General features: G+C 62.6%; 69 protein-coding genes (1 of these 69 cut by a window edge). 48 read left to right on the top strand and 21 right to left on the bottom strand.

Annotated elements, in window-relative coordinates:
- The 16 genes in view from ACLE20_RS13175 to ACLE20_RS13250 are tightly spaced (at most 31 nt apart) and all read right to left on the bottom strand, a layout consistent with a single transcriptional unit that may run on beyond the window.
- Positions 1-407, bottom strand: the 5' portion of a protein-coding gene (locus tag ACLE20_RS13175; protein WP_410940750.1) for a hypothetical protein. 862 nt of this gene lie to the left of the window's left edge; only the first 407 of its 1,269 coding nucleotides appear in the window; the start codon lies at positions 405-407; the stop codon falls past the left edge of the window.
- Positions 400-996, bottom strand: coding sequence for a hypothetical protein (locus ACLE20_RS13180; protein ID WP_410940751.1), 597 nt, complete (start codon positions 994-996; stop codon positions 400-402). Before ACLE20_RS13180 ends, ACLE20_RS13175 begins: the two co-directional genes overlap by 8 nt.
- Positions 993-1,301 (bottom strand): hypothetical protein, encoded by a 309-nt coding sequence (locus ACLE20_RS13185; protein ID WP_410940752.1) that lies wholly within the window; start codon positions 1,299-1,301, stop codon positions 993-995. Before ACLE20_RS13185 ends, ACLE20_RS13180 begins: the two co-directional genes overlap by 4 nt.
- Complete coding sequence (locus ACLE20_RS13190) at positions 1,294-1,875, bottom strand: hypothetical protein (protein ID WP_410940753.1); 582 nt, start codon at positions 1,873-1,875, stop codon at positions 1,294-1,296. Before ACLE20_RS13190 ends, ACLE20_RS13185 begins: the two co-directional genes overlap by 8 nt.
- On the bottom strand, positions 1,872-2,105 hold the full coding sequence (locus ACLE20_RS13195; RefSeq protein WP_410940754.1) for a hypothetical protein: 234 nt from the start codon (positions 2,103-2,105) through the stop codon (positions 1,872-1,874). Before ACLE20_RS13195 ends, ACLE20_RS13190 begins: the two co-directional genes overlap by 4 nt.
- Positions 2,102-2,503 (bottom strand): hypothetical protein, encoded by a 402-nt coding sequence (locus ACLE20_RS13200; RefSeq protein WP_410940755.1) that lies wholly within the window; start codon positions 2,501-2,503, stop codon positions 2,102-2,104. Before ACLE20_RS13200 ends, ACLE20_RS13195 begins: the two co-directional genes overlap by 4 nt.
- Positions 2,500-3,183 carry a hypothetical protein gene (locus tag ACLE20_RS13205; protein WP_410940756.1) on the bottom strand — a complete coding sequence of 228 codons (684 nt, stop codon included), beginning with the start codon at positions 3,181-3,183 and terminating at the stop codon, positions 2,500-2,502. Before ACLE20_RS13205 ends, ACLE20_RS13200 begins: the two co-directional genes overlap by 4 nt.
- A gap of 1 nt (position 3,184) precedes the next feature.
- On the bottom strand, positions 3,185-3,952 hold the full coding sequence (locus ACLE20_RS13210) for a recombination protein NinB (RefSeq protein ID WP_410940757.1): 768 nt from the start codon (positions 3,950-3,952) through the stop codon (positions 3,185-3,187).
- Positions 3,952-4,461, bottom strand: coding sequence for a hypothetical protein (locus tag ACLE20_RS13215; protein WP_410940758.1), 510 nt, complete (start codon positions 4,459-4,461; stop codon positions 3,952-3,954). Before ACLE20_RS13215 ends, ACLE20_RS13210 begins: the two co-directional genes overlap by 1 nt.
- Positions 4,458-5,093: a lambda exonuclease family protein gene (locus tag ACLE20_RS13220; RefSeq protein WP_410940759.1), complete on the bottom strand. Its 636-nt coding sequence runs from the start codon at positions 5,091-5,093 to the stop codon at positions 4,458-4,460. The genes ACLE20_RS13215 and ACLE20_RS13220 overlap by 4 nt, the downstream gene beginning before the upstream one ends.
- Positions 5,086-5,940, bottom strand: coding sequence for an ERF family protein (locus ACLE20_RS13225; RefSeq protein WP_410940760.1), 855 nt, complete (start codon positions 5,938-5,940; stop codon positions 5,086-5,088). Before ACLE20_RS13225 ends, ACLE20_RS13220 begins: the two co-directional genes overlap by 8 nt.
- A 2-nt stretch (positions 5,941-5,942) precedes the next feature.
- Positions 5,943-6,107, bottom strand: coding sequence for a hypothetical protein (locus ACLE20_RS13230; RefSeq protein ID WP_410940761.1), 165 nt, complete (start codon positions 6,105-6,107; stop codon positions 5,943-5,945).
- Positions 6,107-6,430, bottom strand: a complete 324-nt coding sequence (locus tag ACLE20_RS13235; protein WP_410940762.1) for an Arc family DNA-binding protein — start codon at positions 6,428-6,430, stop codon at positions 6,107-6,109. Before ACLE20_RS13235 ends, ACLE20_RS13230 begins: the two co-directional genes overlap by 1 nt.
- Before the next feature lie 31 nt (positions 6,431-6,461).
- The gene (locus tag ACLE20_RS13240) at positions 6,462-6,746 is read right to left on the bottom strand and encodes a hypothetical protein (protein ID WP_410940763.1); all 285 of its coding nucleotides are present in this window, start codon (positions 6,744-6,746) and stop codon (positions 6,462-6,464) included.
- Positions 6,746-6,967 carry a hypothetical protein gene (locus ACLE20_RS13245; RefSeq protein ID WP_410940764.1) on the bottom strand — a complete coding sequence of 74 codons (222 nt, stop codon included), beginning with the start codon at positions 6,965-6,967 and terminating at the stop codon, positions 6,746-6,748. The genes ACLE20_RS13240 and ACLE20_RS13245 overlap by 1 nt, the downstream gene beginning before the upstream one ends.
- Positions 6,964-7,194, bottom strand: coding sequence for a hypothetical protein (locus tag ACLE20_RS13250; RefSeq protein WP_410940765.1), 231 nt, complete (start codon positions 7,192-7,194; stop codon positions 6,964-6,966). The genes ACLE20_RS13245 and ACLE20_RS13250 overlap by 4 nt, the downstream gene beginning before the upstream one ends.
- 156 nt (positions 7,195-7,350) lie before the next feature.
- On the opposite strand from ACLE20_RS13250, the gene ACLE20_RS13255 reads away from it, so the two are divergent.
- The gene (locus ACLE20_RS13255) at positions 7,351-7,665 is read left to right on the top strand and encodes a helix-turn-helix domain-containing protein (protein WP_410940766.1); all 315 of its coding nucleotides are present in this window, start codon (positions 7,351-7,353) and stop codon (positions 7,663-7,665) included.
- 514 nt (positions 7,666-8,179) lie between these two features.
- On the opposite strand, the gene ACLE20_RS13260 is transcribed toward ACLE20_RS13255, so the two are convergent.
- Positions 8,180-8,623 carry a helix-turn-helix domain-containing protein gene (locus ACLE20_RS13260; RefSeq protein ID WP_410940767.1) on the bottom strand — a complete coding sequence of 148 codons (444 nt, stop codon included), beginning with the start codon at positions 8,621-8,623 and terminating at the stop codon, positions 8,180-8,182.
- Positions 8,624-8,716: 93 nt separating this feature from the next.
- On the opposite strand from ACLE20_RS13260, the gene ACLE20_RS13265 reads away from it, so the two are divergent.
- The gene (locus ACLE20_RS13265; protein ID WP_410940768.1) at positions 8,717-8,920 is read left to right on the top strand and encodes a YdaS family helix-turn-helix protein; all 204 of its coding nucleotides are present in this window, start codon (positions 8,717-8,719) and stop codon (positions 8,918-8,920) included.
- A complete protein-coding gene (locus tag ACLE20_RS13270) occupies positions 8,917-9,228 on the top strand; it encodes a hypothetical protein (protein ID WP_410940769.1) in 312 nt (103 codons plus the stop codon). The genes ACLE20_RS13265 and ACLE20_RS13270 overlap by 4 nt, the downstream gene beginning before the upstream one ends.
- On the opposite strand, the gene ACLE20_RS13275 is transcribed toward ACLE20_RS13270, so the two are convergent.
- Positions 9,210-9,551, bottom strand: coding sequence for a hypothetical protein (locus tag ACLE20_RS13275; RefSeq protein ID WP_410940770.1), 342 nt, complete (start codon positions 9,549-9,551; stop codon positions 9,210-9,212). The genes ACLE20_RS13270 and ACLE20_RS13275 overlap by 19 nt on opposite strands.
- A gap of 88 nt (positions 9,552-9,639) precedes the next feature.
- Between ACLE20_RS13275 and ACLE20_RS13280 the strand changes: the two genes are divergently transcribed.
- The 13 genes from ACLE20_RS13280 to ACLE20_RS13340 all read left to right on the top strand — a co-directional run bounded on the left by ACLE20_RS13280 (position 9,640) and on the right by ACLE20_RS13340 (position 14,972).
- Positions 9,640-9,813 carry a hypothetical protein gene (locus ACLE20_RS13280; RefSeq protein ID WP_410940771.1) on the top strand — a complete coding sequence of 58 codons (174 nt, stop codon included), beginning with the start codon at positions 9,640-9,642 and terminating at the stop codon, positions 9,811-9,813.
- The gene (locus ACLE20_RS13285; protein ID WP_410940772.1) at positions 9,810-10,007 is read left to right on the top strand and encodes a hypothetical protein; all 198 of its coding nucleotides are present in this window, start codon (positions 9,810-9,812) and stop codon (positions 10,005-10,007) included. Before ACLE20_RS13280 ends, ACLE20_RS13285 begins: the two co-directional genes overlap by 4 nt.
- Positions 10,004-10,285, top strand: a complete 282-nt coding sequence (locus ACLE20_RS13290; RefSeq protein ID WP_410940773.1) for a hypothetical protein — start codon at positions 10,004-10,006, stop codon at positions 10,283-10,285. Before ACLE20_RS13285 ends, ACLE20_RS13290 begins: the two co-directional genes overlap by 4 nt.
- Before the next feature lies 1 nt (position 10,286).
- Complete coding sequence (locus tag ACLE20_RS13295; RefSeq protein ID WP_410940774.1) at positions 10,287-10,568, top strand: hypothetical protein; 282 nt, start codon at positions 10,287-10,289, stop codon at positions 10,566-10,568.
- On the top strand, positions 10,565-10,741 hold the full coding sequence (locus tag ACLE20_RS13300; protein WP_410940775.1) for a hypothetical protein: 177 nt from the start codon (positions 10,565-10,567) through the stop codon (positions 10,739-10,741). Before ACLE20_RS13295 ends, ACLE20_RS13300 begins: the two co-directional genes overlap by 4 nt.
- Positions 10,734-10,931 carry a hypothetical protein gene (locus tag ACLE20_RS13305; protein WP_410940776.1) on the top strand — a complete coding sequence of 66 codons (198 nt, stop codon included), beginning with the start codon at positions 10,734-10,736 and terminating at the stop codon, positions 10,929-10,931. The genes ACLE20_RS13300 and ACLE20_RS13305 overlap by 8 nt, the downstream gene beginning before the upstream one ends.
- A gap of 207 nt (positions 10,932-11,138) precedes the next feature.
- Complete coding sequence (locus tag ACLE20_RS13310; RefSeq protein WP_410940777.1) at positions 11,139-11,528, top strand: hypothetical protein; 390 nt, start codon at positions 11,139-11,141, stop codon at positions 11,526-11,528.
- A complete protein-coding gene (locus ACLE20_RS13315; protein ID WP_410940778.1) occupies positions 11,525-12,079 on the top strand; it encodes a hypothetical protein in 555 nt (184 codons plus the stop codon). The genes ACLE20_RS13310 and ACLE20_RS13315 overlap by 4 nt, the downstream gene beginning before the upstream one ends.
- A 5-nt stretch (positions 12,080-12,084) precedes the next feature.
- On the top strand, positions 12,085-12,666 hold the full coding sequence (locus ACLE20_RS13320; RefSeq protein WP_410940779.1) for a hypothetical protein: 582 nt from the start codon (positions 12,085-12,087) through the stop codon (positions 12,664-12,666).
- Between the two features lie 47 nt (positions 12,667-12,713).
- Positions 12,714-13,334 (top strand): hypothetical protein, encoded by a 621-nt coding sequence (locus ACLE20_RS13325; protein ID WP_410940780.1) that lies wholly within the window; start codon positions 12,714-12,716, stop codon positions 13,332-13,334.
- Entirely contained in the window at positions 13,334-14,194 is an 861-nt protein-coding gene (locus ACLE20_RS13330; RefSeq protein WP_410940781.1) for a methyltransferase, read from the top strand. The genes ACLE20_RS13325 and ACLE20_RS13330 overlap by 1 nt, the downstream gene beginning before the upstream one ends.
- A complete protein-coding gene (locus ACLE20_RS13335; RefSeq protein WP_410940782.1) occupies positions 14,191-14,394 on the top strand; it encodes a hypothetical protein in 204 nt (67 codons plus the stop codon). The genes ACLE20_RS13330 and ACLE20_RS13335 overlap by 4 nt, the downstream gene beginning before the upstream one ends.
- The gene (locus ACLE20_RS13340) at positions 14,391-14,972 is read left to right on the top strand and encodes an MT-A70 family methyltransferase (protein ID WP_410940783.1); all 582 of its coding nucleotides are present in this window, start codon (positions 14,391-14,393) and stop codon (positions 14,970-14,972) included. The genes ACLE20_RS13335 and ACLE20_RS13340 overlap by 4 nt, the downstream gene beginning before the upstream one ends.
- A 2-nt stretch (positions 14,973-14,974) precedes the next feature.
- Here the strand turns inward: ACLE20_RS13340 and ACLE20_RS13345 are convergent, their stop codons facing one another.
- Complete coding sequence (locus tag ACLE20_RS13345; RefSeq protein ID WP_410940784.1) at positions 14,975-15,220, bottom strand: DUF982 domain-containing protein; 246 nt, start codon at positions 15,218-15,220, stop codon at positions 14,975-14,977.
- 83 nt (positions 15,221-15,303) lie between these two features.
- Between ACLE20_RS13345 and ACLE20_RS13350 the strand changes: the two genes are divergently transcribed.
- The 22 genes from ACLE20_RS13350 (at position 15,304) to ACLE20_RS13455 (ending at position 31,516) form a co-directional block, all read left to right on the top strand.
- Positions 15,304-16,752, top strand: coding sequence for a DnaB-like helicase C-terminal domain-containing protein (locus ACLE20_RS13350; protein WP_410940785.1), 1,449 nt, complete (start codon positions 15,304-15,306; stop codon positions 16,750-16,752).
- Positions 16,749-17,063 (top strand): hypothetical protein, encoded by a 315-nt coding sequence (locus ACLE20_RS13355; RefSeq protein WP_410940786.1) that lies wholly within the window; start codon positions 16,749-16,751, stop codon positions 17,061-17,063. The genes ACLE20_RS13350 and ACLE20_RS13355 overlap by 4 nt, the downstream gene beginning before the upstream one ends.
- Positions 17,060-17,596, top strand: coding sequence for a hypothetical protein (locus tag ACLE20_RS13360; RefSeq protein WP_410940787.1), 537 nt, complete (start codon positions 17,060-17,062; stop codon positions 17,594-17,596). Before ACLE20_RS13355 ends, ACLE20_RS13360 begins: the two co-directional genes overlap by 4 nt.
- Complete coding sequence (locus ACLE20_RS13365) at positions 17,593-17,817, top strand: helix-turn-helix transcriptional regulator (protein WP_410940788.1); 225 nt, start codon at positions 17,593-17,595, stop codon at positions 17,815-17,817. Before ACLE20_RS13360 ends, ACLE20_RS13365 begins: the two co-directional genes overlap by 4 nt.
- On the top strand, positions 17,814-18,269 hold the full coding sequence (locus ACLE20_RS13370) for a hypothetical protein (RefSeq protein WP_410940789.1): 456 nt from the start codon (positions 17,814-17,816) through the stop codon (positions 18,267-18,269). Before ACLE20_RS13365 ends, ACLE20_RS13370 begins: the two co-directional genes overlap by 4 nt.
- Positions 18,266-18,490, top strand: a complete 225-nt coding sequence (locus ACLE20_RS13375; RefSeq protein WP_410940790.1) for a hypothetical protein — start codon at positions 18,266-18,268, stop codon at positions 18,488-18,490. The genes ACLE20_RS13370 and ACLE20_RS13375 overlap by 4 nt, the downstream gene beginning before the upstream one ends.
- Positions 18,487-19,128, top strand: coding sequence for a hypothetical protein (locus ACLE20_RS13380; protein ID WP_410940791.1), 642 nt, complete (start codon positions 18,487-18,489; stop codon positions 19,126-19,128). Before ACLE20_RS13375 ends, ACLE20_RS13380 begins: the two co-directional genes overlap by 4 nt.
- Positions 19,129-19,279: 151 nt before the next feature.
- A complete protein-coding gene (locus ACLE20_RS13385; protein ID WP_410940792.1) occupies positions 19,280-19,513 on the top strand; it encodes a hypothetical protein in 234 nt (77 codons plus the stop codon).
- Between the two features lie 632 nt (positions 19,514-20,145).
- A complete protein-coding gene (locus ACLE20_RS13390; protein WP_410940793.1) occupies positions 20,146-20,376 on the top strand; it encodes a hypothetical protein in 231 nt (76 codons plus the stop codon).
- Positions 20,336-21,802, top strand: a complete 1,467-nt coding sequence (gene terL, locus ACLE20_RS13395; protein WP_410940794.1) for a phage terminase large subunit — start codon at positions 20,336-20,338, stop codon at positions 21,800-21,802. Before ACLE20_RS13390 ends, terL begins: the two co-directional genes overlap by 41 nt.
- An 8-nt stretch (positions 21,803-21,810) precedes the next feature.
- A complete protein-coding gene (locus tag ACLE20_RS13400) occupies positions 21,811-23,619 on the top strand; it encodes an anti-CBASS protein Acb1 family protein (protein WP_410940795.1) in 1,809 nt (602 codons plus the stop codon).
- Between the two features lies 1 nt (position 23,620).
- Entirely contained in the window at positions 23,621-23,836 is a 216-nt protein-coding gene (locus ACLE20_RS13405) for a hypothetical protein (protein WP_410940796.1), read from the top strand.
- Positions 23,837-23,838: 2 nt separating this feature from the next.
- Positions 23,839-25,035: a hypothetical protein gene (locus ACLE20_RS13410; protein ID WP_410940797.1), complete on the top strand. Its 1,197-nt coding sequence runs from the start codon at positions 23,839-23,841 to the stop codon at positions 25,033-25,035.
- Between the two features lie 5 nt (positions 25,036-25,040).
- Positions 25,041-26,129 (top strand): hypothetical protein, encoded by a 1,089-nt coding sequence (locus ACLE20_RS13415; RefSeq protein WP_410940798.1) that lies wholly within the window; start codon positions 25,041-25,043, stop codon positions 26,127-26,129.
- Between the two features lie 30 nt (positions 26,130-26,159).
- Positions 26,160-27,305, top strand: coding sequence for a DUF2213 domain-containing protein (locus tag ACLE20_RS13420; protein WP_410940799.1), 1,146 nt, complete (start codon positions 26,160-26,162; stop codon positions 27,303-27,305).
- A complete protein-coding gene (locus tag ACLE20_RS13425; protein ID WP_410940800.1) occupies positions 27,305-27,751 on the top strand; it encodes a DUF2190 domain-containing protein in 447 nt (148 codons plus the stop codon). Before ACLE20_RS13420 ends, ACLE20_RS13425 begins: the two co-directional genes overlap by 1 nt.
- 12 nt (positions 27,752-27,763) lie before the next feature.
- Positions 27,764-28,714, top strand: coding sequence for a DUF2184 domain-containing protein (locus ACLE20_RS13430; RefSeq protein ID WP_410940801.1), 951 nt, complete (start codon positions 27,764-27,766; stop codon positions 28,712-28,714).
- Between the two features lie 12 nt (positions 28,715-28,726).
- On the top strand, positions 28,727-29,143 hold the full coding sequence (locus tag ACLE20_RS13435) for a hypothetical protein (protein WP_410940802.1): 417 nt from the start codon (positions 28,727-28,729) through the stop codon (positions 29,141-29,143).
- A 24-nt stretch (positions 29,144-29,167) separates the two neighbouring features.
- Complete coding sequence (locus ACLE20_RS13440; protein ID WP_410940803.1) at positions 29,168-29,662, top strand: DnaT-like ssDNA-binding protein; 495 nt, start codon at positions 29,168-29,170, stop codon at positions 29,660-29,662.
- Positions 29,662-30,024 (top strand): hypothetical protein, encoded by a 363-nt coding sequence (locus ACLE20_RS13445; RefSeq protein ID WP_410940804.1) that lies wholly within the window; start codon positions 29,662-29,664, stop codon positions 30,022-30,024. The genes ACLE20_RS13440 and ACLE20_RS13445 overlap by 1 nt, the downstream gene beginning before the upstream one ends.
- Positions 30,021-31,070: a head morphogenesis protein gene (locus ACLE20_RS13450; RefSeq protein WP_410940805.1), complete on the top strand. Its 1,050-nt coding sequence runs from the start codon at positions 30,021-30,023 to the stop codon at positions 31,068-31,070. The genes ACLE20_RS13445 and ACLE20_RS13450 overlap by 4 nt, the downstream gene beginning before the upstream one ends.
- A complete protein-coding gene (locus ACLE20_RS13455) occupies positions 31,070-31,516 on the top strand; it encodes an HK97 gp10 family phage protein (protein ID WP_410940806.1) in 447 nt (148 codons plus the stop codon). Before ACLE20_RS13450 ends, ACLE20_RS13455 begins: the two co-directional genes overlap by 1 nt.
- On the opposite strand, the gene ACLE20_RS13460 is transcribed toward ACLE20_RS13455, so the two are convergent.
- Positions 31,473-31,670: a hypothetical protein gene (locus ACLE20_RS13460; RefSeq protein WP_410940807.1), complete on the bottom strand. Its 198-nt coding sequence runs from the start codon at positions 31,668-31,670 to the stop codon at positions 31,473-31,475. The genes ACLE20_RS13455 and ACLE20_RS13460 overlap by 44 nt on opposite strands.
- Before the next feature lie 31 nt (positions 31,671-31,701).
- Between ACLE20_RS13460 and ACLE20_RS13465 the strand changes: the two genes are divergently transcribed.
- The 6 genes from ACLE20_RS13465 (at position 31,702) to ACLE20_RS13490 (ending at position 34,889) form a co-directional block, all read left to right on the top strand.
- On the top strand, positions 31,702-32,127 hold the full coding sequence (locus ACLE20_RS13465; RefSeq protein ID WP_410940808.1) for a phage tail terminator-like protein: 426 nt from the start codon (positions 31,702-31,704) through the stop codon (positions 32,125-32,127).
- Between the two features lie 2 nt (positions 32,128-32,129).
- Positions 32,130-32,609 (top strand): hypothetical protein, encoded by a 480-nt coding sequence (locus ACLE20_RS13470; protein WP_410940809.1) that lies wholly within the window; start codon positions 32,130-32,132, stop codon positions 32,607-32,609.
- 10 nt (positions 32,610-32,619) lie between these two features.
- On the top strand, positions 32,620-33,027 hold the full coding sequence (locus ACLE20_RS13475; RefSeq protein WP_410940810.1) for a hypothetical protein: 408 nt from the start codon (positions 32,620-32,622) through the stop codon (positions 33,025-33,027).
- Positions 33,028-33,116: 89 nt separating this feature from the next.
- Positions 33,117-33,356 (top strand): hypothetical protein, encoded by a 240-nt coding sequence (locus tag ACLE20_RS13480; RefSeq protein WP_410940811.1) that lies wholly within the window; start codon positions 33,117-33,119, stop codon positions 33,354-33,356.
- 194 nt (positions 33,357-33,550) lie between these two features.
- Positions 33,551-34,396 (top strand): ParB/RepB/Spo0J family partition protein, encoded by an 846-nt coding sequence (locus ACLE20_RS13485; RefSeq protein WP_410940812.1) that lies wholly within the window; start codon positions 33,551-33,553, stop codon positions 34,394-34,396.
- A complete protein-coding gene (locus tag ACLE20_RS13490; RefSeq protein WP_410940813.1) occupies positions 34,380-34,889 on the top strand; it encodes a hypothetical protein in 510 nt (169 codons plus the stop codon). The genes ACLE20_RS13485 and ACLE20_RS13490 overlap by 17 nt, the downstream gene beginning before the upstream one ends.
- A 31-nt stretch (positions 34,890-34,920) precedes the next feature.
- Here the strand turns inward: ACLE20_RS13490 and ACLE20_RS13495 are convergent, their stop codons facing one another.
- Complete coding sequence (locus tag ACLE20_RS13495; protein ID WP_410940814.1) at positions 34,921-35,316, bottom strand: hypothetical protein; 396 nt, start codon at positions 35,314-35,316, stop codon at positions 34,921-34,923.
- A gap of 44 nt (positions 35,317-35,360) precedes the next feature.
- On the opposite strand from ACLE20_RS13495, the gene ACLE20_RS13500 reads away from it, so the two are divergent.
- The 4 genes from ACLE20_RS13500 to ACLE20_RS13515 all read left to right on the top strand — a co-directional run.
- On the top strand, positions 35,361-38,051 hold the full coding sequence (locus tag ACLE20_RS13500; protein ID WP_410940815.1) for a hypothetical protein: 2,691 nt from the start codon (positions 35,361-35,363) through the stop codon (positions 38,049-38,051).
- Positions 38,048-38,623, top strand: a complete 576-nt coding sequence (locus tag ACLE20_RS13505; RefSeq protein ID WP_410940816.1) for a hypothetical protein — start codon at positions 38,048-38,050, stop codon at positions 38,621-38,623. Before ACLE20_RS13500 ends, ACLE20_RS13505 begins: the two co-directional genes overlap by 4 nt.
- Positions 38,623-39,015 (top strand): DUF6950 family protein, encoded by a 393-nt coding sequence (locus ACLE20_RS13510; RefSeq protein ID WP_410940817.1) that lies wholly within the window; start codon positions 38,623-38,625, stop codon positions 39,013-39,015. Before ACLE20_RS13505 ends, ACLE20_RS13510 begins: the two co-directional genes overlap by 1 nt.
- Positions 39,003-40,973: hypothetical protein (locus tag ACLE20_RS13515; protein ID WP_410940818.1), on the top strand; the 1,971-nt coding region annotated here is incomplete at its 3' end. The genes ACLE20_RS13510 and ACLE20_RS13515, both read left to right, overlap by 13 nt.

Here is a 40,973-nt window from a genome sequence, read left to right on the forward strand (position 1 = left end):
TCAGGCTGATGCCGAATGTCATCTTCCATCCCGAGGCAATAACGGTATTCGCCATCACCACCAGTTCGCTGATCGATGTCCTGCACGGCCTCGGAATAGCCGTCGCGCTTGCCGATCTCGTATGTCTCGTCGTCAGCTTCGGCGCGGATCTTCTGAAGAGCGCTGGCGATGGCAAGGCGGATAGCATCTGCCTTCTCGTCGTGTTTTCCGGTTCGACCCTGATCAAAATACTGGTTGAGCAGGTCGCCAATCGTTAGCTCTTGAGACGAGGGTGCGGGGGGCTGCTCCATTTCTGCGAGCGCGGCTTTGAGCGCACGCCAAAGATCTGCTCTCTCGGAAACGTGAGGCCCGCCACGGTGGGCGTCGAGAAGGTCTTGAGCAACTTCGCGCAAGGTGATCTCAGACATCGGCCGAGCCCTCCGTGGCGGCGAGGTTAGGATCAAGGCCAGGCAGCGGCCCACGGCCATGACGAGTGGCGCGCTTGGCGCGGATGCGGGCGATCGTCTCAGGGCGCTGAAGCTTCTCAAGGTCTGCCTCGCCGCATGCATCCATGTCGTACCCCGCCAAGACGCAGAGCGAGGCGAGGGTGAGCTTTGCAGAGCCGATCTCCTTGGAAGGCTCGCCTGCCGGCCGGCTGAAGGTGTAGGCCAGTAGCTTGCTAGCGTCGTCGTGCGTCATGCCGAGCGCTTGGCAGGTCTCGGCCGCTTCCTCGAAGAACCGAGCAATCCGCTCTGCTACATCTGTCGGGTCGTCATGGAAGAGCGCATAATGGGCATCTGCCACACGGTCCTGATATGACCGCTCTTCAGGTTCGGGCGCAGCAGCCTTGCTCGATTCCCAAACCGAGCGGGCCATCTCGATTGTGTCATGAAGCCTAAGACGTTCGTCATACGAGAGCGAAGTACCCAACCACTTACGAAGCGGCTGAATAGTCGCCAGCAAATCGCCCAGTGCTCCGCGCACATGGGGTTGGGGCGATGGGGTGTGGTCGGTCATTGCACCGTCCTCTGATGCTTCGGGAAGATCTTATCCATGTGCGCCCGCACCATGCGCGCGATCCGCTCCTCGTCCTTCATCTTGACGGCTGCAACCAACTCTTCGCCGCCTACCTCCTTGAGCGCGAACGCACGCCCATCCTCGAACGCCTGGATCGCGTTGTTCTCGCGGCTGTCCAATTCGGAGATGACGGCCTGGATCGCCTTGACCTCATCCTCAGTCAGGGTGTGGCCGGCGCGCAGCTGTGAGGCGATGACGACGGGCTCGCGCTCGAATGCTTTTTCGAATTCCTCATCGTCAAACATCGGCCGAGCCCTCCGTGGCGGCGAGGGCCGCCCGGTCCAGCCGTTCAATCTCTGCAAGAATCAGCGCGCCGGCTTTCACGAGATCACGTCTCGGATCGCTTGGCTTCCACCACTTAGCTGCCCAAGGCCAATCCAAAGGCACGGACGGCAAGACGCCAGCGTCTGTCAGTTTCCGAACATTATCTCCCCATCGGCTGTGATAGGCGTAGCAGCTCGCCGCCTGCGCCATCTCGGCGTCGGAATGGAAATCGTCATGCTCCGGCGTCCACCCCTCGGCCTCTACCTGCCGTCGACGCTCGGCGATAACATCGGCGGCAGCCATCTCTTGGGGCTGGGGCACGGGTGGCGTAAAAACGGCCAGGGCAGCCTTTGCGATTGCCCGGTCTTCATCCCGGCTCTCGTGCTCAAACTCGTTCGCCGGATGGTCATAGCGCTCCGACCAGTACCAAGCCTCGCCTTCCTTGGAACCGTCGCCGGACGGGTATCGGCTCGATATGGCGCGAGCAACGGTATCAAGATCAGACAGCAAATCTGCTTGGGGTGATGGGGCCGTGTGCCCGCTGGTCTCGGTCATTCTGAAAGCCTCCTGATTTTCAGCTCCAAGCCGAGCACGTTGAAGCATGCTTGGAGAGAGTCGATCGTGGGGTTGGTGCGCACGCGCCAGGCCTTGATCGTGCTGGCGTTGATGCCGACGCGATCAGCCATGTCGAAGACGCCGAGCTGCTGCCGGTTCATTTCCTCGAAGAGTCGCTTGACGAGCGGATGGGCGCGGGAGGGGATGGAAAGGCGGCGGAACTCCCTCATGATTGCTGCTCCCGGTAGAGCGGCCGCGGCGGCTGGGAGGGCTTGGGCCGGCGCTTCAGGGCCTTCTCGGACTGCGCGAACCCAGCCGATTTGATCTTCTGCACCGGTCGCTTCATGCCGAGGTACTTTTCCTCGCGGCGCTTGGCCTCGGCGATCGCCGCTACGTCCTTCGCTGTCTTCGGCCTGTGGCAGCACTCAACGCCGAGCAGCTTTCCGTCCTCGGCCGTCAGCTTCCTGCTCTTGTCGATCTGCAGGGCGTCGGGGATGGTGTGGTCTACGTGGTAGGGCTTCTTGCCGAGGACCAAGCCGGAGCCCTCGCAGCAGATCCCGTGCTGCGGGTGCAGAGCGCGCTTGACGATTTGGGCATAGACCGGCTTCGGAAACTCGCGGCGGCTCATGCCGCACCGCCGATCTGGTCGATGTTCCCGTGGTGGACGGTGAAGGAGTAGACGGCGACCCAGGGGTTGGCATTCCATGCCCCTTCGCCGTTGATGCTGTCCCACAGGGCGGCATAGGCGCTTACCGGCGAGCCGTGGCGGCTATCGCCCTCGAACCCCCAGTCGCATCCCATCTCCACTGCTCTGGCCGGCGCGAGAGGCATCTTGACCAGCCCCTCGGCGATCGCGTCTTCACGGGTGATGTCCCGCAGCCGCTCGACCCGAACGCCGGTGACAATCAGGGTCAGCCGAGATGCGCAGCGAGGCATGTGCATTGAGGCGCGAAGCCGGCCGAGCTGGCTCTGCTGCCATAGATGGACGGAGTGGTCGTCGCACCTCCCGTCAGCCTCGTAGAATGTCGTGATGGCGGGCTCGCCCCATTCGTCCTCGAATTCGGAAACGATTTCCGATGGGGATTGCTCATCAAAGGCTTTCTGCGTGCGCCATGCTTCACGCACCCAGAGACGATCGCCGACGCTGATGCGAAGGCTGTGACCTTTGCCGTCCTTGCCGATGTAAGACGTGCCGGAGAAGCTCGTAAGGCTTGGCTGCGGGTTCAGCCCCCGCCGCGTCTGCGTCTTTCTGCCGTCCAGCAGGGCGCGCACCATCGGCGCAGAGAAGAGAATGGGTTTGTCGGCCATCTCAGCCTCCCAGTTCTTCGACAGAGCACTGCAGCGCCTCGGACAGCCAGCTGCGGGCCTGCGCCGGCGTGCGCTTGCCGGAGGCGACTGCTCGGGCACTCACGCAGACGGATGCGATCTGCTGGTGCAGCTCGGCCGGCAGCCGCTTCTCCCATTCTGCCTTCGACTGTTCGATCGCCTCGTCGCGCTCGGCGGCACTCTCGTGCTTCAGTGCTGCGATCTTAAGCATCTCGGTCGCGCACTCGATCATGTCGGCGTTCGGATTGGTGGAGCCGGAGGACGTGGGGGCATCGCCCTCCGGCTCGGATGCCGCGCTCAGGGAGGCGGAGGCGCTGGCATCATCCGGCGAGGCCGAGGGGGCACCCTCGTCGGAATGGGAATCGGTCTTGTGTTCGCGGAACGTAACCCCGCGCTCGGATGCTTCCTTGATGATGAACTCGATGAGGTCGGTCATCTCGTCCTTCGAAAGATCGGAGGACGACAGCTCGATCGGGAGAAACGTCTTGCCGTTGAGACTGGGCAGGAAGCTGACTTCCCGGCCGAAGGCGTGAAGGAAGATGGCCTTCCACTGGCTGGGGTCGTATCGCCGGCCGCCGTGTTCGAGTTGCTGTGAGACTTCCGTGAGCAGAGCCCAGAGGAGATCATTCTGCGGAAGCGTTCGCTTCGAAGCTTTGAACTCGACCCGGGTGCCGACGGGCGCCTTTCCGATCCAGCTGATAGCCTTCCGCTTGTCTTCGTCGCATTCGAGAACGAGTAGAGCCCTGCCCATCAGATATGCCTCCAAGACTTCCGCTTGCGGATTGCGATGATGTTTGTCCGGTTGACGCCGAACTGGTCGGCCAGCTCTTGGCTGGAGGCTGCAGAACTGCGGATCGCCAGGACGTCTGAAGCCGTCAGCTTCGCGGCGTAGTGCCGTTCTCCCTGTTGTGACCTCCCGTGGCGCACCATCTCCTGCTGGTTCTCTAGCGGAGTTGCCCAGCGTAGATGCTTCGGCGAGCAGCACCCCAAATGACCGTTCCCGCACGAGTGAGCAGCATCGTGCCACGGTGTAGGCGAGAACCCGTGCAGCGCTTCACAGGCGATCCGGTGGACAAGCTGGTCCTTTCCGGCGAGCCAAATGTGCCCGTATCCGGCACTGTTGCGCGCGAAGGGCCACAGCAAACAATCCTCGCCGACGTAAGGGATCACCACGTCTCGCAGGTACTGCGCCGCTTCACCCGGCTTGGCGCGAACCTTCACGTTGGTTCCGCTGATGATGACGGTCTGCCGCGTGGTCATGCTGCCTCCCGCTCGTAGATGTCGCGAAGCGCGCCGACCTTGGCGGCCACTTCTGTGTCGAGGAAGACAGCAACCGCCGTCTCTAGCTCATCGATCACCGCGTCATCCCGCGTCACGCGCTTGACGAAGAGCTGCATGCTCTCAGGCAGGCGAGGGTCGTAGGAGACGAAGTCGCACCACTGGCGGCCGGTGCAGGCCATCTGCCACATCATCTGCGTGATGTACTTGGCGGGGATATCCTGCTTGATAAGCGTGTCGATATGGGTGGCGGTGTTCGGGCACTTGATCTCGACCAGCCCATCCTCGCCAACCAGTCCGTCCGGAGAGGCTCCAGAATCACCTATGCGGGGATGGACCACGAATGCGATCTGCTCGACCGTGACGTTCTGCATGAACTCATAGGCGAGGCGTGCATTCGGCTCCTGGTCGGTGCCCCACTGCATTGCCGCGTTGGTGAACCCCTCAGCGGCAACGCCGGTAAGGCGCTCGGCGATCAGCTCGGCTGCATAGTTTGAGCGCGATGCTCCCCAGCCGGATTTGGTGCGAGCGACGACATCGGCCACTCGGGACGCTGTCACCTTGCCGCAGCGAAGTGCGTGCCATTCCGGCGAACCTTGAATGATCTCATCCATTGGCGGCCACCTTTCGCTTCTTGGCTTCGAGCATGCCGACGGCGCGGCGGAACTTGATGGCCGGCATCTCCTTCACGCTGTCGATCTGAAGCGTGGCGCAGAACTTGGCGATGTCGGATTCCGTCTCGTTGATCATCGAGAGGATGATCTCGCACTCGGCGTCGGTGATCGTTCCGTTCGTATCGTCTGCCTTGCCGCCGTCGTCATCGGCTGCCGCCGCCAGGCCCAGTGCGGCTTTGAGCGTGTAGCGCTGGAGGTACGTGACGGTGGAGCCGATCGACTGAATGCTGTTCTTGTTGCCGCTCTCGTCGCGGCCGGCCATGAGGGTGTTCTCCTCGTGGTGCCCATCCGAGTGCTCGATGATGCAGGTGACGGCGATAGGCTGGTTCGGCTCCGCCACCGTGCGGTACCGGATCGAGAGGCCGTAGCGCGACAGCACGGGGCCGACCTGGTCCATGATGCCGGCCAGATCCTCGTACTGATAATTGGTCCGTCCCTTCTGGCTGGTGAAGTCCACCTTCCGGGTCTTCACGATCCGGGGCAGCTCTGCCTTGGCGGCGGACATCGCAGCGGCGAAGGCCTTGCGCGCCTGGTTCTTCTCCCAGCGCTCCTGCAGGTCCATGAGCTTCGACAGCGTCTCAGGCGAGGCGCCCTTCATCAGGGCGTCGTCGATCATCTCCATCGGTGTCTTGCTGACGACTGCCGTATGCTCGCCTGGGCGTTGGATTTCGACTGCGGTTCCCATTCGTTTTGCCTCCATGGCTTGATGTGCGTTGTCGACGACGGCTGCCGCCAGTTCGCCGATGCTCTGCTCGGACCCAGGCGGGTCGATCAGCGTGCCCGACATGATCAGCCTCCGATCTGGCAGGCGCTGGCGTAGGCGATGAGGAACACGCCGACGGCTGCGGTGAAGAGCTCGACCGACGGTCGGCGAGCAAAGCGGGTGAGGGTGACGATCAGAGCGCGGCGCTGGCGCGAGAGGTGCGCGGGGCGGGGGAGGTCGAGGAAGGTCATCACGCACCTGCCTTCCGGGCGGCGAGGAAAGCGTCGGCGGCGATGTAAGCCGTTCGCGCGACACCAGCCCAGTAACGCTTCAGCGCGTCCTCGACCGTCTCGCCGTCGTTGCACCGGAGTGGGGCGGCCTCGCGGTTCCAAGAACCGACAAAAGCCTCGAAGGCGAACCTGTCGCGCAGCGCATCGGCATCGCCAGCGAGGCGCAAGATGATCTCATTGTTCATGGACCTGCCCGCTGCCTTCGCGGCAGCTGCGATCTCATCGCGCATGCCTTCCGGTAGTCGAAGCGGGTATTGGTCAGCACCGCGGCCGGTGATCGTCATCGTTCTGTCCTCGTGAAGTGGGGAGAAGGGGCTATTCGAAGGCGGCAAAAGCCGCGTACCGTTCCTCAATCGCGCGCAGTTCTTCCTGCGCAGCCTTCATCGTTTCGAGCAGGATTTCGGGCCACCGCGCGTGGAGGATCACGTCGACGTGCATGCCGGCCAGATACCCGCTGCCGACGCCCGGGAACTGCGTCTCGAAAGTCGGCTTGGTCCCGGTCTCGCATGATGCGAGGACGTCGATGACGCTCTGAAGGTCAGCAGCTCGCCGACTGTCGCGTACGGCGCGTTCGGCGATTGCATTGAGATCCATCGCCATCACTCTGCTGCCTGCAAATCCGGTTCGATGCGCTCGACCCGGTAGCCGAGCATCTCAGCCAAGGCTTTGAAGTCCGTAGCGATTTCCTCCTCGCGCATATTCTGCAGCTCGCTCCGGTTGGACGAGCCGTTGTTCCAGACGCAATCAAGGGCGAAGAGCTCGCGGGCAGCGTTCGCGATATCTTGGGCGGTGTTGCCGATGCGGGTGAAGCGCGGGTTCATGCCACGACCCTCGCATCGCGCCGCTCGTTCGTGGCGGAGATCAGCATCGCGATCAGGTCGGAGTGCTTGCCGTAAGACCAGCCCTTCGGGGCGCGGCCGCTGTTGGCGAACCTGAGGCACTGCGCCTGTTGCTGCTCGATCGTATCCTCAAGGAACCGGAGAGCCTCACGACGCGGCAAGGCGTCGGCCCGGTCGGTGATCTTCTTGACTGCTGCTTGGACGTCCATCTGCGTCTCTCCATCGGTCGGCGCCGTCCCGTTTCGTCGTCCTCTGTGAGGAGCCTCGGCGGGTGGCTGATGGGGGGAAGAATACGTTTCGACTGAAATTCAGTCAACACAAATTTTCATTTTGACTGAACTTTGTTTCCGGCGTAGGTAGCGACCATGCTCAAAAAAAATGATCATGGCGAAGCGGCAGCCGCCTTCTACGACAAGCGACGAAGGTGGCTTGATTACATCTGCACGCTTGATGTTCTCTCTGATCGAGCCTTCCGCGTTGGGTACTGGCTCGCCAAGCGTATGAACGGGAACGACCAGTGCTGCTGGTATGGGATCAAACAAATCGCCAAGTCGCTCTCCATGTCGGAGGCAACGGTGATGAGGGCGGTCGCTGAGCTGGAAAATGAGCGGGTGATGATCGTTTCCCGCCAGCACCGCCGAACAAACAGCTATTCGATCCGGCTCCCCTTCGAGTTCTGAATAGGTTGCAGATCTGCAAGTCTGCTAGGTCGCAAATCTGCAAGCCCAATATAGAAAGCTGAATTTCTAAAAGTCTTATATAACTGATTGATCTTGCTCTGAGGGGAGTTGGTAGAAACGGGAGCAAGGCTGTGAGAGATATGGATCGGGGGGCTTCAAGACCTATCGCTGGCGCAGTAGGTAAGCGGCGGGCTTACGTCCGCCAATCAGGCAGCGCCAACGGCTCGAGGCCTCCGAGCTTCCTCCAAAAATATCCACGATTGAATCCAAGTGGTTGGACTGATTCAGTCTTTCACGGGGCAAGCGACCCTTGAACTACGACGTGCATTTGTTCACTATTGGTTCTCGTTTTATGGGCGAGCAACAGGAATGGCACGCATATACGATCGTATCAGGCCGAAATTCAGAACCAGGAATGAGGAGATCATTGCTGGGCTGGTAGAATCCGCTGGTGCGCTACCATCGTCCACGCCGGAGGTAGTTATCCGACGTAAGGCGGCCGAGATTTCAGCTCTTATGGCGTCACTGCACGGCGGCGAATGGCGGGTTGAGGTTGACCATCAGTCTGGGTTTGTTCTGATCGCTCCTCGGCCGGCTCGCTCGCCACGAACCTCCCAATGATATCAATCGCCAGCCCGATCTGAGTATGGTCAACGCCATATGCGAGTAGAGCTGACCGTAGCGCTCGAGCAGCTCTGTCAGTGTCTACATCGCGACCGGAAGCGCTGGGATTTATGGCGATCAGCTCCCAGGGTTCACAGCGCAAAACGGGGGCAAGTGCCTCCAAGGCTGCCTGGCTATAGCCCTGCTTTCCATTGATCAGTTGATTTACTGATGACGTCGAAAACCCTGCCTCGGCCGCAAGTTGGTCTTGCTTGATGTCGCGGTGCTTTAGCCACTCACGTATGAAGTGTCTTGGCTTGCCGTCAGTCGTGCTCAGTTTGCGTCGCGTACCCATTGCCGCATTGTCGCTTACGCTGAAATATCGAGCCACAGGGTTTGACTGAAAATTTTCGCTTGACTGAAATTCGTTTTGACTGAATATGGGGGCATGAAAAAGCTCACTGAATTCTTCAAAGCAAATCGCGGAACGCAGGCTAGGCTGGCTGAGACGCTTGGCCTTCGACCATCGACTATCTCCCAGTGGAAGGCAGTCCCAGTGGAACACCTTGCTGAGGTCGAGCAGTTCACTGGCATCCCTCGCGAGGAACTCCTACCTGAGGCATTCCGCGCAGCTCGGGAGACCGCAGCATGACGCGCCGAAACCCCCTCTACCAAGCATTGCTGCGCACGGGCCTGATCCACAGGCTGATGCGCGATCTGGAGAAAGCTCCCGGCACCAAGGCACTGTTCGACCAGTTCCACAACGAGATGAGCGTTTTGCGCAACCTCTGCGATCGTGGGGTGATACCGGCCGAGGTGCGGAATGAGATCCGCCTCGCCGCCGCGCGCAGCATCCACGCAGCTGCGATCAACCATTGGCGCAAACAGGCGCGTCTGATTGATCGGCGGCGGATGCCGCGAATGTTGCGCGAGTCCGTTGCTCACTCGGTTCGCTGGTGATCGGCATGGATCTCTTTCTCGATCTCGGAACGCAACCTGATCCTTCTTTGCTGATCGGCGATGTAAGCTTCTCCTGGACGCAGCCCTCGCGGGATGAGGTCGCTCTCCCACACGTCGAGCAAGGCCAGTTCATAGGCAGCGTCTTCGCGCTCAGTAATGCGCCTGAAGACGCGGGGAGCGGTGTCCTCGATCCCGTGCTTTGCGAGACCGTTCTCTTTGATGATCTCGAAGAGTTTGAAAGCGATTTGCAGCGCAGCGTCAGCGCGCGCATCGGCAATACGCAGGTCGATCTCAAGGTTCCTGACCCGGTTCTCCAAATCCATTCAGTTCGCTCCTTGGCGGTTGTGTCTGAGTCTTTCGGCAACTGCACTCTTTCACGGCCTGCCAAGGGGCGTCCAGTCGAGGTGCATCATGCCCATTGACCCAAACGACATCGTCAACCGTCTGGCATATCGCGCTGGACGTCTCGACGGCCGCGGCTGGCCGTTCAACTGGTTTGTTCGGAAGGACATTGCGCTTCATCGGGAATCTGCTCGGGTGATTGAGGAACTGCGGATCTCCCTCCGCAAGGCGGTGGGCGCATGACCGCCCGTCTCGCCGAGCTGAAGCCGACACGTCACAGCGCTTGGTCCGAAGCCGCGATCGTCGCCGGCACGTGGGCAGGCATAGCCATCCAGTCGCTGCTGTTCGCCGTGCTGTTCCTCATCGTGATCTCTCTAGCGGCCCTCGGGCTGGTCGGCATCGTCGGCGAGTACCTCTGGAAGAGGGCGAAGCGATGATCTGGAACCTCGACATCGCCGCAGCCCCGCGCGATGGGCGCCAGATCCTGGTCGCGACGAGCGACCGGCGAGATGAGGAGCATTTCTTCCTCACCCGCTGGATCAAGCCGACCAAGCGCGCCCCAGCGGGCCGCTTCAACGGGTTCTCCGAGAACTCGAAGGTGCTGCTCGCGTGGTGCGAACTCCCGCTCCATCCCCATCACATGCTGCCGGCCGATCTCGCGCCGGTCGCCGAAGAGAACATCCCGATCATCGATGACGCCGGCGGAGGGGTCTGACATGCAGTGCAATTTCCAGGTTGGGCAGAAGGTCGTGTGTATCTCAGCTGACTGGTTCGGCTTGGACGACGCTCCGTACAGCGGTCCAGATCCAGTTGAGGGGAGGATCTACGTCGTCAGCCATATTCAAGTCGACGATGCGGGATGCTGGCTTCAACTCGAGGGTTTCCCCCAGAACGCCGGCTGGGAGCATGACGCTTTCCGCCCGCTAGTCACCCGCGAGACCGACATCAGCGTCTTCACCAAGCTCCTGCAGCCCTCCAAGCAGACGGAGCTGGCATGACCCCCGACGACGCCAAGAAGCAGGGCTTTGTCCTGATCGGCGGCGCGGCCGCCACTCCCAAGCAACCGAGCCCGGCTGCTGAGGCTCTCGACATCCTCTCGACCAAAGTCACCGAGACCGAGATCGGATCTCGTCTCCAAGATCAGATGAGAAAGGCCTTCGGTTATGTCTGACACGATGTTCTATGCCCTCATGGGTCTTGCCGCAGTCTGCTTGGGCTTTGCCGCCCGGTTTGTCTGGCTCGGCCTCTGCTCTCATTTCCATCGTCGCGCTTCTGAGAAGGCTGACCAGCACGCTGAGCAGTCCATAGCCGCGATGTCCGAAGCCGAGCTCGTCGACATCATCCGCCAGTTCGGCGCCTAACCCATTCCCACGATCACCCGAGCCGCGGCGCTGTCCCGTCGCCAAACTGTTCAGCCCCTGGCTCGGTGTTCGTGATCTCCGGTCGTCTCGTTAGAGCCGGCCAACTGAACCGCCGCTCCCTTCGACGCCCTCAACCTAACAGGAGCGCGAAACTTGGAACGGTCAGAAACTCACCAACCCGTGGTCAACCATTCAGAGGCCCGCCGCATGTCTATTGCAGACTTCTATTCCCCAGAACGAGCGGCGCATTACGCCGAGAGAATGTTCAAGCGACGGGTTGAAGGCTGGGGTGACGAGACCCGGGCTCTGGAAGACGTCGCTGGCTGGTGCCGCCTATCGGCCCGCAGCCTCAAGCGCATCATCAAGCGCGAAACCAAGGTGATCGGCGTCGAGACGCTGGGCCGAATCCATCAGGCCTACGTCAACTTCAACCTGCGTCTGATCGCTGAACTTAAGCACGAGCTCAAGATGGAGGAGGAGATCTACGGCCATGCTGCTCTGGCAGATCTTATCAATGAGGTGGAGGCACTGGAGGCGAAAGCGTCAGCTCATCTCATCCCGCGCGAAGGAACCCAGGAAGGAAGGAAACGGCGATGACGACAGCAGTAGGACATAACAGCAAGCTTACGGAGCAGGAGCACCAAGCGCTCTGGGGCCACCACGTCAGCAAGAAGGTCGATCTCCGCCGGCGCATGGACGACCTGAAGGCGGAGGAGAAGAAGCTCGACGCCGACCTGAAGAACGACGGCTTCTCGAAGGCCGAGGTCAAGGATTACCTCGACTGCATGCTGTCCGACGACAAGCAGAAGAAGGTCGAGAACTTCAACATGCTGAAGCGGAATCGGATCCGCCTGGGCCTTATCCCCGACGACCGCAACGCTGATCTGCTCGCCGATCGCGTCACGACCCAAGAAATGATCTTCGCCTCAGGCGTCGAGGCGGGTCTCGCCGGCCTCAACGATACCACCCGATACGCGAAGGGCAGCGACGAGGAGCGCGCCTATCTGGACGGCTATGCTGAGGGGCAGCGCATCGCGCGCGAGAACCTCAAGTCCGCCATGGATAAGCGGAACGCGGCCAAGGCGGCGAACGCCAACGAAGCGCCAGCCGCCGACGGCGGCGATCCCTTTGCAGACGCGGCGGAGTGACGGCCATGGGCTTCCAGCGCGTCACCATCAACACAGCTGCCCCTGCCAGCATCGGCACTGGCATCAAGGTCTGCCTGCGCAAGCGCAAGGGGCAGGCCTCCATGATCTTCTCCATCCGATCCGACATTGCCAAGCGGCTCGGCTGGGCCGATGGCGACAAGCTGGAGGTGCTGATCGGCGACGGCAGCGACCACGGCCTCGTCCGCCTGCGCAAGAACAACGCTGGCGGCGATGCGCTGGTCACCTTCCGAAAGGCCATGAAGGCGGTGACCTATGTGGTCGTCAGCCTCGGCCATCAGTCCGCGTTTGTCGATCGCGCCGAAGCCGGACGCTGGTGCCAACACGAGGACGTCGAGGACGGCTATCTCGAGATCGTCCTGCCGCGCTGGGCCGACGAAACCGGGCCGAAGCAGGCCGCCAAGCCTGCAGCCGCCGGCTCCGCGCCGCCCGCCGCAGCCCCGCCGGCGAGATCTGCGCCGCCAGCCGCCAAGTCCACCCCCGCCCGCGCTGTCACCGCCTCCATCATGGGCGATCCGCCGCCCGGCCGCCGCGAGATGCTGGCCAAGTTCGGCGAGCTGAAGGCCTGATCACACTGCCGCGCGAATGCGGCGCTCTCTCTCCCGGAGGATACTGCATGAAGGTCATCGCCTTCGACCCCTCGAAAAGCACCGGCTGGGCCTTCTGGGATACGGCCAAGGACCACTCGTCGATCGAATGCGGCGTGTTCGAAATGCCAAAAGGCGCCGACCACTACTACACCTCCGACCAGATCGGCTTGAAGGTGAAGGACATGATCCGGTCGCTGATCGCCCGTGGCGCAAAGCCGGACTTCGCGGTGCTAGAGGAGCAGTCGCTCGCCAAGATCGGCAACACCAGCGCCGATGCCATGATCTATCCCTGGGTGGCGACCTCGGCGATCGTCTCCACGCTGGCAAACTTCGGCATCCCCTACGGCACCCTGCCGGCGGTGACCTGGCGCGTCTCGTTCTTCGGCCGTGGCTTCAAGCCGCCGCTAGACACCAAGGGCAAGAAGGACTGGAAGAAGGCTGCAGTCGCCGCGTGCGAGCAGATGAGCATCGCCCTGCCGCCGCAGAAGGCGATCAACCACAACGCCGCCGAGGCCTGCGCTCTGGCCATCTGCTGTCACATCAAGGACATGAAACTCCACGCTCGCCGGTACGAACCCGCGCTGATGGCACTGCGCATGCAGCGCAACGAGCGTCCGGCCGGCGATCTGTTCGGGAGCGCGGCATAATGGCGAAGCTCACCGAACCTCAGGCCAAAGCTCATCAGCAGGCCTGCGATCTCCTCGCGAAGGACGTCCTGACAGAGGACGAGAAGATCTTCGTTCTCCAGAACTGGCAGGAATCCGCCTCGCACATCAACACAGTGGCCGGCGCCTTCTTCACGCCGTTCGACCTAGCCCGTGACTTCGCGATCGAGACCTTCGCCGGCCGCGTGATCGACCTCTGCGCCGGGATCGGCATGCTCTCCTTCGCGGTCAAGAGCAAGCTGGCGTGGGAGAGCGGGTCGCGCCTCGAGCTGACCTGCGTCGAGATCAACCCCGACTATGTCGCCGCCGGCCGCAAGATCTTGCCGGAGGCGAACTGGATCCAGGCGAGCGTCTTCGACGTGATCGACATGGGCCTCGGCAGTTTCGATCTCGCCATCAGCAACCCGCCGTTCGGTCGCATCTCACGCCCAGAGGGCAAGCGCGCACCCCGCTACACAGGCGCCGACTTCGAATTCCATGTGATCGACATCGCAGCGCATCTCGCCAGCTATGGCGTCTTCCTCCTCCCGCAGATGTCGAGCGGCTTCCGCTACAGCGGATCGCAGGAGTACCGGCGCGACACGAGCGGCAAGGCCTTCGACTTCCAGCAGCAGACGGGGATCTATCTCGGCCCGAACTGCGGGATCGATACGGCGCTCTATCGCGACGCCTGGCGCGGAGTGTCGCCGGTCTGCGAGATCGTGTGCTGCGAGTTCGATACGCAGGAGACAATCGAACCCGAGATCTTGATCGCGCCGCCGGCGCCCGTCCCCGCGGCCCCTGCAACTCGGCGCTCGATCGGAGTGCCGGCTCAACTGAACCTTTTTGGGAGCGCGGCATGACTGACTCACTCAAAATCATCGTTGACGTCTGGGGAGGCGAGAACAGCCAGGATTTTTTGTCTCGCTCGGTTCTGACCATGTCGGAGGCTCTCCGAGCCTCGCAGCAAGAACTGTCGGCCGGGTTCCTTGTGAACCTGCTCGCAGTTCTCGACGCCTCGGGATACGAGAACTTCGACCTGCGCTGCGGGAGGCCTTCATGAGGCTCTTCCAAGACTCATGGCCGTTCGGCGATCTGCAGCCCCACAGCTTCGACTTCATCATGGCAGACCCTCCGTGGAAGATGCAGGAGTGGTCGGACAACGGCGACAAGTCGAAGTCCACTCGGTCGAAATACCGCCTGATGACGCTCGACGAGATCAAGGCAATGCCGGTTCTCGACCTCGCGGCGCCTCATTGCCTCCTCTGGCTCTGGGCCACCAACCCGATGCTGCCGCAGGCGCTCGAGGTGATGGCCGCCTGGGGCTTCACCTTCGCCACCGCCGGCTCCTGGATGAAGACGACCCGGAACGGAAAGCAGGCGTTCGGGACCGGCTACATCTTCCGTACCTCGAACGAACCCATCCTGATCGGCAAGCGGGGCGAGCCGAAGACTTCGCGCTCCGTCCGGTCATCTTTCCCCGGCCTCGCCCGCGAGCACTCCCGCAAGCCCGAGGAGGGCTACAGCGCGGCCGAGCGGCTCATGCCCAAGGCCAACCGCCTCGAGCTCTTCTCGCGCACGAACCGCACCGGTTGGACGGTTTGGGGCGATGAGGCTGGAAAATTCGGAGAGGCGGCGTGATGCTATTCTCTAATCTCGATCCCAGCCTCAAGCGCCGCTGCGATGAACGCCAGCCGCGCCGCCTCGGCCGACTTCTTTCCCTTCATCGCAGCCTCAAGGACCAGAAGCGCCGCGTCCAGCTTCTCGCCGTCCTCGATCGGCCAGTCCTCGATCAGCGCCCAGGAGGCCTCCTGGTTATTGCGGATGGTCGTGAAGGCTCCCGGGCCCTCCAGCGCGAGGGTTACGCCCTTGTTCCAGTCGGTGGTCAAACCATGCTCTCCGTCTCAAAATTGAAGCGCCTCATAGCCTTCATCTGCGGTGATTGCGAGGTGGCAGCATGAACGTGCACGCCATGAACCGACCCCAGTTCGACCGGATCACAGATGACGACGCCTTCGAGGCGGCCGAGCTCTTCTTCGGGTGCATGTTCTCGGATGACAGCGTCCTCGGCGACTGCGGCCTGGAGCCCGAAGACTTTGTCGAAGAGATCCATGGCATCGTCTTCCGCGCCGCGATGGACCTTTACCGCAGCGGCCAAAAGGTCGGCCCGGTCTCGCTGAAACCATATCTGCCGGCGGCCTTCCGCTTCGATGCAAAGCGCGAAGTGGATTCGACACCGGCGCAATATCTGATGGCGCTGGTGAAGCGCGGCATTCACCCATCCGCCAAAGCCGAGCTGCCGGAGGCGATCGAGACGATCAAGAGCGTGGCCATGGCTCATATGGCAGCCAACGGCGGCGCCTACCTTCGGACGCTGGCGGAGGAGGGGCATTCCCTCCTGACGCTAGACGAGGAGATCAGCAGCGTCGAGCAGCGGTTCAAGGAGACTCGGGAGCGCCTGTCGGCCATGCGCTCGGGCACCTCGGCCGGCTCCAGCTACATCGCCATGTTCAACGCAGCCGCCCGCAACTCCGGCCTGGTCGGCGTGCCGATGCCGTTCAAGGAGCTAACCCGCGTTCTTTCCGAGCCTGTCTTCGAAGCCGGCAACCTCTACGGCCTCCTGTCCTCGTCAGGCGAGGGCAAGTCGAGCTTCACAATGCAGTTGATCTACCACGCCATCCGAGAGGGCCACCCGGTCCTCTTCCTCTCCTACGACCAGTCCTCCGGCCAGTGCGTCCGGCAGATGATCGCCCAGGTCCACGGCATAGAGGTCCGCCGGCAGAACCAGCCCGCCGAAATGCTCAAGCAGGACGAGCAGGACCAGTGCATCAACTTCGCCATGTGGATCGACCAGCAGCCGCTGGAGATCATCCGCTGCCAGCGCGAAGGCGTCGATCGACTGGTGACCTATGCCCGCCGCTTCATCAAGCGGATGGCCAACGGCCGCACCCCGTTCATCGTCCTCGACCACATCGGCAAGGTGAAGCCGCGCGATCCCAAGCTCTCCGCCGACCGGATCTCGGGCGAGGTGACGGTCGAGCTCAAGGCCTTGGCCGATGAGACAAAGTCCGCGGTCCTCGTCCTCAACCAACGCAACAGCGCCGGCGTCCGCCGCGACAATCCCCGGCCGATCGCCGCCGACCTCTACGGCGGGGAGGGCGCCCGGGCCGACTACGACGCCGTCATGTACCTCTACCGGGCCGAGAAATACAAAGCCGAGCGGGAGAAGATCGCGGCATCCGACGCCGACTGGAAGAAAATCAACAAGGTCTTCGGCAGCGAGATCGAGGGCATCGCCGAGATCGGCTCGATCAAGGTCCGCTTCGGAGACCCGACCATTACCGAAACGCTGAAGTTCGAGGCCCGCTACACGCGCTACGTCACCCCGCAGCCGGCGGCCGTACAGGGGAGGATGCTATGAGCAACCGAGTAGACTTCGGCGCCATGCGCCGCCCCACCGGCTGGATCGCCTGGTTTCGCCTTTATCACCACGGCGAGAACCGCGTGCTGCGCCAGCGCGGGATCGACATCCTTTTCGCATCCGAGGCCGAAGCCGAGAAGGCCGCCAAGGAGGAGTTCCTCCTGCAGATGAACAGCAAGACGGTCGCTGAGACGCTGACCGGCCCGACCACCAAGAAGGCGCTCGTGTTCCAGCAGGCCAACAACGTGTTCCGGGCGAAGGGCTCCGACCGCCTAACCGTCATTGAGCGCAAGGGGAGGGCATCGGCATGACCACAACCGCCGCAATCGACCCCATCGCCTACCAACGCGAGGCCGCCCGCCGACACTATGCCCAGCGCCAGCCCGAGCGAAAGCCACGGCCGCGCATCAAGCCAACGGCAGCCCCAGTTGCCGCGGAGCTGCCCGATCCGCCGGCCGTAGAAGCCGCTCCCAGGGCGTTCCTGCGCCGCCGCTGCAGCGAGCTCGACACCTCAGTCGACATTATCACCGGCCATTCGGTCGCGCGGGATGTTGCCTCGATCCGTCATCTGCTGATGTGGGAGATGCATTGCGCATTCCCTCGGCTCAGCCTGGCGCGTCTGGGCGGGATCTTCGGCAGGGATCACACAACGCTGATCAGCGCGCTGTGTAAGCACGGCTACGTCTGCAAACCCAAGGTCTTCGCCACCGATGAGCAGCGCGAAGAAGCCTATCGGCTGCTGCTTGCCGGCGCTTCCAATCGTGCGGCCGGCCGTGCAGTCGGCGTCAGCTATGCGACGATCGCGCTCTGGATCGACAAGTATGGCTGGGAGCTATCACGATGAACATCGCCAGCCCAATCACTCGGCCGTGCCCGTTCACCCGAACCGAGCACAAGATCGTCCAGCTGATCGCCAATGGCGTCCACACGAAGGACGCGGCCTTCATGCTCGGTCTATCGATCCACACGGTCAACGATTACGTCCAGGACGCGAAGCGCAAGGCCCGGGCCACCGGTCGCGATCATCTGGTCGCAATCTCGATCAGGAGCAAGTGGATCGAATGACGAATGGCCGGCTGCACAACTGCGACATCTACAAGGTGGCTCGCCAGTGCGGCGTGAAGCTCTTCGACGGCCATTTGCACAGCCCGACCAGCCGCAAGCCCTTCGAATGCTACTGCAAGCCGACGGTGCGCGAGATCGGGCAGGCGAATGGCGAGGATCACCTCCGGCTCGTCTTCATGCTCATGACCGGCACCAAGTCGAACGCGAGCGAACTCTATGCTGACATGATGCGCGCAGTGTCGTCGGTGCTCCTCCGCAACCCGAGCCTGGTTCGCTCGCCGTCGCTCGTCAGCGACTTCAACGCGATCGACCTCGGCAGCCTGCGCCGGAAGGCAAAGTCCATGAACTGCGGCATCCCGACCACCCACGTCCTTCGCGTGCTGATCGGGGTCCGCTTCTTCCGGCCCATCCAGGGCGACCTTATCGATATGCTCTCAGGAGAAGCCGCATGACCGAAATGATCGACAAGATGAAAGCCGCCATCGCGACAATGGATGGTGCGAACGACAACCTCTGCAGAGCGCTGATCGCGCTGGCAGCGCACGGGCAGATCACCATCATCCCGGCCGATGAGCGCCTCACGCCCAAACCCGTGATCATGGTTCCCGAACGCCTGTACCGAAGGATCGAGCAGCTGGTGCCGACGCTGCCCAAGGAGGAGAATGCCCAATGAAGTACCAGGCGTGGACGTGGAAGGCAGTCGAGGACCGCGTGATCGAGATGGCCGACACCATCCGGATGATGCCGAGGACACGAGGGCCCAAGCAGTTCGGCAGCAGCATGCCGGAGGCGGTGCAGAGCTTCTCCGAGGCCTATGGCTCGGAGGAAGCCCGGTACCGCGAGAGTGCGTCAGCAGCCGCCCTTGGCCGCAGCGAGCAGGTCTGGGGTTGGATCAACACCTTCCTGGACGAGCCTTCTCGCAAGCTGCTCTACGCCTGGTCATGGGTGAAAGTGCGCAAAGGCATGAAGATTTCGGCTTTCGCAGCACAAAATGATATGAACGACCGAATGCTACGACGGTCGATCCAATCGCATTGTCAATCTATTGCGAACAGTCTCAACCGGATTACCCTTCCTCGGCTGAACAATGGGGATTTACCCTTGTCCGAAAATGAGGGAGAACACGGTCAATCCGATGTAACGTCGAACTTCTGCGAGCGGACACCGCGGCAATGGATGGCACCGGATGCCAAGCCGATACTGGACATGGACAGTCCGGAGTTGGCCACCCTTATAGCCCGAATTGAGAAGGGCAACGAACGGCGGGAGCGCGAGGCGCGGCGCCGTCAGAAGTTGGGAATGGAGGCTTAGCCTCAACAGTCAGGCGGTTCGATCCCGCTCGCTGGCCGAGATCATGGTGAAAGAGACGGTTCGAGTCCGTCCCGGAGGGCGACCTCTAAGACAGTGCCCCAGTTGGGCGAGTCGCCTTAAACTTTTCAACCCAGCACGAGAGGACGCCAGCATGACCGAGGAACAGATCAAGCGCATGGTCAACCGCTTCCTGGGATGGCGCCTGCCTACCAGTTTTGCGCCGGACGGTGGGATCAGCTTTCGACGGACTTTCAACGAGCACACGTCACACCCCATGGAAGCGAAGCCGACCGGGACAAATCTGTTCACGGCTTCTGAGGCAGAGGCAATGATCCGGTACATGCTTGAAGACGAGCCCGTCTTCGAACCCGATCGAGCGGCGTAGCGCTCCCGCATGCCTGAAATGGAGCCGGGCTTTGCGGCCCGGTGTCGTTGAGTCAACTTGTCACGTTCTCCCTCAGCCAAGACCCGCCCTTTTCGTTCAGGGTGAATGACGCCCAGTCAGATCCGGGCTTCATTTCAATGACGACAAGGCCGTCGTCATTGTCGATTAACTTACACAAGATGTCTCTGATCGTTGGCGCCGGTCCATTCAACCTTCCAAACCAGACTGACTTCAAGGGCCAGATGCACTTCCAGTCTCTGAGTTGCTTTATCAATGCATCGTAGTTGCGGACCTTTCGAAGGTCATAGCTAATGACGTAAGCGGGCATGCGCATCTCCATTGGTTGAACCAGAGGATCATCATGCAGCCGGACGTGAGTCGGCAATTGTAAGTCGTCCCTCGTGCCCGCTGTGCCCGTTGTTCACAGTTTGTGCCGATTTCAGCAGTCGGGCACTTGACTTTGATTAGCGGCTCAAAATCAAACGGAAATCAAAATGGCTCCCCACAAGCGAGGCGGTAAGCGCGAAGGCGCAGGGCGGCCCACAGGAGCCCGCTCGCGCGCAACGAAGGCGCAGAAGGCGTCTCTGTCCGAACTGGCCCGAAAGCACACCAGCACCGCGCTGGACGCTCTGGTGAGCATCGCCTCTGACGGCGAAAGCGAGAGCGCCCGAGTGGCCGCAGCGAACGCGATCCTCGACCGGGCCTATGGCAAGCCCACGCAAGCCCATGAGCACAAGGGTGCGGTCGGCACCTATGACCTGACGAAGATGAGCGATGAGGAACTTGACCGCCTTGAGGCCATCCTCGGTCCACTTGCCGTCGATGGCGGACATTCGAGCGGAGAGGCTGAGGAGGAAGGCTGAGCACGACCGGCTGACGGTTGCCAAGGACGCCGAACGCATCCGAGCCCGCTGCCAGACGCTCTCCGGCTTCGTCCGTGAGGCTTGGCATGTGGTGGAGCCCAACTCGACCTTCGTGCACGGATGGCACCTGGACGCGATCTGCGACCATCTGGAGGCGGTGACCGACGGTCGGATAAACCGGCTGCTGATCAACGTGCCACCCGGCACCATGAAGTCGCTGCTGACTTCGGTCCTGTGGCCAGCCTGGGAATGGGGCCCGATGGGGCGCCCGTCGCTCCGGTACCTGACGACCAGCTACGCGGAGAAGTACGTCAAGCGCGACAGCCGGCGCATGCGCGATCTGGTCCAGTCCGAATGGTATCGGGCTCTGTGGCCGGAGGTCGAGCTTGTCAGGGCAGGCGAGGCGTCCTTCGCCAACACAAAGACGGGGTTTCGCGAGGGCGTGCCCTTCGCCAGCCTCACCGGCGGCCGCGGCGATCGAGTGATCATCGACGACCCGCATTCCACAGAGACGGCGGAGTCGGAAGCCGAGCGATCGAACACATCGCGCATCTTCCGGGAATCGGTCCCGACCCGACTGAACGACCCGATCCGATCGGCGATCATCGTCATCATGCAGCGCCTGCACGAGGAAGATGTCTCCGGCCAGATCATCAAGCTCGGCCTCGGGTACGAGCATCTGATGCTGCCGATGGAGTTCGAGCCCGAGCGGGCTTGCTCCACCAGCATCGGGTTTCGCGACCCACGCTCGGCCGATGGCGACCTGCTTTTCCCCGCTCGCTTCCCGCGGGAAGTGGTGGAGCGCGACAAGATCCCGATGGGCTCCTATGCCGTCGCTGGTCAATTCCAGCAGCGGCCGGCGCCTCGATCGGGCGGCATGTTCCAGCGTGGCGACTTCGAAATCGTTGATGCGGTGCCGGCGGGCGCACAGCGCTGCAGGGCGTGGGACTTCGCCGCGACACAGCAGAAGCCCGGTAAGCAGCCTGATTGGACTGTGGGCCTGCGCATGGCGTGGTCTGGCGGCATCTTCTACGTCGAGGACGTGAAGCGCGATCGGTGGTCGCCAGCGGACGTCGAGAAGAATCTGAAGGCCACAGCCAGCCAGGATGGTCTGGAAGTGAGGGTTCGCATTCCGGAAGATCCGGGCGCCGCCGGTAAATCCGATGCGGCGACCAAGCTGAAGCTGCTCGCTGGCTACAACGTGAAGGCCATCCGCCCGACCGGCGAGAAGGCCGTGCGCGCCAAGCCTGCGTCCGCCCAAGCCGAAGCTGGCAACGTGCGGCTGGTGAGGGGCAAGTGGAACGACGCCTTCCTCGACGAGCTCTGCTCGTTCCCGAACGCGCAATTTGACGACCAGGTGGACGCCTTTGCGGACGCGCTCAATGAGCTCGCCCTCGGCTCGACCTTCACCCTCGACAACATCTGAGGACGGACATGCTCAATGACAGCCTGACCAGTCTCGTGTCCCGCATGGGGACCGACCGGGACAAGGCGGCGACCGTCTTCTACACGAACCCGCTTCTCACGGACGACCAGATCCTCGCGGCCTATCGTGGCTCGTGGCTGCCGCGGAAGATCGTGGACATCCCGGCATTGGATGCCTGTCGCAAGTGGCGGGACTGGCAGGCCGAAAAGGGGCAGATCCAGTCGATCGAGGCGGAAGAGAACCGGCTGAACCTAAAGGGCAAGATCCTTGAGGCGCTGACCAAGGCGCGGCTGTTCGGCGGAGCTGCCATCTTCATCGGGACGGGATCACCGACCCCAGACAAGCCGCTGACAGACAGCGAGGTCGGGCGCCAGGGCCTGAAGTATCTGACGGTGCTCTCGCGCCGGGATATGACTCCGGGGCCGATTGATCAGAACGTCACGTCCGAGTTCCATGGCCGGCCGTCCTACTACGAGATGACCGGCGCCGATATGATGGTGCGGATCCACCCGTCGCGGCTGGTGCTGTTCGTTGGTGCGCGTCATCCCGACCCGCTCATGTCCGGGGCTCTGGAAGGTTGGGGCGACAGCGTCCTGACTTCCACGCTGGACGCGATCAAAAACGCCGACAGCACCGCCGGCAACATCGCCTCGCTGATCTTCGAGGCGAAGATCGACATCATCCGCATCCCGAACTTCATGGCCTCGCTCAGCGACGAGACCTACAAGCAGAAGATCATCGAGCGCTACACGCTGGCCAACATGGCCAAGGGCATCAACGGCACGCTGCTGCTCGACAAGGAAGAGGAATACGAGAGCAAGGCGGCACAGGTCGCGGGGCTCACTGACATCCTCATGGCCTTCATGCAGATCGTGTCGGGGGCCGCCGACATCCCCGTGACCCGCCTCCTGGGCCAGTCTCCGGCCGGCATGAACGCCACCGGCGCCTCGGACATGAAGAACTATCACGACCGGGTGCAGTCGATTCAACAGCTTGAACTGACGCCGGCGATGCACCGGCTCGACGAATGCGTGATCCGATCGGCGCTCGGTAGCCGGCCGCCCGAGGTCAATTATCGCTGGGCGCCGCTGGAGCAGATGAGCGAGAAGGAGCGGGCGGAGATCTTCACCGCCACAGCCAACGCAGCTCGCCAGCTGGTCGGCACCGGGGCAGGGCAGGAGATCATCGCTCGGGATGCCGTGTCCCGCGCTCTGGTGAACCGCCTGTCTGAGGATGGTGTGCTGCCAGGCATCGAGGACGCGGTCGAAGAGTTCGGCGAGATTGGCGAGCAGGAGCCATCGGCCGAGGAGCTCGCAGCGTCAGCAGCCGCCAGGGCCGCGAACGGCAACAACGTGACCCGGATGCAGCAGGCGGCGAATGATGCCGCTCCACGCACGCTCTACGTCAGCCGCAAGGTGCTGAACGCCGCGGATCTCATCGCTTGGGCGAAGGAGCAGGGCTTTACCTCCACGCTGGAGGCGTCCGATCTGCACGTCACGATCGCCTACAGCCGCGCTCCGGTCGATTGGATGGCCGTTGGCGAGACCTGGCAGAGCGAGCTCAAGGTTGCCGCCGGCGGGCCCCGTCTGCTCGAGCGCTTCGATGGCGGCGCCGTGGTGCTTCTGTTCAAGGCCGCCGAACTCGACTGGCGCCACGCCGACATCATCCGGGCCGGCGCCTCTTGGGATCACCCTGAGTACCAGAGCCACATCACGATCAGCTACGACGGCGATCCCGCCGATCTGAGCGGGATCGAACCATACCGAGGCGAGATCGTCCTCGGACCCGAGATCTTCGAAGAGCTGCGCGAGGACTGAAATGCCTGACCTCTACATCACGACCCAAAGCGGGCTGGCCTTTGACGACAGCTTCATTCCGCCGGCCAACGGCGATTACGGGCTGACCCTGTCTTTTGACCCGCGCAAGGGTTTTTCGGCCGACCCGATCGCCAATGGCTCGTACAACGGCATTCTGCTGCGCGGCCAGCCGGTGCTGATGAACTCGCTCAACCTTACCCTCAAGAAAGGTGCCTGAAAATGGCTTACGACCTCGCAACTGTTGCTGATCTGCAGGCTGTCCGCGCGGGCCTCGGTATCGCAGTCTCCGGGTCTGGACCTCTCAGGCCTGCCACCAAGTGGGGCGCCGCGCTTGCTGCGGTTATCGCCGGTCTCGCGAGCACGACTGTCCTCTTCGCTGGCGACAGCACGTGGATGGGTGTTGGGTATGGCTCCCCGTCTGGAGCGCCCACTGGTATTCAGACGACCGGGGCTCGCCCCTATACACCGGTCGCCGCGTTCGCCAAGTACCTGCAGCAGTTCGGCGTGCCGGCGTCGACTGACAGTTTCATGGGCCTGAACATCCGCGCCACGGACACGATCGCCGACTACAATGCTTATAATCCGAACACTCAGGTCGACACGGCGACCTGGACGATCGGCGGCACGGTATCTCTGGGCGGCAACACCTTCCGCAAGGCGTCGACCACGCTAGGCCCCATCATCTCCTACGATGACGAGAAGAGCACTCGCAAAATGTATGTGGTGCTCGACAACACGGTCGGCGCCACCTACGCAGTGAAGTGCGACGGAGCAACGGTCTACACATACACCGCCACCGGCGCTGCTGTGCCCGTCGTCATTTCGACGCCTCAACAGCCTGAGGGCTTCCACACGTGGGAAATGGAGTGCAGCTCCGGTCTCGTGTCCAACGTCGTCGGCGGTTGGTCCCATAACGACGTGACGCCGCGCGTGAACGTAATCAATGCGGGCTTCCGCGGACTGACCTCGTCGCTCTTTGCTGACGATACCACCGCATACACCGCCATGAAGGTCATGCCGCTCCTCGCGCCGACACTTCTGCCCTACGGCATCGGCATCAACGACGTTCGAACGGGTGGCGCCAACCTGACTACGGCTCAGATCGCTGCAAACCTTGCCGCTGTGCGAGCGAGGGTGACCACGGCCGACCTGCTTTTGGCGTCTCCGCACAGCATCGCTCCGGCGGATGATCTGGGCGCCGGTGCAAAGCACAAGGATCTGGTCGCGACGTTCACAGACCGCGCACTCGCCTGGTCGCTCAACCATTTCCAGATCAAGGACCTGATCGGCTCTTACAACAGCGGGAATCGGCGCGGTCAGTATTTCGACGGCCTGCACGTCCAAGATCGTTCGTTCGCAGATATCCAGGGTCGCGATCTGGCCCGGATCGCGATCTCGTCTGCTCGCCTGAGCTGACCGCCATGGCCTTCGTCACTATCGCCGCGCCTAAGTCTCCGGCAGACATCCCCTTGGTCGGGGTCTCGATCAAGCGGGCGAGGGGCAATGACAAGGCCTACCTCGTCACCGATGATCAGAACATCGCGTTGGCGAAGAACGTGGGCGCCAAGCTCCTTCGCATTGATGTCTATTGGGCCGACTGCGAGACGCAGCGCGGTGTCTATGACTTCTCCTCGGTCAAACCGCTCATCGATAAGGCGTGGAAGGCGGGAATGCAGGTGCTCCCCATCCTTGCCCGAGGAAACCGCCTCTACACGGGCGATTGGGATAAACCAGCCGTCACGCCGGAAGCCCGCGCAGCTTATGCGGCATTTGCTGTTGCGGCCGGCCGAGCGCTCGGCGTTCCATTCTTGGAGATCATGAACGAGCCCAACAACTCGGAGATGCTCGGTGGCCCAGTTGACCCCGAAGCATATGGGCGGCTCCTGAACGAAGTGCTCCTCGCCATGCAGGCAGCCGGCGTCAAGACCCCAGTTATCGCCGGCGGCCTGGGTGTCGGCGGTGAGGGCGGCTTCATGGCACCGAAAGACTTCATTGCCCGGGCTCTCCCATTTGTGACCGCGCCTGGTCTGCGAGCATGGGGTGTCCATCCCTATACGGGCGCCGACTGCTACTTGAGCGACCCGATGATGCGGCCGGAAGCCGTGCAGCAACGCAGCTTGTCGTTTCGACCAGCTGGCGTCCAGACAATGGTGTTCAACACCGAGCAGGGCTTTAGCGTCAAACACTGCGCGGGCAGCACGCTAGAGCAGAAGCGCGCCCGCCAGGCTGTCTTCGCCACACGGTTTGTCCTCTCCGCTCTGACCCAGTGGCAGATGGCGATCTGGTACAATCTCATCGATGACGGCAAGGACATGAACAACGTCGAGCAGGGCTTCGGGCTCTACGACTTCGACATGAAGATCAAGCCCGCCGGTCTCGCGTTCCAAGCCGCAATGGGGCTGCTCAACACATGCGCGTCCGTCATCGTCCGAAAGGATGGTGACCTGCTGCAGGGCCTCTTCAAAATGCCCAGCGGAGACACGATCACACTGGAAGCAGCGCCGCTCTAGCAGCCAACCGCCACCGAAAACGAGGCCATCATGCACTTCACCGACGCTGTCACGGTGTCCGGCGCGCGTCGGACGGCCGATGGATATCTCGTGGCTGAGGCCCGCTCGGTGCGGACCGGGATCCAGCTCTACACCGGCGCCGAGCTGGGTAAGCCCGAGATGGAGACGGTGCGCGTCTACCGGCCGGTCGATGCTGTCTTCGCGCCCGACAGCCTCCAGAGCTTCACCCACGCCCCGGTGACGATGGATCATCCTGCGGAGGCTGTGTCGGCCGATAACTGGAAGCAGCTCGCTGTGGGCGAGGTGAGCACCGCGGCGAAGAAAGACGGCGAGTGGGTGCACCTCCCGCTCATCCTTAAGGACGCGGCCGCCATCCAGAGCGTCGAGAGCGGAAAGCGGGAACTATCGGCCGGCTATGTCTGCGAACTCGTCTGGGGCGACGGCGTGGCTGAGGACGGGCAGGCCTACGACGCCAAGCAGCAGAACATCAAGATCAACCACCTGGCGATCGTCGATCGGGCTCGGGCTGGTTCAAAGGCTCGCATCGGCGACGGTGCGACTTCGTGGGGCGCTGCCCCGCTCAATGATCATCAACCCAAGAAGGAAACGATCATGACCCTGAAGACGGTAACCGTCGATGGTATCCCGGTCGAGGTGACCGACCAGGGCGCCATGGTCATCGACACGCTGCAGAAGCGGCTTGCCGATGCCAATGCGAAAATGAGCACGGCAGACGCCGCGCATCTTCAGGCCATCGCTGCCAAGGATGCGGATCTGGCCAAGAAGGACGCCGAGATCGACAACCTGAAGGCCAAGGTGCTTTCCGACGCCGATCTCGACAAGCGCGTGCAGGCCCGGGCCGATCTGATCGCCCTCGCCACCTCGATCGCCAAGGATGTGGCGACCGCCGGCCTGTCCGACGCTGCCATCCGCAAGGCTGTCGTGGTCGCCAAATTCGGCGATGCCGCCATTGCCGGCAAGTCCGACGCCTATGTCGACGCCCGCTTCGACCTGCTGGCCGAGGACGCGAAGGCCAACACCAACGCCGACCCCTTTGCCAAGGTGGTCCGCGACGGCCTGACGCCGGTCAACGGCAACCCCACCGCCACCGCGCATTCTGCAATGGTCTCTGACATGGCCAATGCATGGATGCACAACACCAAGGGAGCCGCATAATGGCCAACATCCAGAGCTCTTACGCCGCCACTCACGCGCGCTGGATCGAGGGCATGGTCCCTGACATGCGCCCGTCGGTCGATATCACCCGCGTGGTCGAGACGGCCGGCGGCATCGGCTTCGGCAAGGTCGCCCAGCGCGGTACCGCCGACAACCAGTGCAAGGTTTCCTCGGCCTCGCCGAAGTTCCTCGGCATCACGCTGCTCGACAACACCCAAGTCGGCGCCACCGTGGACACCTATCCGCAGTACGCCAACGCGGCGATCCGCCAGAAGGGCCCGGTTGTCGTCCAGGCATCCGTCGCGGTTGCTCAGGGTGACGATGTCTACTTCGTCCCGGCGACCGGCGTCCTCACCAATGTTTCCAGCGGCAACGTCCAGATCCCGGGCGCCAAGTGGGAGACGTCCACCACCGGCGCCGGCCTTGCCGTCGTCTTCCTCGGTTAAGGAGCGCCAGCAATGAACATGCATATCTCTGACGCGCAGCAGGTCGCGATGAGCTTCCTCATCCGACAGGCCGCGCTGATCGAGCCGACCGTCTACCAGATCCGCTATCAGGACATTCAGTATGCCCAGCTGATCCCGGTCGACACCTCGGCTCCCGAGTGGATCCAGTCCGTCACCTACTTCTCGATGGACTCGGTCGGCCAGGCACAGTGGTTCTCCGGTCTCGCGCAGGATGTCCCGAAGGTCGAAGTGACCCGCGAGAAGTTCGAAACCGGCGTCTCTATGGCCGCGATCGGCTACGGCTACACGCTGGAGGAGCTCGGCACCGCCCAGCTGCTCGGCATGAACCTGTCGGCCGACAAGGCCTCTGCGGCTCGTCGTGTGGCGGAGGAGAAGATCGACCAGGTCGCCTTCATCGGCGATGCCGCGAAGGGCTTCACCGGTCTAGTCAACTCGCCTTCTCCGACCGCCACCACTGCGCCGGCAGACGGCACCGGCTCGGCCACCACCTTCGCCAGCAAGACGCCCGACCAGATCCTCCGGGATATCAATGGCGTCCTTACCGGCATCTTCACCGGCTCGCTCGGTGCGGAAGTGGCCGACACCCTGCTGCTGCCGTATCAGGTCATGCTCGACCTCTCGACGCGCCGCATCGATCCGGTCAACCAGACCACGATCCTGGAGTGGATCCAGCAGAACAACATCTACACCCGCACGACCGGTCAGCCCCTGACCATCCGCGGCGTGTTCGGCTACCTCGACACCGTCGGCGCCGGCAACACCAAGCGCATGGTGGCCTACCGCCGCTCGCCCGAGGTGCTGAAGATGCACATGCCGATGCCGTTCCGTTTCCTGCCGGCCTGGCAGACGGGTCCGATGAAGTTCGACGTGCCCGGCATCTTCCGCCTGGGCGGCGTCGACATCCGCCGGTCGCGCTCCGTTCGCTACCTTGACGGCGTATAAGGAGCGATGAATATGAAGATCACCAACACCCAGAAGGGTCCGCGCGGCGTCAACACCGTGGCGGGCCCGGTCCTGATCGAACCGGATCAGACCTTCGAAGGCGACGTGTTCGAGCGGGAGCGCGAGCACATCGAGGCGGCCGGCTGGTTCAAGGTCGAGGGCTCCTACACCCCCGATCCGTCCCGCGGGCCTGCGCCGGCCCCGGCTCCGGCTCCTGCCGCACAGTCGAATAATGGCGAGGTGGAAGCGCTGCGCCGGCAGTTGGCCGAGCGGGATGCCGAGATCGTCAAGCTCAAGGCTGCGGCTGAGAACGACGAGCCCGATCGTGAAGACCTCAAAAAGCAGGCCAAGGAGCTGGGCATCGAGCATGCCCCGAACATCTCCACCGCCAAGCTCAAAGACCTGATCGACGCCAAGCTGGCGTCCTGAATCCTCTTCCTCCCGGAGAACGACATGGCTGGCTTTGGCGATAACCCAAGCTTTCGGGTCTACGCGACCGCCGCCGGCTATGTCGTTCCGGATGGGACGACCGATGCCCAGATCGCCGCGGCCCGTCAGCGCGGCGCTCTGGTGATCGATCGATACGAGAAGCGCTTCGGCGGAGTCCGCACGGCTGGCTTCAGCCAGGAGCGATCATGGCCACGTAACGGCGCTCAGACCACATGGGGGCAGGCGATCCCCTTCGACGAGATCCCGGCCGCCATCGTGGCCGCGTCCTATGAGGCAGCCTTTCTCGAGCTGACCAATCCCGGCAGCCTATCGCCGGTGGTGACCGGCTCTACTGCGGTCAAGCGTGAGAAGGTCGGGCAGCTGGAAGTCGAGTATGCCTCAAGCACGTCCTCATCTCCTGCGGACCTCGTGGCGCTGGCCACCCCGGTGGTCACGGCGATCGAGACTCTGCTCGCCCCGTTCCTGATGCCGCACCTTCCGGGCGCGCTGGTGGTCTGATGGCGAACCCGCTCTATGCACGCCTGCAGGCCACGGCCGAGCGCCTGATCGCGAAATTCGGCCAGAGCGGCACGCTGACGCGCTCAGCGAAGCCGGACGCTGTCGAGGGTGGCGAACCGGTCGGAACGCCGTACACGGTCACGTTAGTGCCCATGACCTATGAGGCCCGCGAGATCGACGGGACGCTGATCAAAGTTGGCGACGTCAAGCTCTACCTCTCCGCCGTCGGGCTGCCGATCGATCCGAAGCCGGGCGATCTCGTCACCGCCAACGGCAAGACGTTCCGCATCGTCAATGGCGACCCCAACCGATACGACGGCGTGACGCCGGTCGTGCACATCTGCCAAGCGAGGACCGCGTGACCTTCGACGAGCTGCTCCAGCAGTATGACCCGCGCGTCGCTGCGGCATTCCGGGCAGCGATTGCGAACATCAAATCGCATATCGTCTTGAAAGCGATCGTTGAGCGCTTGGAGCGTGGCGATATCTCTGGCGCAGTCTCTGCCGTGCAATTCGAGCCCGAGGCGTTCGCCGAGTTGGAGCTCGCTCTCAGCGAGGCCTTCAATGCCGGCGGCGTCAACATGGTCCAGAGCCTGCCGGCCGTGGTCGCGCCTGATGGCACGCGAGTGCTGTGGCATTTCGGCGTGAGGAACTTGGAGGCGGAGCGGCTGCTGCGCGAGCAGCTGGTCACGCTGGTGACGAACATCACCGCCGACCAGCAGCAGTCACTGCGGCTAGGTTTCGAAGGTGGCTTGGCAAAGGGGCAGAACCCGACGCGTACCGCGCTGGACGTGATTGGCCGGGTCAACCGCATCACCGGCAAGCGGGAAGGGGGCTACATCGGCCTCACCTCCCGCCAGGTCGAGTTCATCGATCGGGCAAAGGCGAACCTGCTGGCGGGCGACGTCGAGGGCATGCGCGCCTACCTAGACCTGAAGACGCGCGACAAGCGCTTCGACCGGACTGTGGCAAAGGCGATCCGCGAGGGGCGACCGGTCGAAGCCGAGATGGTCCGCAAGATCATCATGCGGCTCTCGGACAAGAACTTGCTGTTGCGAGGCCAGACCATCGGCCTGGAGGAGACGCGCACCGCGCTGCTTACTGCGCGGGATAACGCGATCCGCCAGCAGATCGGAGCCGGGAAGATCACCGAGCAGGAGGTTCTGAAGATCTGGAAGCACTCCGGATCCGAGCATCCCCGCATGCAGCACGTCGAGATGGCGGCGCGATACAAGGCGCAGGGCATTCCGCTGGAGCAGCCGTTCGTGGCCGGCGACGGCACGCTGATGATGTACCCACATGCCCCAGGCGTGCCGGCGAGACACCGCATCGGGTGCAAGTGCCGTGTCGAGTATGACATCGACTATCTGGCAGCCGGCCTTCGCCGCTACCGGGCGAGAGCTGCCTGATGGCGACGCTCTCGTTCGCCGCGGCGGTGGCCCAGTTCGCTGAGAAAGTGCCGGAAGCCGTTGAGACTGTGCGCAACCTGAGCGCTGCGGACGTCGTCAAGGAGATGCAGACGCTCGACCGGGAAGGTGGGCGGATGCCGTTCAAGACCGGCTTCCTGCAGGACTCTTTGCTTGCGTCGACTGCCGCCATGCCCAGGATTAATCCGAACGCCCACCCGGCTGAAGGCGCGACGTACAAGTTCGACTTCGCCGCGATCGAGGCGGTGATCCTAAACGCCTCGCTCGAGGATGATCTCTACTTCGGCTACACCGCCGCCTACGCCGCTCATCAGGAATACGGGGCGCGTGGCAGGCCTGGGGCGGCCTTCGTGCGCCTCGCTGCGCAGAACTGGCCGGTTCATGTCACTCGGAACGCTGAGAAGGTTCGGAAGGCGTTTGGCCTGTAGGGGCCTCGGTCTTCATCAACAGTGTCATCTGGAACGTGAAGAGCGAGAGCCGTGCCGCCTTCAGGGTGTTGTTGCCGAACTCGGTCGCACCGACCTCCTTCGCGAGCATCAGGAACGCTTCGTGCAGGCGCTCGTGAACCTCGACGTCCGACAATGGCGGTCTCTCTGACATATGGAATCGGTACATGGCGACGGGCACTGACGCAATGATCTTCAGCGCGCTGGCGACGCACCTGCGCACGATGCCGGACGCGCTGCCGATCGCCGGCCCGAACATCAACTTCCCCGATGCAGGCGAGGACAAACCAGCCAAGTTCATTGATCTGCTCTTCCTGCCCAACCGGACGCGGCAGATCACGCTCGGGCCGGATCCACAGCAAAAGCTTGGCCTGCTCCAGGCGTCAGTCATGTGGCCGAAGGGGTATGGGCTAACCGATGCCTTGGACGTCGCTGGTCAGATCATCGACCGGTTCAAGAACCAGACACTCTTTGCCTCTGGCGTGAAGATCACGATCAGCAGCGAGCCTTGGGCCGGCGGCCCGATCCAAGACGATGACCGCATGAAGGTGCCGGTCACGATCCCCTACCACGCGTTCGAACCGGAGGCTTAGCCATGCCGAACAAGTCCACGAAATTTGGGAGCAAGGTCTATGTCTGCGCCTTGGCTCAGAACACCGACCTGACGTCCACGACGTATGCCGCGCTCACCTGGGTCCAGGTCGGCAAGGTTGGGAACATCGGCGACTTCGGCGCCACCTCGACCATGAACACCTACAACACCCTCGACGAGCCGGTGAGCCAGCAGCAGAAAGGCACGGCGAACGCCGGCAGCCCGCAGATCGAGGTTGCCTCGGTGGCGAACGACGCCGGCCAGGTAATCCTGCGCACCTTCGGCGACCCGCTGAACCAGGACAACATGGCCATCAAGATCGAACGCAACGACAAGCTGACGTCGGGCGGCGCCAACACCGTCTTCTACAGTCGTGGCGTCGTGTCCGGCCCGCTCTACCCGGGCGGCGGTTCGGACGACTTCGAGCTCGAGCGGTTCACGATCGGCCTGAACCAGCTCCCCATCCGCGTGAACGCCACCTGAAGGACACCCCATGGACATCTCTCAGCTCGTCAATTCCGAAGATCTCTTCGAGCTCCATCTCACCGCGCCGGAGTCGGAGGAGCGCCTTGGCATCCGCTTTCGTATCCGCTCGGCCGAGAGCGAGGCGGTCAAGCGCATCTCGCGCCAGCACGCCGACAAGCTGCTTGCCAGCCGCAAGCAGAAGCTGACCTCCAGCAAGGTCGAGGACGAGCTTCTCGACAAAGCCGCCGCTGCGATCGAATCCTGGGACTGGGGCGACCACAGCTGGAAGGGCGAGAAGCCGGAATGCACCTTCAAGCTTGCGCGCGAAGTGGTGCAGGAAGCGCCTTGGATCTATGAGCAGGTCCGCCAGGCCTCGGATGACCGCGCAAATTTTACCAAGTCCTTTCCGAAGGACTCTGCGAAGCCGTCGGCGTAGTCGCGCGGAACGATAGCGTCCGCGACAGCCGGGGGCAGACCCGGCGGGAGAGGAACGAGAGCTTTGAGGTCGATACCCCGGAGCCGGAGGTGCCTGAAGCAGGAACACTGCTCTGGGAGTGGTTCTGGGACATCCGCAGCGCGCAGTCCTCAGGGCTTGCCGGGGCAGGGCGCATCTCGCACCAAGAGCTGGCCGCTTGGCTCGGCCTGACGGGCAACGTGCTCCGGCGCGAGGAGATCGGGGTGCTGAAGGCCATGGACGCTCGCTACTGCACCGGCGTCGATGACGAGGCGGAGGCTATCCGGGAGCGGGAAGAGGACGGTCGCTAAGCTTGTGGTGATGGACAGCGGGGAGATCGGTCACCTTCGCTTGATATTCCCTTTCTGTTCTGTCTCAATCTGAAACTGCAAGTTGCCCCTGGCCAAGGGGAAGTGCGGACACCGAGACCTCCTTCGGCCTCGGTTCCGTGAAAACGGACCACTCGCGCTTGTGGCTTGGCCGGCCGAGCGCCGAAGGAGTTCAGATGGTAATACGCTCCCAAAAGCAGGAGCCCCCGGTAACATTCGAGATCCACCCGGCGGCCAACATCTTCCCCGAAATGACAGACGCCGAAGCACGCGACCTCATGGTCGACATGCGTGAGCACGGTCAGCGTGAGCCGATCGTCCTATTCCAAGGCAAGGTGATCGATGGCAGAAACCGGCTGCGGGCCTGTCGCTGGTTGGAGATCGAACCGAGGACGCGCGAGTATCATGGTCGGGAAGAGGACATAGTCTCCTACGTCCTGTCCCTCAATCTCCACCGTCGTCACTTAACCGACAGCCAGCGCGCCATGGTCGCTGCGAAGTTGGCGAATATGAAGGTCGGCAACCCAAATTTTGGACCATCACCCAATTCGGCAAATTTGCCGAATAGCGACGCAGCCAAGTTGCTGAACGTCTCTGAGAGATCAGTGCGAACAGCAAAGCAGATCAAAGCGAAGGGCGAGCCGGTCATAGTTACCGCCGTCCAAGCTGGAGATATGTCACTCAACGAGGCTGCAAAGGTTGTTCAGCTGCAGCCAGCCGCCCAGCGTGCGGTTGCGGCTCTGCCCAAGGCGGAGCGCCGCGAAACCCTCGCTGGTAACTCCATTGAGCAGTTGGGCGTCCTTGGGGCCCAAACAGATCCTTACGCCACCAATCGACAGGCCCTTTGCCGCATCCTTGCGGATCTCGCAGAACTAGAAGGAACACCCGAACAACTGATCGCGCAAATGCCGAAGTTCCTGGCGCCGAAGCTGAACAAGAGTTTCAGGCAGGCGTACATGAAGATGCAGGCAATGAACGCTGTCTATCAGAATTGGGAGTTCCGCAATGTCAACGCTGATTAATATCTCGCCTTTCATCGCCAAGGTCATCAGCGACATGCTGAACGAGCAGGGCGTCGTGCTCGACGTCGACAGCGTCTATAATCGCCTGACTGCGATCTATGGCGATGCGATCTACGAAGCCTCACCGATGTTCGTGGAGATCGCCGTCAGGGCCAAGATCAAGTCGCACCTCCGGAACGCGTACAGCGTGAACGGCGAAGACGATGATGCGCAGCTGAAGCTGATCAAGGACGAGGCGCCGGCTACGATCTCGGTTAGGCAGCCTGACGGCCACTATGTCTATGTGCCTCTCAGCGCTGCACGACCGGACGACTTCCGCGCGGCCACCGCAGCCAAAGTTCGCAACATCGAGAACGCCCAGGCGGCACTCGATAAGTGGGAGAGCTTCATCCAACCGATCTTGGCGATCATGGAGACGGAGGATGTATCGTTCCTCGAAGCTCAGAAGCTCGCTGCAGAGCGGGCACCGCCCGAAGTGGCCAAGACAGCGTGACAGTCAGAGGCGGTCTTCGGGCCGCCTTTTTTCATTCAAACTCCTGCTTGCTGCCATCTTCAAAAAGGATGGCACGAACGCAGGTGAAGGGCTTCACCTCTTCTTTTCGGAGCTTGAGGAGCCTCTCGAAAGTGTTTGGCCCCCAGATACCGTCTTGGGTGTGAGTGCCTCCGGCTGGAATAGCGGCGTCACGGTCCATCCGCGCGCTCGCAACGCGCTCGCCAAGAGCATCCTCGAAGCCGAATGAGCCATCAATCATCCGGATTGGCTTCTCCGTTTTGAACCGGATTGTGGTCACAAGCTTGTTGTTGTCGGCATCAAATGGCGTGATCGACCACTCCTCGACCACCGCGAGCGTCTCGTTGCAGGCATGAGCCGACACCATTGGAGCCGCTGCGAGAAGTACCGCTAAGCAAATTGAGCGCATGAATCGTCCTCCTGGTTTTCGACCGGGACCTTAGGCCGTGCGCGTTGAAAGGCAAACCGATGGATGTTGCGCAGCTTGGGGTGAAGGTCACCTCGGAAGGTGTCTCTCAGACGTCGACGGATCTCGACAAGCTCACTGGATCGGCGACGCGCGCGGAAGGCGCTACCGAGCGACTAGCTTCTGCGAACCGCGGGGCCACTGGTGCCGCCTCTGCTGCAGCGAAGGCCTACGCTGCCGAGGGGGCATCTGCAGCTTCGGCGTCCCGGCAGATCGAGATGATGGCTCGAGCCGCAAACTCGAACACCAACATGGCGAGAGGCAACATCTCCAATCTTGCCGCGCAGGTTCAGGACACGATCATCTCGGCTCAGGGCGGCATGGCGGCTCTGACGATTGGTCTTCAGCAGGGCACACAGACGGCTATGGTCCTAGCCTCAATGGACAAACCTATCAGGGGCTTGGCTGAAGCTTTTATGATGGTGCTTTCGCCGGTGTCCCTGATCACCATCGGCATGATCACCCTAGTCGCTGCGCTGGTCCAGATGGTGAACTGGTCGAAGGCAACCGCGTCGGCGCTGCGCGTGGTTGCAGACCATCTCGTCGAGATCGCACCCTATGCAGTCGGCGCCGCCGCCGCCTTGGCGCTGCTCTATGCCCCGGCCATCATTGGCGGGGTCGTCCAGCTCATCGCGCTCCTTGGCCGGCTGGCGGTCCAGGCAATCGAGGTGGGAGCGGCGTTCGCCATCGCAAATCCGGGTGCGGCTTTCGTGATCGGCATCATGGCAGCCGTGGCCGCCGCTGTGATCTTCCGCGATGAGCTGGCGAAAATCCTTGGCGTTGACATCGTGGCGATCGCCAAGCAAGGCGCCAACCTCGTGATCGGGTCGTTCGTTGCCGCCTACCACGACATTGAGTTCGTGTGGAAGAACTTCGGCGACATCTTGGGCGCCAGCGTGACCGGTGCTGTGAACGCCGCAATCACGGGCATCAACCGAATGGTGAGCGCTGCCGCCGAAGGGATCGATAAGGTCATCGGCCTGGTCAACAAGATCCCCGGCGTCAACATCGAGAAGATCGGACGCGTTGGCGATCTCATCGACCCTTGGGAAAACGAATATGCGGAGCGGCTGAAGAAGGCGTCAACCGAGCGGCGAAAAGGGCTCTGGGGGGATTTGAACCGAGACTACCTCGGCGACTTTGGAAGCGCCATCAAGCTTGCTGCTGCCGAAGGCGTCACGTCGTTGCAGGAGCTTATCAAGTGGCTGGAGAAGACCGACGAGAAGACGAAAAAGGGTAGCAAGGGCCGAGGCGGCAAGACCGAGGAGCAGAAATACTCGGACATCACCGACGCCGCGAACCGGCGCATCGCGTCTCTGAGGGCTGAGCAGCAGGCTCTCGGCATGACCGATGAGGCGGCTTCCGCCCTCCGGCATACTCAGGATCTTCTGAACGAGGCGGCGCAGCGTGGCATCACCCTGACGCCTCAGCAGACGCAGGAGTTGGTAAGCCTCGGCGGAACCATGGCGGCCGTTGAAACCCAAACTGAACGAATGCGAGATGCGCTTGAGTTTGCCAAGCAGACTTCGCAGGATTTCTTTCAGGACGTGTTCGACGGGATCACCAAAGGCGAAGGACTATGGAAGTCGTTCGCGAACGCAGCGATCAAGGCGCTCCAGTCAATCGCCTCGGAATTGTTGAAGAAATCGTTCAACAGCATCTGGGACAGCAGCGGGATTGCAAAGGCTATCACCGGCCAGGTGGGCGCCGCCAATGATAATTCACCTGGTGGCGCGACGGCTGCCGCAGGGGCCGTGAGCAAAGCCATGGGACTTCTCGGCCAGTCCGACAGAAGCCCGGGCCAAATCAACTCATACCTCAAGCAGGGCGGGGTGGATATCGATGCGGCTCGCACCGCCTGGTGCGCTGGCTTCGTCAACTCGTCGCTGAAGCAGGTCGGCGTCGACGGGACCGGTTCGCTCACTGCCAATTCCTTCCTGAACTGGGGCAGCCCGGTCGCTGGCGGCATGGCGCAGCGCGGCGATGTTCTAGTGCAGTCCCGCGGTCTCGGCGCCGGCCAGCAGGGCGGCCATGTCGGCTTCGCCACCGGCGGCGTCCGCATGTTCGGCGGGTCCAAGCAGCTCGAAATGCTCTCCGGCAACTCCTCGAACTCGGTTCAGACGACTTGGGTGGAGGCATCGCAGGTCCAGATCCGCCGCATGAACGAAGCCTCGACCTCGCTCCAGGGACTGACGGCCGCCAACCAGAACGCTGCGAAGGGCCTGACTGAACTCGGCTCCGGCATGGGCAACTTCGGCAACAAGCTGTCGACCATCACGAGCGGCGGTGGCTCTGGCTTGCTGTCGACGCTGACCAGCTACGGGATGAGTGTCTTCGCGCAGTCCGGCCAGTTTGCAAACGCGATCCTCGGTGGTGGCGTGGGCTTGTTCGCCAAGGGGGGAATTTCCGATCGCCCGGCGATCTTCGGCGAGGCAGGCCCCGAGGCGGCGGTCCCGCTGCCCGACGGCCGGCGCATCCCCGTTGATCTGCGGGGGCGCGACAAGTCGCCGAGCATGACCTTCGCGCCGGTCAACAACCTCGACATGCGCGGCTCGAATTGGACCGAGGCTCAGATCAACCAAAAGCTCGACCAGCGGGACCGGAAGATCATGGAGCAGGTTCGTGGGAACGTGTCCGAGTGGGTCGGGGATGATCGCGAAAGGTACATCACCGGATGAATTTTCCCTCTGCAGTCGCTGCGCAGCTCGCCGGCAACGTGGTCCGCTGCGATGCTCTCGCCGAGATCGGTTTCCTCAATGGCTCGCGCCGCCTCTATAACGGCTTCGGGACGCTCCGGACCAATGACGGCAAGCTCTGGCAGGGCATCGGCAACCTCGGGAGCATCGGCGGCCTCAAACAGGCGATGAACGGCGCCGCCGCACCGCTCGAGCTATCAGTCTCCGGCGTTGATGCCGGATTTGCCGCGCAGGCCAAGGGCGATCGAGCAAACTGGTACATGCGTCCGGTCGTCATCTACCTGCAGTTCTTTGCTGAAGACTGGCAGCCCCTCGACATGCCGTTCGCCATGGCCTTCGCAACCATGCGGCAACTCACGATCGGCCGGCAGTCGACGGAGGGCGGCATGGTCTATTCGGTGACGATCCAAGCCGAAGGCCCGTTCATCACCCGCAAGCGGGCTCGGTACGGCTTCTATTCCGACACGGACCAGCAGAAGCGGTTTCCCGGTGACCGGGGTTGCGAGCGCACCTCGGGCATCGAGCAACACGTCATCATTTTCCCGAGGTCCTGATGACGGCCGATCTCGGCGCGTTCGTCCGCGCCATGGCTGCCAGCGAGTTTCGTTGGGGCGAGAAAGACTGTGCCCTGGTGATCGCTGACTGGTGGGCCGCCAACCATGGCGGCGACCCAGCGGCGCACCTTCGGGGTGCTTACGCCTCGGATGAGGACTGCCAGGCGCTTCTTCGCGAGGCCGGCGGCTTGGCGAGGCTGGTGCGGCGGATCGCTGTCGCTGCTGGTGCCACTCGATCGACTGGCGACCGCCCCGGCGACTTTGCCGTGATCCGATACGGCAACCGGCATCTTGGCGCGATCCGATCAGCCTCGGGCCGGTGGGTCGTCAAAAGCCAGGACGGCGTGATCGCCATCAAGAACGCAAAGGTCGTTGCCGCATGGTCCGTTTGAGGGTGCTTCTGCTTGCCGGCGTTGTGCTGACTGCCAGTGCCGGCGCCGCGGCCGCTGACCCTGGCTCCTTGATCGCTGGCGCCATCCTCGGGGCGGGGGCTGCCGGTACGATCGGCGCCACGCTACTTGCCGGCGTCATCAACGCGGCGATCGGCATCGGGCTGCAGCTGCTGACGGCTCGGCGGCCCGATGTGCCGAAGCCCGAGGACGTGCAGAACGTCATCCGGCAGTCGCTTCCGGTTCGATCGAGGCACTATGGTCTCAGGCGGCTTGGCGGCCCTCTTCTGTTCATCGAGAACAAAGATGGCGCCGTCTTCCAAATCGTGGCCTTCGGCTCGCAGCGCTTCGACGCTGTCGTCGACTGGATCCTCGATGGGCGGCACATCACGCTCAATGCCGATGGCGTTCTGACCTCAGACCCCTACTATGAGGAGAACACTCGGATCCTCTACAAGCCGGGCACAGCTTCGCAGACAGCGTTCACCCGCCTAGTGGAGCAATTCCCGACGATCTGGACCGCGGACCACCGCAACCGAGGGATCGCCAACGCGTTGCTTGAAACGCGCGGCGTCAAGCTCGAGAAGTTCGGAAAGGTCTACCCGAACAAGATCGCCAAGCTGAACGGCATCTTCCAGACCGCTCTGGTATTGGACCCAAGAACCGGCTCGACTGCCTATAGCGCGAACCTCGCGCTTCAGCTTCGCGACTACCTGACTTCGGATGACGGGCTGCAGATCGCCCCTTCATTCATCGACGTGGACGATATCAAGCAGGCCGCGGATGATTGCGACGTTCTGCTGCCGACGAAGAGCGGCGGAACTGTCCGACGCTACCACGGCGCCTTGAGCTACAGCTTCGATGAAGAGCCGGCGTCCGTCATGAGCCGGTTTCTGACGGCGATGGACGGGCGGATCGCTCTTAAGCCGAACGGTAAGATCGGCGTCTCGGCTGGCGTCTGGCGCGAACCGACTGTCACGCTCAGGGATGAGCACATTATCGACTTCTCGATGTCGGACGGCGCCGGTCCTTTGCGAGAGTTCAACGAGATTCGCGTCAAGTATGAGGAGCCTCTCGCCGACTTCGCTGCGGCGGACGCACAGCCGTGGCGCCAGGACGACGAGATCGCGACCTATGGCGAGGTGCGGTCGAAGACGATCGATGCCTACGAGATCCAGAACCACAATCACGCGCGGCGCATCGCGAAGATTGCCGCAGCGCGCGGTGCGCCGCGCTGGCAGGGGACCCTGAAGACGACGCTCTTCGGAATGAACGCTTGGGATCAGCGTTTCGTCCGAGTGCAGATCGCTGATCTCGATATGGATGGTGACCTATTCGACGAGACGATGGAGGTCGCTGATATCACCCTCAACATTGAGGAGATGACGGTCTCCATCAAGGTTTCGAGCTTCGGCGCCGATGCCTATGCCTTCAACCCATCAACGGAGGAGGGGACGGCGCCGCGGCTTCCCGAGCGGATCGAGGAGGACGCGATCCCGGACGTGCAAATGGCAAGCGCGATCGGCACGCAACGAACTCTAGCAGGGGGTGTCAAGGTGGCGCTGATCAAGGTCTCTGTTGCTGCGCCGGCCGGCCAGGACGATCTGAAGCTCGACGTCGAATACTCGCGGGCCGATCTTGAGGAGTGGCAGGCTGCGGCCGTCGCTCCTGACGCCCTGAAGGTCGATATCGTCGGCCTGGAGGACGGCGCGCTCTATGATGTTCGCATGCGGTGGCGCACGGCGTCCGGAGCGGCCGGACCCTACGCGCTGATCGAAAACATCCCTGCCGTGGCCGACCCCAACCCGCCGCTGCCGGTGACGAACCTCGACACGACGCCAGGGCCGACCGCCGGCACAGTCACCATCGCCTGGACCAACCCGAACAGCGAGAACTTCAAGGCTGTCCGGATCTATCGCAACAGCACCACAAACTTCGCGACAGCAACGGACCTTGAAGGG

The sequence above is a fragment of the Rhizobium sp. YIM 134829 genome (assembly GCF_046546455.1).

What these genes read in the sequence shown, in the direction of transcription:
- ACLE20_RS13295 (WP_410940774.1), top strand. Translation starts at nt 10,287, where the DNA reads ATGCAGTGCAATTTCCAGGTTGGGCAGAAGGTCGTGTGTATCTCAGCT.
- ACLE20_RS13200 (WP_410940755.1), bottom strand. Translation starts at nt 2,503, where the DNA reads ATGAGCCGCCGCGAGTTTCCGAAGCCGGTCTATGCCCAAATCGTCAAG.
- ACLE20_RS13215 (WP_410940758.1), bottom strand. Translation starts at nt 4,461, where the DNA reads ATGACCACGCGGCAGACCGTCATCATCAGCGGAACCAACGTGAAGGTT.
- ACLE20_RS13205 (WP_410940756.1), bottom strand. Translation starts at nt 3,183, where the DNA reads ATGGCCGACAAACCCATTCTCTTCTCTGCGCCGATGGTGCGCGCCCTG.
- ACLE20_RS13340 (WP_410940783.1), top strand. Translation starts at nt 14,391, where the DNA reads ATGAGGCTCTTCCAAGACTCATGGCCGTTCGGCGATCTGCAGCCCCAC.
- ACLE20_RS13350 (WP_410940785.1), top strand. Translation starts at nt 15,304, where the DNA reads ATGAACCGACCCCAGTTCGACCGGATCACAGATGACGACGCCTTCGAG.
- ACLE20_RS13275 (WP_410940770.1), bottom strand. Translation starts at nt 9,551, where the DNA reads ATGGATTTGGAGAACCGGGTCAGGAACCTTGAGATCGACCTGCGTATT.
- ACLE20_RS13230 (WP_410940761.1), bottom strand. Translation starts at nt 6,107, where the DNA reads ATGACCTTCCTCGACCTCCCCCGCCCCGCGCACCTCTCGCGCCAGCGC.
- ACLE20_RS13370 (WP_410940789.1), top strand. Translation starts at nt 17,814, where the DNA reads ATGACGAATGGCCGGCTGCACAACTGCGACATCTACAAGGTGGCTCGC.
- ACLE20_RS13410 (WP_410940797.1), top strand. Translation starts at nt 23,839, where the DNA reads ATGGCTTACGACCTCGCAACTGTTGCTGATCTGCAGGCTGTCCGCGCG.
- ACLE20_RS13385 (WP_410940792.1), top strand. Translation starts at nt 19,280, where the DNA reads ATGACCGAGGAACAGATCAAGCGCATGGTCAACCGCTTCCTGGGATGG.
- ACLE20_RS13280 (WP_410940771.1), top strand. Translation starts at nt 9,640, where the DNA reads ATGCCCATTGACCCAAACGACATCGTCAACCGTCTGGCATATCGCGCT.
- ACLE20_RS13235 (WP_410940762.1), bottom strand. Translation starts at nt 6,430, where the DNA reads ATGACGATCACCGGCCGCGGTGCTGACCAATACCCGCTTCGACTACCG.
- ACLE20_RS13180 (WP_410940751.1), bottom strand. Translation starts at nt 996, where the DNA reads ATGACCGACCACACCCCATCGCCCCAACCCCATGTGCGCGGAGCACTG.
- ACLE20_RS13415 (WP_410940798.1), top strand. Translation starts at nt 25,041, where the DNA reads ATGGCCTTCGTCACTATCGCCGCGCCTAAGTCTCCGGCAGACATCCCC.
- ACLE20_RS13490 (WP_410940813.1), top strand. Translation starts at nt 34,380, where the DNA reads ATGTCAACGCTGATTAATATCTCGCCTTTCATCGCCAAGGTCATCAGC.
- ACLE20_RS13485 (WP_410940812.1), top strand. Translation starts at nt 33,551, where the DNA reads ATGGTAATACGCTCCCAAAAGCAGGAGCCCCCGGTAACATTCGAGATC.
- ACLE20_RS13240 (WP_410940763.1), bottom strand. Translation starts at nt 6,746, where the DNA reads ATGGCGATGGATCTCAATGCAATCGCCGAACGCGCCGTACGCGACAGT.
- ACLE20_RS13475 (WP_410940810.1), top strand. Translation starts at nt 32,620, where the DNA reads ATGGACATCTCTCAGCTCGTCAATTCCGAAGATCTCTTCGAGCTCCAT.
- ACLE20_RS13425 (WP_410940800.1), top strand. Translation starts at nt 27,305, where the DNA reads ATGGCCAACATCCAGAGCTCTTACGCCGCCACTCACGCGCGCTGGATC.
- ACLE20_RS13360 (WP_410940787.1), top strand. Translation starts at nt 17,060, where the DNA reads ATGACCACAACCGCCGCAATCGACCCCATCGCCTACCAACGCGAGGCC.
- ACLE20_RS13510 (WP_410940817.1), top strand. Translation starts at nt 38,623, where the DNA reads ATGACGGCCGATCTCGGCGCGTTCGTCCGCGCCATGGCTGCCAGCGAG.
- ACLE20_RS13445 (WP_410940804.1), top strand. Translation starts at nt 29,662, where the DNA reads ATGGCGAACCCGCTCTATGCACGCCTGCAGGCCACGGCCGAGCGCCTG.
- ACLE20_RS13380 (WP_410940791.1), top strand. Translation starts at nt 18,487, where the DNA reads ATGAAGTACCAGGCGTGGACGTGGAAGGCAGTCGAGGACCGCGTGATC.
- ACLE20_RS13430 (WP_410940801.1), top strand. Translation starts at nt 27,764, where the DNA reads ATGAACATGCATATCTCTGACGCGCAGCAGGTCGCGATGAGCTTCCTC.
- ACLE20_RS13455 (WP_410940806.1), top strand. Translation starts at nt 31,070, where the DNA reads ATGGCGACGCTCTCGTTCGCCGCGGCGGTGGCCCAGTTCGCTGAGAAA.
- ACLE20_RS13265 (WP_410940768.1), top strand. Translation starts at nt 8,717, where the DNA reads ATGAAAAAGCTCACTGAATTCTTCAAAGCAAATCGCGGAACGCAGGCT.
- ACLE20_RS13220 (WP_410940759.1), bottom strand. Translation starts at nt 5,093, where the DNA reads ATGGATGAGATCATTCAAGGTTCGCCGGAATGGCACGCACTTCGCTGC.
- ACLE20_RS13300 (WP_410940775.1), top strand. Translation starts at nt 10,565, where the DNA reads ATGACCCCCGACGACGCCAAGAAGCAGGGCTTTGTCCTGATCGGCGGC.
- ACLE20_RS13190 (WP_410940753.1), bottom strand. Translation starts at nt 1,875, where the DNA reads ATGACCGAGACCAGCGGGCACACGGCCCCATCACCCCAAGCAGATTTG.
- ACLE20_RS13315 (WP_410940778.1), top strand. Translation starts at nt 11,525, where the DNA reads ATGACGACAGCAGTAGGACATAACAGCAAGCTTACGGAGCAGGAGCAC.
- ACLE20_RS13270 (WP_410940769.1), top strand. Translation starts at nt 8,917, where the DNA reads ATGACGCGCCGAAACCCCCTCTACCAAGCATTGCTGCGCACGGGCCTG.
- ACLE20_RS13185 (WP_410940752.1), bottom strand. Translation starts at nt 1,301, where the DNA reads ATGTTTGACGATGAGGAATTCGAAAAAGCATTCGAGCGCGAGCCCGTC.
- ACLE20_RS13470 (WP_410940809.1), top strand. Translation starts at nt 32,130, where the DNA reads ATGCCGAACAAGTCCACGAAATTTGGGAGCAAGGTCTATGTCTGCGCC.
- ACLE20_RS13435 (WP_410940802.1), top strand. Translation starts at nt 28,727, where the DNA reads ATGAAGATCACCAACACCCAGAAGGGTCCGCGCGGCGTCAACACCGTG.
- terL (WP_410940794.1), top strand. Translation starts at nt 20,336, where the DNA reads ATGGCGGACATTCGAGCGGAGAGGCTGAGGAGGAAGGCTGAGCACGAC.
- ACLE20_RS13505 (WP_410940816.1), top strand. Translation starts at nt 38,048, where the DNA reads ATGAATTTTCCCTCTGCAGTCGCTGCGCAGCTCGCCGGCAACGTGGTC.
- ACLE20_RS13225 (WP_410940760.1), bottom strand. Translation starts at nt 5,940, where the DNA reads ATGTCGGGCACGCTGATCGACCCGCCTGGGTCCGAGCAGAGCATCGGC.
- ACLE20_RS13420 (WP_410940799.1), top strand. Translation starts at nt 26,160, where the DNA reads ATGCACTTCACCGACGCTGTCACGGTGTCCGGCGCGCGTCGGACGGCC.
- ACLE20_RS13375 (WP_410940790.1), top strand. Translation starts at nt 18,266, where the DNA reads ATGACCGAAATGATCGACAAGATGAAAGCCGCCATCGCGACAATGGAT.
- ACLE20_RS13290 (WP_410940773.1), top strand. Translation starts at nt 10,004, where the DNA reads ATGATCTGGAACCTCGACATCGCCGCAGCCCCGCGCGATGGGCGCCAG.
- ACLE20_RS13245 (WP_410940764.1), bottom strand. Translation starts at nt 6,967, where the DNA reads ATGAACCCGCGCTTCACCCGCATCGGCAACACCGCCCAAGATATCGCG.
- ACLE20_RS13305 (WP_410940776.1), top strand. Translation starts at nt 10,734, where the DNA reads ATGTCTGACACGATGTTCTATGCCCTCATGGGTCTTGCCGCAGTCTGC.
- ACLE20_RS13285 (WP_410940772.1), top strand. Translation starts at nt 9,810, where the DNA reads ATGACCGCCCGTCTCGCCGAGCTGAAGCCGACACGTCACAGCGCTTGG.
- ACLE20_RS13465 (WP_410940808.1), top strand. Translation starts at nt 31,702, where the DNA reads ATGGCGACGGGCACTGACGCAATGATCTTCAGCGCGCTGGCGACGCAC.
- ACLE20_RS13355 (WP_410940786.1), top strand. Translation starts at nt 16,749, where the DNA reads ATGAGCAACCGAGTAGACTTCGGCGCCATGCGCCGCCCCACCGGCTGG.
- ACLE20_RS13405 (WP_410940796.1), top strand. Translation starts at nt 23,621, where the DNA reads ATGCCTGACCTCTACATCACGACCCAAAGCGGGCTGGCCTTTGACGAC.
- ACLE20_RS13260 (WP_410940767.1), bottom strand. Translation starts at nt 8,623, where the DNA reads ATGGGTACGCGACGCAAACTGAGCACGACTGACGGCAAGCCAAGACAC.
- ACLE20_RS13310 (WP_410940777.1), top strand. Translation starts at nt 11,139, where the DNA reads ATGTCTATTGCAGACTTCTATTCCCCAGAACGAGCGGCGCATTACGCC.
- ACLE20_RS13195 (WP_410940754.1), bottom strand. Translation starts at nt 2,105, where the DNA reads ATGAGGGAGTTCCGCCGCCTTTCCATCCCCTCCCGCGCCCATCCGCTC.
- ACLE20_RS13250 (WP_410940765.1), bottom strand. Translation starts at nt 7,194, where the DNA reads ATGGACGTCCAAGCAGCAGTCAAGAAGATCACCGACCGGGCCGACGCC.
- ACLE20_RS13320 (WP_410940779.1), top strand. Translation starts at nt 12,085, where the DNA reads ATGGGCTTCCAGCGCGTCACCATCAACACAGCTGCCCCTGCCAGCATC.
- ACLE20_RS13325 (WP_410940780.1), top strand. Translation starts at nt 12,714, where the DNA reads ATGAAGGTCATCGCCTTCGACCCCTCGAAAAGCACCGGCTGGGCCTTC.
- ACLE20_RS13365 (WP_410940788.1), top strand. Translation starts at nt 17,593, where the DNA reads ATGAACATCGCCAGCCCAATCACTCGGCCGTGCCCGTTCACCCGAACC.
- ACLE20_RS13400 (WP_410940795.1), top strand. Translation starts at nt 21,811, where the DNA reads ATGCTCAATGACAGCCTGACCAGTCTCGTGTCCCGCATGGGGACCGAC.
- ACLE20_RS13335 (WP_410940782.1), top strand. Translation starts at nt 14,191, where the DNA reads ATGACTGACTCACTCAAAATCATCGTTGACGTCTGGGGAGGCGAGAAC.
- ACLE20_RS13255 (WP_410940766.1), top strand. Translation starts at nt 7,351, where the DNA reads ATGCTCAAAAAAAATGATCATGGCGAAGCGGCAGCCGCCTTCTACGAC.
- ACLE20_RS13440 (WP_410940803.1), top strand. Translation starts at nt 29,168, where the DNA reads ATGGCTGGCTTTGGCGATAACCCAAGCTTTCGGGTCTACGCGACCGCC.
- ACLE20_RS13330 (WP_410940781.1), top strand. Translation starts at nt 13,334, where the DNA reads ATGGCGAAGCTCACCGAACCTCAGGCCAAAGCTCATCAGCAGGCCTGC.
- ACLE20_RS13495 (WP_410940814.1), bottom strand. Translation starts at nt 35,316, where the DNA reads ATGCGCTCAATTTGCTTAGCGGTACTTCTCGCAGCGGCTCCAATGGTG.
- ACLE20_RS13210 (WP_410940757.1), bottom strand. Translation starts at nt 3,952, where the DNA reads ATGGGCAGGGCTCTACTCGTTCTCGAATGCGACGAAGACAAGCGGAAG.